54 protein-coding genes (2 of these 54 running past the window's edge) are annotated in these 57,671 nt (G+C 38.3%); 47 read left to right on the top strand and 7 right to left on the bottom strand.

The window, feature by feature from the left end; translation table 11 throughout:
• A protein-coding gene (locus QKW49_RS08725) for a LytTR family DNA-binding domain-containing protein (protein WP_282867165.1) crosses the window boundary here: on the bottom strand, window positions 1-100 show its start. 629 nt of this gene lie to the left of the window's left edge; only the first 100 of its 729 coding nucleotides appear in the window; the start codon lies at window positions 98-100; its stop codon lies off the left edge, out of view.
• Window positions 101-289: 189 nt separating this feature from the next.
• Here QKW49_RS08725 and QKW49_RS08720 point away from each other — a divergent pair, with 189 nt between their 5' ends.
• From QKW49_RS08720 to QKW49_RS08690, 7 genes are all read left to right on the top strand, one after another.
• Window positions 290-637: a hypothetical protein gene (locus QKW49_RS08720; protein ID WP_282867164.1), complete on the top strand. Its 348-nt coding sequence runs from the start codon at window positions 290-292 to the stop codon at window positions 635-637.
• Between the two features lie 69 nt (window positions 638-706).
• On the top strand, window positions 707-955 hold the full coding sequence (locus QKW49_RS08715; RefSeq protein WP_282867163.1) for a GHKL domain-containing protein: 249 nt from the start codon (window positions 707-709) through the stop codon (window positions 953-955).
• Between the two features lie 177 nt (window positions 956-1,132).
• Window positions 1,133-2,218 carry a hypothetical protein gene (locus tag QKW49_RS08710; RefSeq protein ID WP_282867162.1) on the top strand — a complete coding sequence of 362 codons (1,086 nt, stop codon included), beginning with the start codon at window positions 1,133-1,135 and terminating at the stop codon, window positions 2,216-2,218.
• Window positions 2,219-2,246: 28 nt separating this feature from the next.
• Window positions 2,247-3,326 (top strand): SPFH domain-containing protein, encoded by a 1,080-nt coding sequence (locus tag QKW49_RS08705; protein ID WP_282867161.1) that lies wholly within the window; start codon window positions 2,247-2,249, stop codon window positions 3,324-3,326.
• Window positions 3,327-3,404: 78 nt separating this feature from the next.
• Complete coding sequence (locus QKW49_RS08700; protein ID WP_282867160.1) at window positions 3,405-3,545, top strand: hypothetical protein; 141 nt, start codon at window positions 3,405-3,407, stop codon at window positions 3,543-3,545.
• Window positions 3,546-3,551: 6 nt separating this feature from the next.
• Window positions 3,552-3,680: a hypothetical protein gene (locus QKW49_RS08695; protein ID WP_282867159.1), complete on the top strand. Its 129-nt coding sequence runs from the start codon at window positions 3,552-3,554 to the stop codon at window positions 3,678-3,680.
• Window positions 3,681-3,841: 161 nt separating this feature from the next.
• Window positions 3,842-4,351, top strand: coding sequence for a hypothetical protein (locus tag QKW49_RS08690; RefSeq protein ID WP_282867158.1), 510 nt, complete (start codon window positions 3,842-3,844; stop codon window positions 4,349-4,351).
• Between the two features lie 54 nt (window positions 4,352-4,405).
• On the opposite strand, the gene QKW49_RS08685 is transcribed toward QKW49_RS08690, so the two are convergent.
• The gene (locus tag QKW49_RS08685; protein WP_282867157.1) at window positions 4,406-5,674 is read right to left on the bottom strand and encodes a sensor histidine kinase; all 1,269 of its coding nucleotides are present in this window, start codon (window positions 5,672-5,674) and stop codon (window positions 4,406-4,408) included.
• Between the two features lie 293 nt (window positions 5,675-5,967).
• On the opposite strand from QKW49_RS08685, the gene QKW49_RS08680 reads away from it, so the two are divergent.
• Window positions 5,968-7,488 carry a carbohydrate-binding protein gene (locus tag QKW49_RS08680; RefSeq protein ID WP_282867156.1) on the top strand — a complete coding sequence of 507 codons (1,521 nt, stop codon included), beginning with the start codon at window positions 5,968-5,970 and terminating at the stop codon, window positions 7,486-7,488.
• A gap of 536 nt (window positions 7,489-8,024) precedes the next feature.
• Here QKW49_RS08680 and QKW49_RS08675 read toward each other — a convergent pair.
• Both QKW49_RS08675 and QKW49_RS08670 read right to left on the bottom strand, forming a co-directional pair.
• Complete coding sequence (locus QKW49_RS08675) at window positions 8,025-8,681, bottom strand: IS3 family transposase (RefSeq protein WP_282867155.1); 657 nt, start codon at window positions 8,679-8,681, stop codon at window positions 8,025-8,027.
• A gap of 204 nt (window positions 8,682-8,885) precedes the next feature.
• The gene (locus QKW49_RS08670) at window positions 8,886-9,161 is read right to left on the bottom strand and encodes a transposase (protein WP_282867154.1); all 276 of its coding nucleotides are present in this window, start codon (window positions 9,159-9,161) and stop codon (window positions 8,886-8,888) included.
• A gap of 215 nt (window positions 9,162-9,376) precedes the next feature.
• Here QKW49_RS08670 and QKW49_RS08665 point away from each other — a divergent pair, with 215 nt between their 5' ends.
• From QKW49_RS08665 to QKW49_RS08520, 30 genes are all read left to right on the top strand, one after another.
• Window positions 9,377-9,571, top strand: a complete 195-nt coding sequence (locus QKW49_RS08665; protein WP_282867153.1) for a hypothetical protein — start codon at window positions 9,377-9,379, stop codon at window positions 9,569-9,571.
• 235 nt (window positions 9,572-9,806) lie between these two features.
• The gene (locus tag QKW49_RS08660; RefSeq protein ID WP_282867152.1) at window positions 9,807-11,864 is read left to right on the top strand and encodes a thioredoxin domain-containing protein; all 2,058 of its coding nucleotides are present in this window, start codon (window positions 9,807-9,809) and stop codon (window positions 11,862-11,864) included.
• Window positions 11,865-11,991: 127 nt separating this feature from the next.
• Entirely contained in the window at window positions 11,992-12,246 is a 255-nt protein-coding gene (locus QKW49_RS08655; RefSeq protein WP_282867151.1) for an ATP-binding protein, read from the top strand.
• Between the two features lie 999 nt (window positions 12,247-13,245).
• Window positions 13,246-14,133, top strand: coding sequence for an SDR family oxidoreductase (locus QKW49_RS08650; RefSeq protein WP_282867150.1), 888 nt, complete (start codon window positions 13,246-13,248; stop codon window positions 14,131-14,133).
• A 34-nt stretch (window positions 14,134-14,167) separates the two neighbouring features.
• Entirely contained in the window at window positions 14,168-15,199 is a 1,032-nt protein-coding gene (locus QKW49_RS08645; protein ID WP_282867149.1) for a lactonase family protein, read from the top strand.
• A gap of 82 nt (window positions 15,200-15,281) precedes the next feature.
• A complete protein-coding gene (locus QKW49_RS08640; protein ID WP_282867148.1) occupies window positions 15,282-16,256 on the top strand; it encodes an ABC transporter permease in 975 nt (324 codons plus the stop codon).
• A gap of 23 nt (window positions 16,257-16,279) precedes the next feature.
• Entirely contained in the window at window positions 16,280-17,812 is a 1,533-nt protein-coding gene (locus QKW49_RS08635; RefSeq protein ID WP_282867147.1) for a sugar ABC transporter ATP-binding protein, read from the top strand.
• A 147-nt stretch (window positions 17,813-17,959) separates the two neighbouring features.
• Window positions 17,960-19,018, top strand: a complete 1,059-nt coding sequence (locus QKW49_RS08630; RefSeq protein WP_282867146.1) for a substrate-binding domain-containing protein — start codon at window positions 17,960-17,962, stop codon at window positions 19,016-19,018.
• A 224-nt stretch (window positions 19,019-19,242) separates the two neighbouring features.
• On the top strand, window positions 19,243-20,310 hold the full coding sequence (locus QKW49_RS08625; protein WP_282867145.1) for an aldose 1-epimerase: 1,068 nt from the start codon (window positions 19,243-19,245) through the stop codon (window positions 20,308-20,310).
• A gap of 430 nt (window positions 20,311-20,740) precedes the next feature.
• Window positions 20,741-22,369 carry a response regulator gene (locus QKW49_RS08620; RefSeq protein WP_282867144.1) on the top strand — a complete coding sequence of 543 codons (1,629 nt, stop codon included), beginning with the start codon at window positions 20,741-20,743 and terminating at the stop codon, window positions 22,367-22,369.
• Window positions 22,370-22,396: 27 nt separating this feature from the next.
• Entirely contained in the window at window positions 22,397-24,199 is a 1,803-nt protein-coding gene (locus QKW49_RS08615) for a histidine kinase (protein ID WP_282867143.1), read from the top strand.
• A 105-nt stretch (window positions 24,200-24,304) separates the two neighbouring features.
• Complete coding sequence (locus tag QKW49_RS08610) at window positions 24,305-25,345, top strand: substrate-binding domain-containing protein (protein ID WP_282867142.1); 1,041 nt, start codon at window positions 24,305-24,307, stop codon at window positions 25,343-25,345.
• Between the two features lie 24 nt (window positions 25,346-25,369).
• Window positions 25,370-26,848, top strand: coding sequence for a sugar ABC transporter ATP-binding protein (locus QKW49_RS08605; protein ID WP_282867141.1), 1,479 nt, complete (start codon window positions 25,370-25,372; stop codon window positions 26,846-26,848).
• 37 nt (window positions 26,849-26,885) lie between these two features.
• The gene (locus QKW49_RS08600) at window positions 26,886-27,884 is read left to right on the top strand and encodes an ABC transporter permease (protein WP_282867140.1); all 999 of its coding nucleotides are present in this window, start codon (window positions 26,886-26,888) and stop codon (window positions 27,882-27,884) included.
• Window positions 27,885-28,074: 190 nt separating this feature from the next.
• Window positions 28,075-28,848 carry an IclR family transcriptional regulator gene (locus tag QKW49_RS08595; RefSeq protein WP_282867139.1) on the top strand — a complete coding sequence of 258 codons (774 nt, stop codon included), beginning with the start codon at window positions 28,075-28,077 and terminating at the stop codon, window positions 28,846-28,848.
• 47 nt (window positions 28,849-28,895) lie between these two features.
• On the top strand, window positions 28,896-30,389 hold the full coding sequence (locus QKW49_RS08590; protein ID WP_282868097.1) for an altronate dehydratase family protein: 1,494 nt from the start codon (window positions 28,896-28,898) through the stop codon (window positions 30,387-30,389).
• A 24-nt stretch (window positions 30,390-30,413) separates the two neighbouring features.
• Window positions 30,414-31,064 carry a bifunctional 4-hydroxy-2-oxoglutarate aldolase/2-dehydro-3-deoxy-phosphogluconate aldolase gene (locus tag QKW49_RS08585; RefSeq protein WP_282867138.1) on the top strand — a complete coding sequence of 217 codons (651 nt, stop codon included), beginning with the start codon at window positions 30,414-30,416 and terminating at the stop codon, window positions 31,062-31,064.
• A gap of 111 nt (window positions 31,065-31,175) precedes the next feature.
• The gene (locus QKW49_RS08580; protein WP_282867137.1) at window positions 31,176-32,171 is read left to right on the top strand and encodes a 2-dehydro-3-deoxygalactonokinase; all 996 of its coding nucleotides are present in this window, start codon (window positions 31,176-31,178) and stop codon (window positions 32,169-32,171) included.
• A 119-nt stretch (window positions 32,172-32,290) separates the two neighbouring features.
• Window positions 32,291-33,178, top strand: coding sequence for an MBL fold metallo-hydrolase (locus QKW49_RS08575; protein ID WP_282867136.1), 888 nt, complete (start codon window positions 32,291-32,293; stop codon window positions 33,176-33,178).
• Window positions 33,179-33,197: 19 nt separating this feature from the next.
• Window positions 33,198-33,779 carry a class I SAM-dependent methyltransferase gene (locus QKW49_RS08570; RefSeq protein WP_282867135.1) on the top strand — a complete coding sequence of 194 codons (582 nt, stop codon included), beginning with the start codon at window positions 33,198-33,200 and terminating at the stop codon, window positions 33,777-33,779.
• A gap of 190 nt (window positions 33,780-33,969) precedes the next feature.
• Window positions 33,970-35,202 (top strand): D-alanyl-D-alanine carboxypeptidase family protein, encoded by a 1,233-nt coding sequence (locus QKW49_RS08565; RefSeq protein WP_282867134.1) that lies wholly within the window; start codon window positions 33,970-33,972, stop codon window positions 35,200-35,202.
• Window positions 35,203-35,240: 38 nt separating this feature from the next.
• Window positions 35,241-36,533 carry a GTPase HflX gene (gene hflX, locus QKW49_RS08560; RefSeq protein WP_282867133.1) on the top strand — a complete coding sequence of 431 codons (1,293 nt, stop codon included), beginning with the start codon at window positions 35,241-35,243 and terminating at the stop codon, window positions 36,531-36,533.
• Window positions 36,530-37,195 carry a YigZ family protein gene (locus QKW49_RS08555; protein WP_282867132.1) on the top strand — a complete coding sequence of 222 codons (666 nt, stop codon included), beginning with the start codon at window positions 36,530-36,532 and terminating at the stop codon, window positions 37,193-37,195. Before hflX ends, QKW49_RS08555 begins: the two co-directional genes overlap by 4 nt.
• Before the next feature lie 431 nt (window positions 37,196-37,626).
• Window positions 37,627-38,007, top strand: coding sequence for a CoA-binding protein (locus QKW49_RS08550; RefSeq protein ID WP_282867131.1), 381 nt, complete (start codon window positions 37,627-37,629; stop codon window positions 38,005-38,007).
• A gap of 98 nt (window positions 38,008-38,105) precedes the next feature.
• Window positions 38,106-39,029, top strand: coding sequence for a cysteine synthase A (cysK, locus tag QKW49_RS08545; protein ID WP_282867130.1), 924 nt, complete (start codon window positions 38,106-38,108; stop codon window positions 39,027-39,029).
• 129 nt (window positions 39,030-39,158) lie between these two features.
• Window positions 39,159-39,431 carry a metal-sensitive transcriptional regulator gene (locus QKW49_RS08540; protein WP_282867129.1) on the top strand — a complete coding sequence of 91 codons (273 nt, stop codon included), beginning with the start codon at window positions 39,159-39,161 and terminating at the stop codon, window positions 39,429-39,431.
• 58 nt (window positions 39,432-39,489) lie between these two features.
• Window positions 39,490-39,819, top strand: coding sequence for a thioredoxin (gene trxA, locus QKW49_RS08535; RefSeq protein ID WP_282867128.1), 330 nt, complete (start codon window positions 39,490-39,492; stop codon window positions 39,817-39,819).
• Window positions 39,820-40,037: 218 nt separating this feature from the next.
• The gene (locus tag QKW49_RS08530) at window positions 40,038-40,529 is read left to right on the top strand and encodes a DivIVA domain-containing protein (RefSeq protein ID WP_282867127.1); all 492 of its coding nucleotides are present in this window, start codon (window positions 40,038-40,040) and stop codon (window positions 40,527-40,529) included.
• A 232-nt stretch (window positions 40,530-40,761) separates the two neighbouring features.
• Window positions 40,762-41,241 carry an Lrp/AsnC family transcriptional regulator gene (locus QKW49_RS08525; RefSeq protein WP_282867126.1) on the top strand — a complete coding sequence of 160 codons (480 nt, stop codon included), beginning with the start codon at window positions 40,762-40,764 and terminating at the stop codon, window positions 41,239-41,241.
• Window positions 41,238-42,404 (top strand): aminotransferase class I/II-fold pyridoxal phosphate-dependent enzyme, encoded by a 1,167-nt coding sequence (locus QKW49_RS08520; protein WP_282867125.1) that lies wholly within the window; start codon window positions 41,238-41,240, stop codon window positions 42,402-42,404. Before QKW49_RS08525 ends, QKW49_RS08520 begins: the two co-directional genes overlap by 4 nt.
• Before the next feature lie 292 nt (window positions 42,405-42,696).
• Here QKW49_RS08520 and QKW49_RS08515 read toward each other — a convergent pair whose 3' ends face one another.
• The 3 genes from QKW49_RS08515 to adhE form a co-directional block, all read right to left on the bottom strand.
• Window positions 42,697-42,975 (bottom strand): adhesin, encoded by a 279-nt coding sequence (locus tag QKW49_RS08515; RefSeq protein WP_282867124.1) that lies wholly within the window; start codon window positions 42,973-42,975, stop codon window positions 42,697-42,699.
• 94 nt (window positions 42,976-43,069) lie between these two features.
• Complete coding sequence (locus QKW49_RS08510; RefSeq protein WP_282867123.1) at window positions 43,070-45,064, bottom strand: sodium-translocating pyrophosphatase; 1,995 nt, start codon at window positions 45,062-45,064, stop codon at window positions 43,070-43,072.
• A 127-nt stretch (window positions 45,065-45,191) separates the two neighbouring features.
• The gene (gene adhE / locus QKW49_RS08505) at window positions 45,192-47,900 is read right to left on the bottom strand and encodes a bifunctional acetaldehyde-CoA/alcohol dehydrogenase (protein ID WP_282868096.1); all 2,709 of its coding nucleotides are present in this window, start codon (window positions 47,898-47,900) and stop codon (window positions 45,192-45,194) included.
• A gap of 321 nt (window positions 47,901-48,221) precedes the next feature.
• On the opposite strand from adhE, the gene QKW49_RS08500 reads away from it, so the two are divergent.
• The 9 genes from QKW49_RS08500 to gpmI form a co-directional block, all read left to right on the top strand.
• Window positions 48,222-49,007, top strand: coding sequence for a transposase (locus QKW49_RS08500; RefSeq protein ID WP_282867122.1), 786 nt, complete (start codon window positions 48,222-48,224; stop codon window positions 49,005-49,007).
• Window positions 49,008-49,090: 83 nt separating this feature from the next.
• Window positions 49,091-49,912, top strand: a complete 822-nt coding sequence (locus tag QKW49_RS08495; RefSeq protein WP_282867121.1) for a Cof-type HAD-IIB family hydrolase — start codon at window positions 49,091-49,093, stop codon at window positions 49,910-49,912.
• 138 nt (window positions 49,913-50,050) lie between these two features.
• Window positions 50,051-51,223 (top strand): AI-2E family transporter, encoded by a 1,173-nt coding sequence (locus QKW49_RS08490; RefSeq protein WP_282867120.1) that lies wholly within the window; start codon window positions 50,051-50,053, stop codon window positions 51,221-51,223.
• Between the two features lie 126 nt (window positions 51,224-51,349).
• Window positions 51,350-51,814, top strand: a complete 465-nt coding sequence (locus QKW49_RS08485) for a chemotaxis protein CheX (RefSeq protein ID WP_282867119.1) — start codon at window positions 51,350-51,352, stop codon at window positions 51,812-51,814.
• A gap of 117 nt (window positions 51,815-51,931) precedes the next feature.
• A complete protein-coding gene (gene trmL, locus QKW49_RS08480; protein ID WP_282867117.1) occupies window positions 51,932-52,426 on the top strand; it encodes a tRNA (uridine(34)/cytosine(34)/5-carboxymethylaminomethyluridine(34)-2'-O)-methyltransferase TrmL in 495 nt (164 codons plus the stop codon).
• 46 nt (window positions 52,427-52,472) lie between these two features.
• Window positions 52,473-53,318, top strand: a complete 846-nt coding sequence (locus QKW49_RS08475; RefSeq protein WP_282867115.1) for a DegV family protein — start codon at window positions 52,473-52,475, stop codon at window positions 53,316-53,318.
• Between the two features lie 429 nt (window positions 53,319-53,747).
• Window positions 53,748-54,761, top strand: a complete 1,014-nt coding sequence (gene gap, locus QKW49_RS08470; RefSeq protein WP_282867114.1) for a type I glyceraldehyde-3-phosphate dehydrogenase — start codon at window positions 53,748-53,750, stop codon at window positions 54,759-54,761.
• 192 nt (window positions 54,762-54,953) lie between these two features.
• On the top strand, window positions 54,954-56,900 hold the full coding sequence (gene tpiA / locus QKW49_RS08465) for a triose-phosphate isomerase (protein ID WP_282868095.1): 1,947 nt from the start codon (window positions 54,954-54,956) through the stop codon (window positions 56,898-56,900).
• A 237-nt stretch (window positions 56,901-57,137) separates the two neighbouring features.
• Window positions 57,138-57,671, top strand: partial view of a 2,3-bisphosphoglycerate-independent phosphoglycerate mutase gene (gene gpmI / locus QKW49_RS08460; protein ID WP_282867113.1) — the 5' portion only. The gene runs 999 nt beyond the window's last position; 534 of the gene's 1,533 nt are visible here — the first part of the coding sequence; it begins with the start codon at window positions 57,138-57,140; the stop codon falls past the right edge of the window.

Below are 57,671 nucleotides of genomic sequence, written 5' to 3'. Positions count from 1 at the left end.
TCATTTGATCTTCTGAAAGGCTGTTGCTCGAATATTCATCCAATAACCGATTAATATGTAAAAGCTCCTGCTTGTTGTCATCACAAAGGGCGATTTTCATTCTGCACCTCAAATTTAATATTTTATACACAGACTATTATAACACAACAGTCACAAAAATAAGCCACATATTACAGTTCATGTCGAAAAAACGGCATCTCATGCAGATGGTGAAATGCAACAGCGACTTTTAGTTTATAGTTACTTTATCAGTTGCACTAAAAATAAAACCATTGTGGAGGAAAAAGACATGAAAAAAATTATTTCGATTTTACTTATGCTTGTTTTATCAGTTTCTCTGCTCGCCGGATGCGGTGGCAGCGGTCCAGACCTTACAGAGGTTACGAAAAAGTATGATCAGGCTGCGGGTATTTTTAATGAAGCGGCAAAGCTTGTGGAGGCAAATGGTTGGAACGATGATGCAGAATTTCTTGAAATACATAATGGGCTTGCCGACGAAATTGAGAAAATTAAAACCCTCATTGCAGACCCAGAACAGTCGAAAAACATTGATGCCGATGCAATGAGTGCAGGTCTTGATGGATTAATTCAAGAACTGCAGGCATATAAGGAAGCGGTTTCTGTTCCCGTAAAGTAACTAGTACTCTGTAACACTTAAACCTTGCAGTACTCGGCGAGGAAAATTTTCGTATGACAAGGCAGAGGATTGAGTAATACTGGCCGTATTACGAATGATCATGAAATACCAACCTGCAAGTCTAAAAATGATAAGCTGTTTATTCAAGTTACGAACAACTTCAGCCGTGAGGTCAAATTCGCAGAGGATATGCCCATAAGTGCAGAAGAAGACCACGGTTTTGGTATAAAAAGCATAGCGGCTACCGTGCAAAAATATAGAGGACTTTATTCCTTTACCGCAGATACCGGGGTTTTTAGGGCGAGAATTATTTTGTGATGGTACATTTCATTACGTAAAAGCAACATTTCATGCTGATAATATATTTTGCATCGGCTTAACATGATATACTTCCTGATAGATTAATGGAACAAGTTTCTTTCTAATTTAAATTTTAGCGCAGGGGTTTATATGCAAATTTCCAAGAGATAAGCAACAAGAAATGGAGGGTACTATATGGAAGAGCAAGCGGTAGCTAAGGAGGCTCAGGTAAAGGTCACGGTGGACTCTCAAACCTTTGTCTGTGCAAATTGCGGTGGTGTTATCATGTATGACATAGGGAGCGAAAAGTTTAGGTGTGCCTCGTGTAAAGTGGAAAGCAACATAGAGACTCTGTCTGAAGCGATTTTGGAATATGACTTTAGTCAGTACGCCGAGCGCGAGAAAAAATCTATTGCCTTTGAAGGCCTGGCAGTGGTGCATTGTCAAAACTGCGGGTGTGAGGTTACCTTTGAGGAGTCCCAGATAGCAACCACCTGCCCGATGTGTTCTTCAACGCAGGTGGCCACAGTAAAACAAGCGGGAGGAATACCACCGGAGGGGATTGTGCCCTTTAAGATTGATAAAATTTCAGCCGGGCAGAAATTTAAGGAGTGGGTAAAGTCAAGATGGTTTGCACCGAATGACTTCAAGAAGAAGTGCGGCGAGGGTTCGCTAAAGGGAATGTATCTGCCATTTTGGACTTATGATGCTACGGCGATAGCTGCTTATACGGGGAAAGGTGGCAATCACCGAACCGAAAAAGACCGTGAAGGCAAAACGAGAACGGTAACCGACTGGACATTTACTTCGGGGGTAGTGAGCACAAGCTTTGATGATGTACAAATCTGCGCTACGGAAAAGGAAAAAGATATACGAGGGATTATGCCTTTTAATACAGTGGGGAGCACAAAGCCCTTTGCCACCTCCTACCTCTCAGGGTTTCATGCGGAGCTTTATACAATAAAGGCGGACAAGGCCTTTGAAGCTGCAAAAAAAATCATGGAGAAGGAGCTTCGCTCTCTTGCGGAGAAGGATATACGGCATAGGTACGATACAGCTCAGGTGAGTACCCTTAACACAAAGCATACCAACGTTACATATAAGCACCTTCTGTTGCCAATATGGGCTTCAGCCTTTGGCTATAAAGGTAAAACCTACAATTACTTTGTCAACGGCGAAACAGGAGTGGTTGATGGGAGCCGTCCCTACAGCGTTCCGAAAATTGTGACAGCCATTATTGGGACGATTATAGCTGTAGCTATACTGGTATTAATTATTTAATAGATAAAGAGATAGGAGGGGAAGTTCTATGGCTTGGTTTGGACAAGGCAAGGATACGATAGAATGGGAAGAATTTAGAGCTGATATGTTATTTTTTAAGTGGCCTGCCAAAGAAATTAAAAAAGGTGCGAAGCTGGTTATTCGCGCGGGACAAAAGGCAATATTCTATGCAAACGGTGTAATCGAGGGTGTGTTTGAAAAAGCTGGCAGTTATGATATTGCAAGCGAGATTGTTCCCTTTCTCTCAACACTCAAAGGTGTCTTTGAGCTGAGAGGCGATACAGGTATGCGGGCGGAGGTCTATTTTGTCAATAGCAAGGAGCTTCTGTTGCCCTGGGGCACCCGTCAGCGTATTATGATTCCAACACCGGAGGTTCCTTCGGGAATACCCGTTGGCTGTAACGGAAATCTGATCTTGGAATTTCGTGATTACCAAAAATTCATAGAGAAGGTGGTAGGCGTAAAGGATTCCTATTCACTAGAGGACATTTCCGAGCGTATTATGGGCGAGCTGAACCCTGTGATTGCCGAAGCTATTTTAGGAGGACAGCAGAGCATTGGTGTAAATGCACTCATTGGCCTTCAGCAGAATAGCCGTAAGCTAGGACAAGCAATCAATGTCGAATTAGACAAGGAACTATTAGATTTTGGCTTTGGTGCCGTTGATGTCAACATCCTTAGCATCAACTACCCGGCGGAAGTTCAGCAAATGGCCGAAAGAGTTGCCGGACAGTCCTTTGTAGGCAATGTTGGCAAATATGCTGCCGTACAAATGGCAGACAGCTTTGACTCCCCCGGCGGCGGCAATAATATTGCATCGATGGGAGCGCAGATGGCGATGGGTGCACAGATGGCACAGCAGATGGCTGGTGCTATGAGCGGAGGAGCATCAAAATCGGCACAGCAACCAGTGCCACAAGTCGCTAATTTTATCTGCACAGGTTGCGGAATTTCCATTACCGCTTCTGCGAAGTTCTGTCCGGAGTGTGGTAAGCCTATGAAGGCTGCTGTAGCGGAATCGACCCCAGGCTCTGATCAATTCTGCCCCGCCTGTCGCAAAATGGTAGCGGGTAAATTTTGTCCGGACTGTGGCACGCAGACAGTGTAACGGTTTCAACTGCTAAAATTTATGTCCGGTGTTGACAGTTTCACAGGTCAGCTCATTAAAAAATAAAGGAGCTTTTAAATGAGAAAGAAGTTAGTAGCTTTAACATGTCTTATCTTAACAATGGTGCTTATTTTAACGGTGACGCCTATGTATCTTTTGAGGGAAGAGTTACCGTGCCGGACAACGGTACCCTTTATGTGCCAACTGGAATTACCCTAGTAACCAATGTTGGTAAGAAAAAATGTAGATTTAATGCCAGAACTTGCAAATATTGTGGGTAAAAATATTGGCAAAAGCGAATATCAACAGGCAGCTGCCAAACGGGCAGAGCCGTGTACTCCCCATGACATTTAATTCAGGCACACTATGGGATATAAAGGGCACTTGTTCCACTCTGCTCTCGACAAAGGAGTTAAGGAACAGCTAAATATAAGTTGAGTAAATGATTTCTCAAAATCTATCTTGCCTTAGTACAGACCTATTATTTTAAAATTTAATTTATGGAGGGATTTTCTATGAAAAAGCTACTACTACTTATTCTCGCGTTGGTTATGATACTTATCCTTGCCGCCTGTGGTGGAGAAACCAGTGAATCAGTGACTTTGGTTGATGTTACCACGGAAATAGGCATTAGCCTTAAACTTCCAAACGATATGGCAAAGCAAGATAGCGGTGCTTATGCTAACATGGAAACAGGTGATTCTGCAGGATTTGGCGTTACAGAAATTGCTGGAGACCCACTTTCGGGCGCGACAGAGGAAGATGTTTTAGCACTATATCAAAGTAAATATGATGATGTTGTCGTAACAAGCTTTGAAAATGGCAAACAAATCAATGGTAAAGAAGCGCTTGTATCACAAGTGAATTTAAAAACTCCCAAAGGCAATGAGGTTACAATTATACTTGTTATGGTAACTGATGACAGGAACAATTATATTGTTACTTTTACTCATGGAAAAGATAAGACAGAGGGCGCACTTTTTCAAAATCTACAAGCTTGTATCGACAGCATAACGATTCAATAAGGAACATTTCAAGTTGATAGAATTTGTATCAAAGGCTGAGTTATTCTGTACTCACTACAAAATAATATTTACCTTAAAGACTCTGTCTACGGTTGAGAAGGAATACAATCCGCCGTATTTTTGTACCACGGCTGCAATGCTTTTCGTGCCTAAACCATGATTTTCCTCTGTGCTTACAGGCATGTCGTCAACAAACAGGACTGTGCTATCATAGCTGTTACTGATTTGTATAAAGAGCTTATTATTGTTGAGTTTGGAGACGATATTTAAGGTTCTCTCATTTTCGCTATTCATTCCCTTGCAGGCATTAATAGCATTCTCAATGGCATTGGCAAAAATAACGCAAAGGTCCATATCGGATACAGCGTTTTTCTCAGGGAGATTGATCTGAGTTTTAACAGTAATCTGTTCATTCTTAGCCTTTGCAATATAGGAAGATAAAATTAAATTAACCGTGTAATTGCTGCAATATTTTTCAACCGCGGCTTCCCCAATGGTTTTTTCAACCTCTGTGATATATTTTTGCGCAGCTTCCTTGTTGTTGTCTTCGAGATAGGAATTAATCAGATTCAAATGGTGTCGCATGTCGTGGCGGTAGAGCATTGTTTTTTCTTGTGATTCTTCCAATTCTTCAAAATGAGCCTGTGCTGCAGCCACTTGCGTTTGGAGTAGATTCTGTTCGTTCTGCAGGGTGAGCTGTTCTCTGGTTTGTTTAAAAAACCGCATAATCAGAAAATAAGCAGAAAAAACCAAAATAAATAGCAACACACCATACTTAACATTGATACTCTCGATCACTGCGTCAATATTATACATTCCGATAGAATAAATAAGTACAGAATATGAAATCGGGATTATAGAAAATCCTAACCAGCCTTTATCCGTGTTGCGCAGCATATAAAGAAATGTCGGACGGATATGCTTGTAAATCATAAAATATACAGGCAGATACATGACATAGCAAATAATGTTCGCGACTTCCTTGCCGAAGCCAAAAGAATATGAAATAACTAGTCCTACCATAGAGAATGACGTGCTTATTACGATGAGTGTCAAAAGAACAAAAAATACCTTAATTGGTTTGAACTTGGATACATACATAAATGCAAAAAATACCGGAACGTGGACAGTAAAAGGATAAAACCTCATAAAAGCTGCATACCCAAAATGATGTAAGAGAAACCCATCACAAATTACCACGACAGTTACATAAAGCCCAAAAAAATAGCGATTTTTCTTGCATTTAATTTCACAATCCAATAGCATATGCATCACACTGATTGCAAAAATAAATGATAAAACAGATCTTACATAATCCATCATATAATATAACTCCTCCCACCTTCCGCTTTTAAATCTGTCACCTAAGTTTCTTCATATATAGTCAACAGTACCTATTATACCAAAATAATTACATAAATACAGTTAAAATTACATTTCATGACGCAAAAACGACATCTCATGCAGCTGGTGAATATATAAATAGACTTTTGGCTTATAATGATACCTAGCATGAAGTAGAGGCTGGTATACCTATGTAGCATCGCACTCATTATTTGGCACCATAAATAAAGGGAGGATTTCAAATGAAAAAGAAGTTAGTTGTTTTAATTATTATGATTTTTGTTATGTCTGTGCCTATGACAAGTACTTGCTTTGCCGCTGTCAAAGACTACGCAACACTACAGTGGGATGTTAATCTAACTAATATTAACTTAGAGGGCAATATACAAATAACACTTACTGGAGTGGTGGGCGAACAAATTGCCGATGATCATGTAAATTTTGCAACGTTACCAGACGCATATGGTTACGAGTTGCCATTTATTGGACATCCTGACTATTCCCCTAATGAACCGGATACCGACCTTCCTATAACAGGATACAAGGTCCACGAACATAAGGGAGCGGAAGGGGAAATGGTCATTGTACCGAGAGAAAAAATTGCTGAAACTATAATTGAATTTGGAGAAAGATTGGGTTCTAGTAAATCTCAAATTAAGCTGATCCCTGTTGTTGAGGGTTCTAAAATGACTATAGAGTTAGGGGCTACTGGATACTTTCAATACCAACAGGATTGGACTCATGCATTCCCTGGAACGACTCCGCTGCTGACAACAAGAGGAGGAAAATTGTATTTTTGCCAAATGTGGGGCGGCGATAAGGCACATTCGCATACTTTTAAAAAGACGATAAATGATCATGGAACATTCCAAATATACCCATTCCCTGACGAGTTTCATGATCTAGGCAGCAATATTGCTTTTTATGTCGTAACGGAAGCAGAAGCGAAAGCCTTGATGGCAGACTCTGGATTAAGTAAAGGTGTGCCATTCGCCCAAGCGCTTACAGCCACTCCCACCGCGTCCACGGTGCTGGTGAATGGCAAAAAGGTCTCTTTTGAAGCTTATAATATCGCCGATAACAATTACTTTAAACTCCGGGACCTTGCGAAAGTGGTATCGGGTACGAGCAAGCAGTTTGCAGTAGGATATGACAATGCGACAAACGCCATCACCCTTACCAGCCAAAAAGCATACAATGCTGTGGGCGGCGAGCTTTCAAAAGGTGACGGCAAGGCAAAAGCCGCTACGGCTACCAAATCGAAAATCTATGTAAACGGCAAGGAAACGTCATTTGCAGCTTACAATATCGGCGGCAACAACTATTTCAAGTTGCGTGATGTTGCAGAGGTGTTCGGTATCGGAGTTGGTTGGGATGGCGTAACAAATACAATTACGGTTGATACAACAATTTCCTCTGTTGCACCTCCTAAATACGTTAGGGTTGAAGCTGAAGATGGAGATATATATTTCGCTCGTACAGTTCCTATTGAACGTCTTAGCGGCGGAAATGCTGTAGGATTCGAATACGCTGACGGTTCGGTTACTTTTAAAAATAGTCCTTCTGCTACTTCTTTAACTTTTAGTTATGCAAATATTAGAGATACAAGAAAGGTAAGTTTACATGTTGATGGGGAAAGAATAGATACGTTTATTTTACCGAACACGCATGGATATAATGAATATAAAGAAATCACACTCAATGCTGAAATTCCAAAAGGCGCAGAGGTTATGGTTTTACTTGGTTCTGATAGCCGAGTTAACATAGACTATATTGATTTTATAACTGAATAGAAAAATATTATGGGTGATAAACAGTAAGAGATAGCTGTTTTTTTATACTACGTCCAACACGCCTAACGATGGGTCATTAAAATGAAGACAAGCAACAAGCTCTATGTTTTTTTTTGGAAAAAGAAGTAAACTGTTGAATAAGTTAAGCTGATGTTGAACTAGAGTTGTTTTGCTGAAATAGTGAATAAATATAGGCAGTACCTGAACGGTAAGTGTAAAAATACGCGCATCGTGACGTAGATTAAGAAATATATAATACAACTCAAGGCCCCGTAGGTAGATTCGAAACAAGGCTCACCTGCGGGGCTTTGATTTTGCTCATAAGTGCAGAAGAAAACCATGGTTTTTGGCACAAAATGAAAATTACGCTCATTACAGTATAATGCTGGTCTGAAATAACCCATCATGGGCAGTGAAGGAATACACTCCGTCGTATTTTTGTGCGACCGCGGCAATGCTTTTTATAGTGTCCCCTTTGTCAAGACACGAAGCTGCTATTTCTAAATGAACCAGATATTACTATTTATGGATTGTTATTAGGCCGCCCGCTTACTTGTATAAACGGTCATGGGTGTTAGATACTTAAAGGTTTGATGAGGCCTTATAGTGTTGTAGTCTGAAATATAGCCGGAAATGCCTGCTCGTAGTTCTTTTGGATTCTCGTATTCATTGATGTAGATGTGGTCACATTTCAGAGAGCGAAACCAGCGTTCGATGATTACATTATCAACCCAACGGGCCTTACCATCCATGCTCTGCCGAATTTCTTCTTTTTTAATAAATTCTGTATACTCTGAACTGGTGGATTGGCTGCCTTGGTCTGAATTTATGATGTCTGGCTTGCCATATTTAGCGATTGCATTACTGACGGCTTCTAAAACAGGGGCTGTATCAAGTGTATCGGATAAGGCCCAACCCACAATATATCGGCTATACCAGTCGATGATAGCAGTGAGGTACATATGGCTTCTGCCCATCTTGATGTAGGATATATCCACTGCCCATACTTGATTTGGCAGGGTGATACTGATATTCCGAAGTAAGTATGGATGTATTTTGTGGGCCATGTTGCGCTTGGATAGATTAGGCTTAGGATAGATGCAATAAATCCCCATTTCCTCCATTTGTCGCTTGATCAACTTGCGTCCCACATGGATGCCATCCCCTGCCAGCTTTGCTTTAAGTCGCCTCACTCCCAGGTAACATATTCTTGTGTGTCAGTAGTCAAGCCTGCTTTTGATTAGCTCGTCACGCTCCATATCAGCGATAGCAGGTGTATAATAAACGCTACTGCGGTTAATCTCCATAGGTCGCATTGCTGCTTTATGGAAAGTTTAGAATTTGGGCTTATTAAATTTTTTCTCGTAGTCAGGTCCAAACACTTGAGCGGATTTTTTTTAAAGCCAGTCATTCTCTATGGTGAGCTGACCAACTTTCGCCATCAAGGCATTATGTTCATCTTCTATTTCATTCTCTCGGGCCTTCAAACTCTTTTCCCTGCGATTCTCATCAAATACCCTATGTGCATTTTCCAGAAACTCCTTCTTCCAATTACGAAGCTGGTTCGGTGATATGTCGTGCTCTGATGCCAGTTCTCCAAGCTGCTTTTCTTCTCTAAGGAGTTCAAGTACCGTCTTCGTTTTGAATTCTGCTGTAAACTGTCGTTTTTTCATATCTATTTGAACCTTCTTTCTTCGGGTAATTTCTTACCCGTATTCTATCAAGTTCATTTAGATTCTGCAATTTCCTGTCCAGTTCTATGGGGTCATTATACCTGCTTCTGCTCCCGACTTTACCATGGGTGATAAAGAATTGCTTTACGAGGGCGATAAAAAGGGCGATGTGGTCCAGGGTAAAGGTACGTTGTATTTAGGAAAGGAAAAAGTTTATGAACGACCAGGAGGAGCCGGTCTACCAGGGAGAGATTACGGTGAAAGGCAGTAAGGTAGCATTGGCTGGCAGAGGAAAGATTCTGTATCCTACCGGTGAAGTATTCTATGATGGTGAACTGAAAGATGGTATGCCGGAGGGAAAAGGTACTTATTTTGATCCGGCAGGAAATATATTGCAGGAGAATAAGTGAATTTACTGGGAGGTGATATGAGCCTAAAAAAGGAGGTTTTAATTAGGCAAGAAGTTACGTAGTAATGATAAAGAATTACCCGATGGTTTGGTTGCAGATGGGAGAAAATCCAGGCTATGTTGTGTAGGCTATTTTAGTCAGTAACTATGCTGTCCCCTCACTATTAGGGGGCATTTTTTCTTTTATATTGGCTAAAATATTCCTATATATCTTTTTTCTAAGGAAGTGCTGCTCTATGACAACCAAAATCGCAAATAGATTAGCCAATGAAAAGTCCCCTTACCTTCTTCAACACGCAAATAACCCCGTAGACTGGTACCCCTGGGGACATGAGGCTTTTCATAAAGCAGAAACCGAGATGAAGCCCATCTTCGTAAGTATCGGCTATTCGACTTGCCATTGGTGTCACGTGATGGAAAGAGAATCATTTGAGGACGAAGAGGTCGCTGATATACTTAATAAAAATTTTATTTCTATCAAGGTAGACAGAGAAGAAAGGCCGGATATTGATCATATATATATGACCTTTTGCCAGGCATTGACCGGGCATGGTGGCTGGCCGCTAACCATTATCATGACTCCTGAACAAAAACCTTTTTTTGCCGGCACATATTTTCCAAAACACAACCGCATGGGAATGTCAGGTTTGATGGAAATATTGAACCGAGTAAGTGAGACGTGGAAAAAGGACAGAGATACCCTTATGAATTCGGGAGAGCAAATTGCAGAAAATATCTCTCGACATTTTCTGGAGGATGAACAAAGCGATACAATCTCTAATGATATACTGCATAAAGCTTTTGAGTGGTTAAGCGATTCATTTGAACCTGCATACGGAGGATTCAGCCAAGCGCCTAAGTTTCCTACCCCTCATAATCTGTCTTTTCTGCTACGTTATTGGAAGATAACAGGCGAACAGAAGGCTTTAGATATGGTAGAAAAGACGCTGGATGGGATGTATAGGGGAGGTGTGTTTGACCATATTGCCGGGGGATTTTCACGATATTCAACGGACAAGAAGTGGATGGTACCACACTTTGAAAAAATGTTATATGACAATGCGTTATTAGCAATAGCCTATCTGGAAACATACCAGGTAACACGGAACGAAACATATGCGGAAGTTGCAAAAAAGATATTTACTTATGTCCTAAGAGATATGGTGTCTCCTGAAGGTGGTTTTTATTCTGCTGAAGATGCTGATTCAGAAGGAGAAGAAGGGAAGTTCTATGTTTGGACGCCTAAAGAAATTATAGAAATTCTAGGAGAAGAAGATGGAAAGCTCTTCTGCGATTATTATAATATTACTAAAACAGGAAATTTTGAGGGGAGAAATGTCCCTAATCGTATACATGTAAAAGGAAATGTTAATGAACAGGAAGATAATATTTTAGCTTTGAGGCAAAGAGTATTTACGCATCGTGAAAAAAGGATACACCCTTACAAAGATGATAAGATCCTGACTTCATGGAACGGTTTAATGATTGCAGCTATGGCGATAGGCGGACGTGTACTTGGTAATGATTCATACACTGAGGCGGCTGAAAAAGCAGTACAGTTTATTTTCAAAAATCTGATTAGAGAAGATGGTAGGCTGCTTGCACGTTATAGAGACGGAGAATCTGCTTACCCTGCCTATGTGGATGATTATGCTTTCATGGTAGGGGGACTTATTGAGTTATACCAGACTACATATAAGCCGTTTTACCTCCAAAAGGCTATCAGTGTAAATAATGAGATGCTGAAATATTTTTGGGATGAAGAGAAGGGCGGCCTGTTCATGTATGGGAAAGATGGTGAGCAGCTGATTGTGCGACCTAAAGAAGTATATGATGGGGCGATCCCATCGGGAAACTCGGTTGCGGCGCTCAATTTTTTGCGTTTAGCACGTTTGACAGGAGATCAAGAGCTGGAGCAGCTGGCGGATAAGCAATTAGGTGCTTTTGGCAGGCTTATTAGTCAGACGCCAATTGGATATACCTATTTCCTAATGGCAGTCATGTTCGCTCTTTATACTACAAAAGAAGTTGTCATTGCTGGAGGAAAAGGAAGAAGTGATACACAAGAAATGATTAAAGTGATTCACAATTCTTTCTTACCAAATGTGGTGACCATACTAAATGCTGATGGAGAGGAACGACAAGCGCTTTTGGAAATGGTACCTTTTATCAGAGAACAAAAAGAGGTGGATAATAAGGCAACAGCTTATGTATGCCAGAATTTTTCGTGTCAAGCACCTGTAACCGATAAGAATGAATTTGCGAAACTTATGACTGAAACCAATCACCACTGAAGGATATTAAGGATAATTATTAACGGGACTAACGAGCAAATGCGTAGTCCCTGTTTGCTTTTTTATAGAAGAAATTCTGTTCATGCTATAATTTAAGAGTGAATCCCAGGGAAAGGATAACACTTGCATGTGTGTTGATGTCAAAAAGATTAGGAGAGTATTTACAAATTTAATCAGCAATGCACTTAAATATATACAACCTCCGGTCGTTATTAAAGCGACATGCACAATAAGAGCAGATGAGGTTGTTTTTACCATTGAGGATAATGGAAAAGGAGTTCTGGAAGCAGATCTTTCAAGTATTTTCAATAAATTCTTTAGGATAGACAAATCAAGATCTGCGGAAAAAGGTGGAACCGGATTGGGGCTTGCCAGATGCTAAAGTATTATAGAAAGCTATGAAGGAAAAATGCATGAGTCAAATTGTAATTATAAAAAATCTACTTATTCAAGAAAAAATTCTTTAAATTAAGCCAACAATATTAATTTTACTACCTATCATTTATTCTCAACCCAATACTTCTTTTATGATTGAGATAAATTCCCTAGCTGCATTTGAAAGATACCTTCCTTTTTTGTAAACTACTGCTAATTTTCTAATAGCTTCCACTCCCTCAATTGAAAAATAATTTAGGAACTGTGATATCTGGCCTCCTCATCGTTTAGCCTCCTTTAATTATTCTGATTAAAGAATACCAGGTGTTTTATTAACTCGGCAAGGTGTCCGGGTAAGACTATTTATCATAAAGAAGAATAGTTGATATACGATTGCCCTCTTTTTTCGTCAAAAGAAGAAGATGAAATATCAAGTAGATTGACTCCATTTTCTGAAAATGTGTGTGTTAATCTTCCGATAATTGAAAAAGGTGCATGGGATCCCAATATTATAGAAGATCAAATTTTATTTATTACAGATTATAAAACTGCCAAAAAATTGACAGTAAATACAAATTCCTTCCGATTGATTCAGATAATATAGTGAAGTATAGTATTATTAATGATTCATTAATGAACTTTAACTTATAGCATCTTTCGTATTAGTAAGAAACAAATCAAACCATTCCTGTAAGTTGGTATATTAACAGCTTCATTATTACTGTATATGCTAACTTTAATCAAAAGGCGCTCTATAATAATCTACCTGAAAGGATGAATTGAAATTTGAATACTAAAATCGTTACAAAACCAGGTTTAATTGAAAAAATTTTTTTCGCTCCTTCTTGGATTAGTTTGTCTGGGAAACTTAATTATACAGGAAGAGAAGGGGGGCATTGTTTTTAAATTGAAAAAAAATTTGAGACCCTTGATATAAAAGAAATTCAACACAAAAAGGTGTAATTTACTTCACACTAACTTATTTATAGAATGGAGGATTAATCATATGAATAAAAAAGCTTTAGTTACAGGTGGAAGCCGTGGCATAGGGAAAGGCGTTGCTTTGGCATTGGCAGCAGAGGGATATGATGTAGCGATTTCTTATTTTAGTAAAGAAGAAGAAGCAAAAGAAGTTTCTAAATATATTTCTGAAAAGTTCGGTAGAGAATGTTACTATTTTCAGGCATCTTTAGATAAGCCGGGTGCTGGCCACGAACTATTTGATAAGGCAGTTGAAGCCCTTGGAGGACTAGATTTACTGGTGAATAATGCTGGGCAGACCATATGTGAGCCAATTTACAGCATCACGGAAGAAAATCTGGATCATCTTATAAATCTGGACTTTAAAAGCTTTATTATGTTGATGCGGGATGCTAGTAAGTATATGATTGACCACAATATTAGAGGTAGTATTATTAATATTACGTCGTCAAGGGGAGAACGTGCTTATCCTGAATGTGGAATATACTGCGGTCTGAAAGCTGCATTGAATCATGCAGTACAAGCGTTTGCACTGGATGTATCCAGCTATGGTATACGTATTAATAATGTTGCGCCTGGAGCAACACGTGTTCGTACCAAGGAAGAGCTTTTTGCAATGGAAAAGGGCGAAAGTTCTGATTATTTCTGGAAAGACGAATTTGCCGACAAATCTAAACCAATTGGGTCCGATTTCTGGGATGAACTAGGGGAAGCCATCCCGCTCGGGCGTTCCGGACTTCCAGAGGATATTGCCAATGCAGTTGTTTTTCTTTCTTCAGATAAAGCATCTTACATTACAGGCATTACACTACGTGTTGATGGCGGCTTAATTATTCCGGGAATGCCGGAAGGATTTGCAGGTCAAGGCGGACTTGCTGCAGGTGGTTGGGGGCGTCCACAACTAATCAAATAAGAAATATGACATTAATGAAAGGAGATCACCTGTCATGAAAGAGCATATGTTTTATGTTGGTACATATTCTGAGCCGGATGAAGAGAATATTATTCTATATAAAGCGGATTTTGATAATCTAAAATTCTCTAAAATCTCCTCTCACATGGGAACACCTAATCCGTCTTATCTATTAGAGAATAGCAATGGCATTTTGTATGCAGTTGAAGAATTGGTATCCGACGGCAAAGTTTCAGCATATTATGTGGACCATGATGGTTTTCATAAGGAGTGTACTGTATCCTCCTATGGTGCTGACCCATGTCATTTGTCTATGGATGATAAGGAGCACTTTTTGTTTGCTGCAAACTATACAAGTGGCAGTCTGGCAATGTTTGAACTTGATACTAACGGAATGATGTTAGACTTGTGCTGCCTTAAGGAACATCGTGGGAAAGGTGTTAATCCGGATCGTCAGGAAGGACCTCATGTCCATTTTACAAAATATATGAAGGGGGATCTGTATGTATGTGATTTGGGATTGGATACCATTTTTTGCTATCAGCTCAACCAAGAACAAAAAAAATTGGAGGAGACAACCCGTAATCTTCATGTCCCGGATGGTAATGGACCACGGCATTTGTGCTTTCACCCTATAAAAAGTGATTGGCTATATGTTGTGGCAGAGCTAAGTGCACAAGTGTTTGTTTTTCACTTGGAAGATGATACATATGTTCTTAAACAGGAAATAAATTCACTTCCTGACGGTGTTCCACTGGAAAACCGGGTAGGAGCTATAAAATTCTCAGATGATGGAAGATACTTGTTTGTATCCAACAGAGGCCACGACAGTTTGACATCGTTTGCTGTTTCAGATAGTGGTTTCCTTCAAGTTCTTGACGTATGCAAAACAGGAGGAAAAACACCTAGAGATTTCACGCCATTTGGGGACTATTTTATAGTTGCTAATCAGGATTCATCATTACTGACAGTGCTGCATTTTGATCGCATTAATAAACGATTTAAAAAACTGTCGATGGAAGAAAAGGTTGGACATCCGGTGTGTATAATTGAAAAAAATACCTAAGTTTTTCAATATAGAAAGTATATATGCCAACTTTAATCAAAAGGCGCTCTATAATAATCTACCTGAAAGGATGAATTGAAAATTGAATACTAAAATCGTTACAAAACCAGGTTTAATTAAGAACTTTTTTTCGCTTAAAGAAAGTGCAATCATTATTCTAATATTGCTTCTTACTTTAATTACTCAAATCAGTAACCCTGTTTTTCTTTCCGGAGATAATATCGTTAATATATTACGGTCATGTAGTTTCGTTTTAATAACTGCCCTGGGTATGACTTTTGTCATGATTGCCGGAGGGATAGATTTGTCCGTAGGTTCCGTAGTCGGCCTTGGCGGTGTCGTGACCGGATTTGCATTGCAGGCTGGACTGGGATCTTTTGTGTCTGTCGCTTTGGGCCTAATAGCAGGCATGATTATAGGTTTTGTTAATGGATATTTTATTGTTAAATTTAATATTGCACCTATGATTATGACGTTAGGAACGTTATATATCGCAAGAGGAATTATATATGTTTTGACAGAAGGCGTACCTGTATATCCATTACCTTCTGAATTCCAAGCGATCGAACAAGGAACGTTTTTGTATTTACCAAATATTTGCTGGATTGCTTTTGTACTTGCCGGTATTGCATATTTTATGCTGACCAAAACGACTACCGGCAGGGCTATTTATGCCGTCGGGGGAAATGTGGAGGCGGCTAGGCTTTCCGGTATAAAAGTTGAAAAAATAAAGTATTTAATTTATACAATATCAGCTTTGTTTTCAGCTCTTACGGGTATTTTTATGGCGTCACGCTTGGCATCTGCCCAAGCAGGAGCGGGAACCGGCTTTGAAATGACGGTCATTGCTGCTGTAGTTATCGGTGGCACGAGCACATTTGGGGGCATAGGTACAATTTTTGGCACCGTTATCGGTGTGTTGTTTACGAATATGCTTTCCAATGCAATGACTATTTTAAAAATATCACTATATTGGCAAACGCTTGTGATCGGTTTAATACTTGTTTTTGCAGTAGCAGTAGACGGTTATAAAAGATCAAAGTCCAAAGCTAGTTAAAAAATTAAGGAGGCTTGGGATAAATGTACTTATTGGAAATGCAAGGAATATCCAAACGGTTTGCCGGAGTAACAGCACTTGACAACGTGAATCTTTATTTAAAAGAAAACGAGATTTTATCAGTTCTTGGCGGCAATGGTGCAGGTAAATCAACATTAATGAAAATCTTAACCGGCAATTACCCCTTTGATGATACGTGCTCGGGAAAAATCATTTTAAGTGGAAAGGAACAGAGATTTTCCCAGTCCCGTGACGCAGAAAATACCGGTATTGTAATGATATACCAGGAGATCAATCTCCAACCCGATTTAAATGCAGCTGAGAATATATTTATGGGTATTTTCCCAAAAACACGACTGGGGACCATCAATTATGAAAAAATCATCAAGGATTCAAAAGCAATGCTTGAAAGCCTGAGTATTCATATAGATGTAACATGCCCGGTAAGAAACTACGGTGCGAGTATCCAGCAATTGATATGTATAGCAAGGGCATTGGTAAGGAAACCAAAAGTGCTGGTCTTGGATGAGCCCACATCCTGCCTCACTGAATCCGAGGCCGTACATTTGTTGAATACAATCAGGAACTTAAAATCACAGGGAATTTCTAGTATCTATATTTCGCATAAACTTGATGAAGTGACGGAGATAGCAGACCGTATCATGATTCTAAGAGATGCTCAAAATGTATCTTCATATTCTAAAGAAGAATTTAATTCAAATAGAATTGTAGAAGATATGATCGGCCGCAAAATAGATGTCTTGTTCCCCAAAATAGAAAAATCATTGCATGAAGAGATTTTAAGCGTCAAAGATTTTACAGTGGAGCATCCGTATGCGGTAAATAAAAATATTGTAGAAGGCGCAAGTTTTAATGTAAGAAGGGGAGAAGTGCTTGGATTGGCGGGCCTGGTTGGTTCCGGAAGAACGGAGCTGCTAAAAGCCATATTCGGGGCTATACCCAAAAAAACGGGAAAAGTCTATATTGATGGCAAGGAATGTGTAATTAAAGAGCCCTCAGATGCATTGAAAAACGGTATCGGTCTTTTACCCGAAGACAGAAAAAAAGACGGTGCGATACTGACTATGTCCATAAAACATAATATGACCATCTCGATTTTAAAAAAGATCTCAAAATTTACGATTATAAAACAGAAATCGGAAACAGAGATTTCAGATGAATATCAAGATGCATTAAGTATTAAAACAAATAATTTAAATAATCTTATATCATCGTTAAGCGGCGGGAATCAGCAAAAAACAATTTTATCGAAACTATTGATGGCAAAGCTAAAAATATTATTTCTAGATGAACCCACAAGAGGTATTGATATCGGGGCAAAAAATGAAATTTATAAAATAATTGGCGACCTTGCGGCACAAGGAATGGCGATTGTTGTAATTTCCTCAGAATTGCCTGAACTTTTGGAAATGTGTGATAGATTTATAGTTCTATCTAAAGGGCAGGTCAAAATGGAGTTGAATAAGGACGAAGCAACGGAACATAGAGTGATGCTTGCATGCTCGGGATTTGACGATAGCCCTGATGGTTCATAAAAAAATAAAAAACTCTTATAGAGTATTTTATTAAGTGTTACCTGAATGATGACTTCAAATAAGAGTTGGAAAGGGGATGGTAGATGAAAGAATATAGAAAATGCAATAAGAACCCGAGATTATTCTAATTTTGAAAGGAGAAAGAAAATGAAAAAGACAAAAAAAATGGTTTTACTTGTTGTAATGGCAGTGATAACTAGTATGATGCTAATGGCCTGTGGGTCTACGGGAGCTCCGTCTTCTAAAGAGTCACCCGCACCTTCGTCCCAGGAAGCGCCCTCTTCAAGTGCTGCTGAATCATCGAAGCCGGCTGCAGAAAAGGAACTCAATATTGTTTATGTACCGCCGCTGATTGCCCATCCTGTATGGCTTGTAGCAAAACAGGGTTTCGAAGATGCCCAGAAAGATTTAGGCTTTAAAGGTCAGTGGGTAGGACCAAGCACAAATGATGTTAATGAAGTGGTCAAGCAGATAGAAATCGCTATTGCTTCAAAAGCTGACGGTATTATAACCTACGGTGCAGCTCCTGATGCAATGGTTCCGGTTTTGAAGCAAGCTGATGAGGCAGGTATTCCTGTCGTATGCGTTATAGGTGATGTGCCCGATGCACCGAAGCTTGGATTCATGGGAACCGATCCTCAGAACTTCGGCGAAACAGGCGCTAAAGTATTGAGCGAAAAACTTGGTTCTGTTAAACCGATGGTTATCGGACAGATGTTTGCAATGGATGCTGCACAGAACATTGCAAATTTTAAAGGCTATAAGGACGGCCTTGCAAAGAATCCCGCAGGTTTTGAATGGCTTGATACAAATGCATCAAATAGTGATCAGGCAACCGGAATGCAGGCATGGGAAAACTCGTTGATAGCACATCCCGAATGCAACGCGATGGTATGTTCTAGCGGAGAGTCCGCTGTTTCCGCAGCGAAGGTGCTCAAAGAAAAGAATCTTGTAGGTAAGATAACGATTATCGGGATTGACGATATGGAAGAAACACTTGATTATATTCGTTCCGGTGAAGTGTATGCGACACTTTCTCAAAACTTCTACCGATGCGGTTATCAGGCCGCGCAATGGATTGTAGATTATAACAAGACAGGAAAGAAGCCTTCTCCGGATTCAATTGATACCGGTACGATCGTTATTACAAAAGAGAATGTAGATACATACATTAACGAGTTGAAGGATAGAAGCCAGTGGAAATAAGGTTTATTGCTTTAGCTGTATAACAATAAAAAAGAAATGGGCAGATAGTGCTTCACATATCTGCCCAAAACAATTTTACCATATAAATAGCACTAAATACATTACAGGCAGGCTTAGAAGAAAAAATGTGACATGGGGACGGTTTTCATGGCACAACGGTTTTGGGTGACAGGAGAACCGTCCCCGTGTTACACGTGTTAGAAAGGGATTTGGAGGTAAATAATATGGATTATTCATCAAATAGAAATTATGGATGCCGTATCCTTGAATTCACCCATAAGAATAACCGGGTACTTTCGATGGAAAATGAAATAATAAAAATCAATATGCTTCCGGACAAAGGATCAGATATTTATGAAATGTATTATAAGCCAATGGATATTGACTTTATGTGGAAAGCTCCAGGCGGAATACGAGATGTATCTAAGTTTATACCAACAAGTTCACAGTTTTTAGGGTCTCACCCTGATTATTATGAAGGCGGATGGCATGAGTGCTTTCCAGGAGGCGGACCATATAATTATAAGGGAGCTGAAATCGGACTTCATGGGGAAATTGCACTGATGCCCTGGCAGTATTCAATTGAGGAAGATAATGAAAATAAAATAACTGTATCATTATCTTGTGAAACATATAGATTTCCTTTTAAAGTAAATAAAAAAATAACAATGCACAGCAAATCTCCTGTTATTGAATTTGAAGAGACAATAATAAATGATTCTGACGAAGAAATTCAATATATGTGGGGGCATCATCCTGTGTTCGGAAAACCTTTTTTGGATGGCAATTGCAGGATTGATATACCTGCAAAGGAATTCAGCGTGTGTAAAGACTTTAATGTTGAAACAAGTTTATTTGAGTCAGGGTATTCGGGAAGATGGCCAAAGGCCAAAGGCAAAGACAACGAAACGATTGATCTGAGTTTGGTACCTTCCGGTGAAAAACCCACAGCAGATTTATTTTTTCTGAAAGGGTTGGAAGAAGGTTGGTTTGCAGTTACAAATACAAAACTAAAATTAGGGATTGGATTTGTCTGGGATGCTTCACTCTTCCCATATGTATGGTACTGGCAGGTTGCGAATGGCTTAAGTGGTTTTCCGTGGTATGGCAGAACTTATAACATTGGACTGGAGTTCTGGACCAGTATTCCAAACTCTTTTGATAAGGCTGTAGAAAATGGAACAATCGATACTTTTAAAGGTAAAGAGAGTAAAAATACAAAGTACAGTGTAATTATTTATAATGGATTGGAAAAAGTAAATCATCTTGGGATAGAGGGAACTGTAAAATAAAAAGCGGGATTTAAATGCCATGCAAATGTTTAGTGGAGGAGAAAAAGTGAATTCCGGGGATGGAAATGTAATTGATGTTATCAATCCTGCAAAATTAGAGATATCCGACTTTTAATAGAACGGATATCTCAATTTTGATTTATATGCGCAAAAAGGGTATGTGCAAGAATAAAACACACAAACATATATTTCAATGTAAGCAAAGTTTGCTGAATGAGGATGCTGAGTTGAATTCACCTAAATATATGATATGAACAAAAAAATTAAAAATTAGAAGGATTTTTGTTGCTTTAATAGAATAATTATCTACAAGAAAGCTTTGGAATAATCATAACAGGTTCTTGGAGGGACTCTTAATCATGATGTATAAGTGTTGGTATAAAAAACTAGCATAACTAGTTAAATATAATGCAATAAGAGGGGTAGTTGTATGCTGAATTTAGTGTTTGTTGATGATGAAAAGTGGGTCTGTGAACTTCTGAAGGGGATAACGGATTGGAAAGGACTCGGATACAACTTGATAGCAGAAGCTCGAGATGGCAGGGAAGCATTAGATTTAATTAAATTACACAAACCGGACTTAGTGATTACAGATATACGAATACCAGGAATAGATGGAATTTCTTTGATAGAAAGTACCCGAGCACTAGGACTTGACACAGAATTTGTTATAATAAGCGGGTATAATGATTTCGAATACGCAAGGAAAGCAATCAGGTTTGGTGCACTAGACTATATTTTGAAACCTATTGAAAAAAACTATATTGATGAATTAATGACAAAAATATACAAAAATATACTGAAACGCAGAGAAAAGTTAAATGAGGAGAAAGAATTAAAGGATAAGTTATTATTGAGTGTTAGCAAGTTAAAAGAGATGTTTCTTTTAGATATCTTGAAGAATGCTAAGTTTCAATCCGAAGAATTAAAATTGGATAATATTAATCAGAAATTTGAAACAAATTTCCACCAGGGTGTTTTTCAGGTAATAATGTTTAAGTTTGATAACTTGTACGAGCAATCCCTGAACATTCAGTATTTGGAGAAACGTATATTCGAAATTATTTTAAAAAATGTGTTGATCAGATTGGAAGAAATTTGTTTTGATTTAAGTATTATTCCGATAAATAATTTTAAGATAGTGTGTATTATTAATTATGAGCTAGATAAAAAAATGCTTATTTACAGCAGAATATCATATATTTTTGATGAAGCCAGGACAAGCGTCATTAACTGTTATGGTCTTGAAATGACGGTTGGTATAGGAAATCCCCAGACGGATATCGATAAATTAAATCTATCTTTTAATGAGTCGATAAATGCAGTAAAATCCAGGATAATTTCAGGTGCCGGTAAAATTATCGAATTTATTGAGCAGAATTCTAATAATAAGGAAATGAAAGAATTGCTGCCCGTAAATAAGGAAATTAAACTGGTTAATTTGATTGAATCATTTGATCTGGAAGGTGTAAAATGCTTCATTGAAGAGCTATTTAGCGGCTTGAAGAGTGATAGAACAGTAAGCTTTTTATATGTTATACGGTTGGCACATAACATAGCTGATATGGTCTTCAGAATACTCATTCAAAAGTATAGTGAAATTGAAGATGAAATGGTAACAAAAAATAAGGCTTTTGAAGATATTGAGGAATGCATGTCTATCAATCATATAGTATCATATCTTAGCGACTTGTTCGAAAAATCATTGGAAGCATACGATGTGATAAGACAGAATCAAAATAGTAAAGTGATCGAGGCTGTTAAAGCATATATAAGTGAAAACTACCGGAATAATATTACACTGAATGAAGTCGCTGATATTGTATTTCTTAATTCAAGTTACTTAAGTAATCTGTTTAAAAAGGAAACAGGCATAAACTTTATAAATTATTTAACTAATTTCAGAATGGAAATTGCAAAGGAATTGTTAAAGGATGTCAGATACAGGGTAAACGAGGTCGCTGAGCTTTCCGGGTATATGGATGCTGATTATTTTTGTAAACTATTCAAAAGAGTTGTTGGTATAAGCCCGACAAGGTACAGAAAGATGTATTTATAATCTCAAAAAGCGGATGGAGTTGGTTAATTGAAAGATAATTCAAATAATCTTTTCTATACAAAAAAAAAGATTATAAGTGAGTTGAGGAGATCTAAAATAAATACAAATATTGCTTTGGTTGCTGCTCAATTTTTAATTATTGGAGTTCTGATCTTATTTATACATTGTTTTTTTACATTTCGCAATACAAGAGAATTTAGAAAAGATGTAGAAATAAAGTCTATTAAGAGTCAACTGAGACTTGTATCTTTAAAAATAAGGGATGAGTTAAATAATATAGATGAATTTATTTCAGCTGCTTATCCTGAGCTTCAATATCAATGGGAGCTTCAAAAGGCTGGCCGGGATAATCATTTGCCAACAGAAAGCAGAAATAACATCGTTGACACACTTTTTCGAATAAATAAAGAAATATCGGGAGCTACGTTGTTTACTAAGAAAGGAGAGATTTTTCCGTACTCTAATTTTTACAGCCCGTATTACTTTGGGGCAGGTTCATCTCAGAATTATCAGGATATAGATACTAATAGCAATAGCCCGGATTATATACTTAAAAGAAAGGAATATGACAATAAGGGAGAATATATTCAGTTCATAAGAGTGTTTGACAATAAAGAACTGTTTATAAAATATGGAATATTAGTTGAAAAAAACCTAGGGCTTATTAAAAACTATATTGAAGATCTAAATTTGCCTGCAGAAGGAAATCTTATTCTAGTAAATAATGCGGGCGACGTGCTTTTCTCTACAAATGGGAACGATGCGCCGTTTACGCAAAAAGAAATCCTCAAAAGTTTTGATCAATCTTCAGGAACGGTAAGTGAATTGGAAATAAACGGATTAAAGAAATGTGTTTTTTATGACAGATCAGTTCTTTATGGGTGTAATGTATTATTTCTAGTTTCTGCACGATATATGAATAGATTTGATTTCTCAGCTATGTATTTGATAGCACTAACAGTTTTTTTATGTCTGTTAATGATAGTAATAAATACTATAGTTTTTGTAAAAAAGGTATATGGCCCGGTTTTTTTGATTGAACGCTTTCTGCATAATATGACTTTAGGTAATGCAGACTTTGAGGTTGATGGTGTGGAAAATGGAAAGATCCTTCATTCAGTTATTTTAGATTTAAAATCTGTAGCTGAAAGGATGGACAAAATGATGAAGAGTGAATATTCTACGAAAATGTTACTAAAACAAGCAGAACTTAATGCTCTCCAAAATCAGATTAATCCACATTTTTTATACAACACACTGGAAACTATCAGGGGACAGGCTTTATCGAAAGGTGCAGAAGACATTGAACAAATGACTAAGGCTTTGGCGGAACTTTTTAGATACAGTATAAGAGATAAAAACAGTATGGTACGGTTGGAAGAGGAGTTGAGGAATATTAGTAATTACATGACAATACAACAATACCGTTTTAGTAATAAGTTTTCTGTAATATACAAAATTGATGAGGACACTTTAAATCATAGAGTTCCTAAGCTGCTGATCCAACCGCTTATAGAAAATGCGTTCCAACATGGATTGGAGACCAAGGAAGGTGAAGGGACAATCATTCTGTGTTCGTATAGAACTCAAAACAGGCTGGTGATTCTGATACAGGATGATGGGATTGGAATTGAGAAGGAAAAGCTTGATGATATTAATCAATATATTGAGTGTACATATGAAAAGTCAGTGATAAGTAAAAATTACAGTATTGGATTGCTAAATGTAAATGAAAGAATAAGGCTTAATTTTGGAAATGAATATGGAATTAAGGTATTCAGTTCTGAAGGTATGGGAACTATTGTTGAAGTGAATCTCCCGCTGGTTTAACGGATGTTGGAGGATTTTGAATTGGTATTGCAAATTGCTTAAAACAGCTTAATTTATAGGGCGGTAATAATATAAGCTAGATAAATGATATACGTGGAGGGGAAAATGAAACGTTATTTAAGATTGATTTTAGTTTGCGTTATAGTAGTGTTTTTATCCGGTTGCGGGGGAGGTATAAAGGAATACAGAAATGAAGTCAGCGAGTTTGATTCCAATACAGAAAATAATAAATCAGCAACTGCTGAAGATAAAGAAAATCAATTAAACAATGAAGAAGTTTATTATGCTGTAGGAATGCATATAAATGTCCCATACTGGCAGGAACATAAAAGAGGACTTGAAGTAGCTGCAAAAGAACTTGGAATAAATGTAGTATTTACTGGAGAGAGAGGAAATGATGCGGCAAACCAGATTAATATATTCGAACGTGTGATTGAAAAGAAGCCTTCGGGCATATTGGTATCACCGATTGATCCGGAAGGAATGGCTATAAGTATAAATAAAGCAATAGATGCGGGCATTCCGGTTGTATGCATTGATACTGATGCACCGAAAAGCAAAAGGCTTTGTTATTTTGGAACGGATAACTACAAGGCAGGTTGGACAGCAGCAGAAATACTGTCAAAAGCTATTGGGGAAGAAGGTGAAGTAGGAATATTGAGTATCCCAGGAGTCTACAGCATAGATGAAAGAGTAAAAGGATTTAAAGATTACATTACGCAAAATTGCCGGGATATAAAGATTGTGGCTTTGAAAAGCGATGAGGGTGATATTTCCAAGGCGGCTTCTGTAACATTACAAATGATTCAAGCAAGTCCTTCTTTAAAGGGGATCTTCGGAGGAAATTCCATAAGCGGAGTTGGAGCAGCATCGGCTTTAAGAGAAGCAGGAAAAACCGGAAACGTAAAAATAGTATCTATGGATAGGGATGCAGTTACATTAAAATTAGTAGAGAGTGGCATTATTGAAGCTACAATGGTACAAAAGACTTTTACAATGTCGTATTATGCGACCAAGTTCCTTTATGATTATAATCATAATAGAGTTAAGATAGCAAAGGATATGACAGATATCAATCCTCTTCCTCAGCGTGTTGATACGGGTGTTATAGTGGTAGATAAGAATAATGTTGAAAAATTCAAATAGATATCATTGCAGGTGGAGATTGAGATGAAATACGAGATATTAAGGATAGAGAATATTTGTAAGAGGTTCAATGATCTGCAAGTTCTCAATAATGTGAGCATTGACGTGTATAAGGGTGAATTTCATGTAATATTAGGGGAATCAGGAGCAGGTAAATCGGTGCTGGCAAAGATATTGTCCGGTGTTTGTCAAAAAGATTCCGGCAGAATATATTTTGAGGGTAAAGATATCTGCATTGAATCATATAAGGAAACGAAAAAATTGGGTGTTGGCTTCATATACCAGGAAATCAATTTAGTTCCCAACTTAAATGTATTTGAAAACATATTTATTGGGAGAGAGATAAAAAAGTATTTTTTATTTATTGATAAGAAACAATCTTATAATTATGCCTGTGAGTTTATTAAAAAAATAGGATTTTATATCGATCCCAGAACTCCGGTAATGGAGCTGACAATATCGCAAAAGCGCATTGTAGAAATAATAAAAGCAGCATGCGGCAACAGTAAGCTTATTGTTATGGATGAACCGATATCATCAGCGCCGGAAAAGGATGTGAGAATATTCAAAAATATTTTACGGGAATTAACTGCTAAAGGGACCTCAATATTATATCTAACACGCAGAATTGATCAAATCTCAGAGTTTGTAGACAAGATAACCATATTAGATGGTGGGCGTATTACATTTAAGTATTGGATTGGGAAGCTCTTAAAGGAACCGATTCCGGAAGATTTATTCAAAAAAACAAGTAAGGAATTTACTGAAGTTAAAAAAAACAGTTGTAACGAATTTTTAAAAGTTGAGGGATTATCGACTTTAAAGTCACTGAAAAATATATCTTTTTGTGCAGAAAGAGGAGAGATTGTAGGAATTACAGGACTTTGGGGATCTGGATATGCTGAGCTTGCAATGGCCATTTTTGGACTTGAAAAGAAGACGCGCGGAATGATTTTCATTGATAATATTATAAAAAATATACGAACCCCAAGGGATGCAATTAAAAGTGGGATATGTTTAATTACGGGGGAGGACATCATGAATGGATTGATTAAGCAGATGAACATCAAAGATAATATTACGTTACCCGTACTTAAAAAGGTGAGTAAAGGACTATTTTTAGATAAAAAAGCTCAAGGTATAATTACTGAAGATTATATGAAGCAGCTGCTTATAAAGGCAAGCAGTACGGAAGAAAATGTATCGGAACTTAGCACCGTTGACAAACTGAAAGTCATAATTTCAAAGTATTTGATAACAAAACCCAAAATATTAATTTTTTATGAAATAACGAAAGGAATGAAATCCGAAACAAAGTATGAAATATATCATTTAATAAAGGAATTTGCCAAAAAAGGAATTGTTGTGTTATTTTCTTCTCATGACTTTTATGAAGTGTCATATTTGTGCAACAGAATCATCGTTATGAATGATGGGGTTATAGGCAGTGAAATAAGCGGTAGAAATGCTGAAAATATAAACTTAATAGCGGAAAACATTTGATTATTTGAAAAAATAAGATGATGGAGGTATAATGTGTGTGATTACAATAAAAAGAATACAATCTCTTAAATATATCGTATTAAATTTATGGAAGAGTTTATTAAAATACCCTATTATTATAGCTTTTATTATTATGACTGCGGTCATAATTTCTTTATCTACTCTAATTGATGGTTTTTTATCAGATAACAACTTATTATCACTTCTGAATTTGATCTCTTTTCTGGGAATAGCAGCTCTTGGCCAAAGTATAGTACTTGTTTCGGGAGGAATTGACCTATCCGTAAATTCCATTTACACTTTTGCTGGCGTAGTTTGTGCTGTTGCTATCCAATTATTGGGATTACCCGTGCCGATTGCAGTTGCGTTAGGACTCATTGCATCTGTATTTTTTGGCTTGATAAATGGTATTATTATATCTCGGCTGAAGCTCTCTCCGTTTATTACAACGATAGGTATGTTAGGTATCATCAGGGGCTGTACAAACGCAATTACTATGAATTTTCCAATTTTATACCTTCCTATAGAATTCAGGTCTTTGAGTCAAGGATATATAGGTATTTTCCCCTTTTCATTAGCAGTACTTTTATTTTTTATAATAATTATTTCAGTATTAATGCATTCAACGATAATAGGAAAATGGATATTTGCCATAGGAGGCAATGAATGGACTGTAAAAATATCAGGCATTAATACAGATAATGTTAAAATGCTGGTTTATGTACTGTCGGGAAGCATTGCTGGAATAGCAGGTATGCTGGATGCTTCAAGAATAGGTTTTGCCTCTCCGGCGGCAGAATCAGGGTTTGAACTTGGAACTGTCGCAGCTGCAGCTGTCGGCAGCATCGGTATTTCTAGCGGACTGGTATCTGTTATGGGTACAATGATCGGTACAACATTTATTGGTGCTTTAAGAAACAGTCTTTCGCTTCTGAACATTGCCAGCTGCTGGCAGCAAATAATAATTGGAATTGTAACAATTTATACTATAGCTTTGGCAAATAAGAGAAAAGCAGATAATAATCTTTTCCAATGACAAAAGGAAAGAATTCTATGACATATGTAATAAATATAGAAACGATGTTGACAATTTTATTCAAATTCTATATAATTAGCACAGAAATTATCGAACGTTGTTTGTATATGCGAACAGTTGCGAATTGAATCCACAAGTGATGTTTGGATATAGATGTAAATATGTTAATAGGGAGATCGAAAAAGAAATTATGAAAATAAATAAATCGGCATCCAGAACGGTAGATATACTGGATTTGGTTTCCAGGGCAGAACAACCATTAACGATATCTGAGATTAGTAAAATGTTAAATATTCCCAAAACCAGCACCTTTGAGATTTTATATACCTTGGTCGAAAAAGGGTACCTTGAAATTGCAGATGAGCGGTTAAAGACTTTTAGATTGGGCATAAGGATTTTCCAAACAGGGATACGCTATTTAACAAAAACAGACCTTCACCGGGAAGCACGTCCTTTGTTGGAAAAATTGATGAATGAGACCGGTGATACGGTTTTCTTGGTTGTAGAAGATAAAGGACAACTGATTTATCTAGACAAAGCAGAAGGAACGAGTGCAGTTAGAACCACCGCTAATCTGGGAACCAGAAGTCCTATGCATTGCAGTGGAGTAGGTAAAGCACTATTGGCAGCCTATCCGGAGGAAAAAGTCAAAGAAATCTTTCGAAAGAGTGACATGACTAAAAGGACACCCTATACGATTACAAATTATGAGGATCTAGCTTTGGACTTGGAACGTACTAGACAACGAGGGTATGCTATCGACAATAGGGAAGGAGAAATTGAAGTGTTTTGCGTAGCGGCGCCCATATATAATCAGTTTTCCCAACCGATTGCCGCTATTAGTATTGCTAGTCTGTATTCAAAAATCAACGATGAAAGACTGCATAAATTCGAAAGACTGATTACTGAAACTGCACTAAGTATTTCAAAAAGGCTTGGTTTTACCGGTGAAAGATTGTTTTAATAGTTTGTGGTATTAAAACTTTTGTATAAGGGGGATAAATAGTGATTATAAGTGAAGATATAGTAAAGATTGATGAGAAAGATAATGTCGCGGTAGCGGTTAAAGATTTAAAAAAGGATCAACTTATAACTTTAGAAGATGTTCAAATAAAGCTTAAAGAAGATATCGGCATGGGGCATAAAGTTGCTCTACAAAACATCCATGAAGGAAGTCTCATCATAAAGTACGGTTTTACAATCGGTCATGCTTCCGCAGAAATAAGTATTGGGGAGAAAGTACATACGCATAATCTGAAAACCAATCTTAAAGGGTTTCTGGACTACGCGTATAACGCTAAATTAAACGCTGTATGCGACAACAACGCTGTTCAGTATAAATTTAATGGCTATGTCAGAGAAAATGGAGATGTCGGAATAAGAAATGAGATATGGATTATCAATACAACCGGCTGTGTAAATAAAACATCCGAGCGTTTGGAACGGATGGCCGCGCAGAAATATGAGGGGCTTACCGATGGTGTTTTTGCTTTTACACATCCATATGGATGTTCGCAGCTCGGTGATGACCATCTTACTACCCAAAGGATTTTAGCGGATTTGGTGAACCATCCGAATGCTGCCGGAGTATTGGTGTTAAGTCTTGGGTGCGAGAATAATAATGTCAAAGAATTTAAAAAAGTACTTGGAGACTATAATGAGGATAGGGTAAAGTTCTTAATTACACAGGATGTAGAAGATGAATATGAAACCGGCTTAGAACTGATAGGGAAATTGGTTGAATATGCGGGAACTTTTAAGAGAATGAGTTTGCCAATTTCTAAGTTGAAGATCGGATTAAAATGCGGAGCTTCCGACGGTTTTTCCGGCATCACTGCAAATCCTCTTGCGGGTTTTGTAAGCGATAAGTTGACTGCATGCGGATGCAGCGCGATCTTATCGGAAGTACCGGAAATGTTTGGTGCGGAAACCATCTTGATGAATCGTTGTGTAGATAAGCAAATATTTGATAAAAGTGTAAAGCTGATCAATGATTTTAAGGAGTATTTTATAAGGCATGGTCAGGAAATATATGAGAATCCTTCGCCGGGGAATAAGGAAGGCGGAATATCAACCCTTGAAGAAAAATCTTTGGGATGTGTACAAAAAGGCGGAGCCGGTAATGTTGTAGATGTTTTAGATTATGGAGATAAAGTGGTCAAAGGAGGGTTGAACCTGCTGAATGCTCCCGGAAATGATCTGGTTGTGCAGACCGCTTTAACGGCTGCCGGGGCCCATATCATTCTCTTTACTACCGGAAGAGGGAATCCTCTTGGCGCACCCGTTCCAACTGTCAAAATATCGAGTAACACTGAATTGTATAAAAGAAAAAATGATTGGATCGATTTTAATGCCGGTCAGCTGCTGGAAGGAAGAAATATGAATGAACTGTCGCAGGAACTTTTTGATTTTGTTCTCAAAGTAGCATCAGGAGAGATTTATACGAAAAATGAATTGAATGGCAATAGAGATATCTCTATCTTTAAAGATGGAGTAATACTATAAATGATAGAAAAGGAGTATTTTATAATGGATTTTATAAAAAAAGGAATTTACGACAACAAGATTGTAGCGATTATCAGAGGAATTGGTGCGGATAGAATCTTGGATACGGTAGCTGCGCTACGGGAAGGCGGAATAAAGCTGCTTGAGGTAACATTCAATCAGGAAGATGAAAGCAAAGCATTGGAAACGTTAAAATGCTTGGAACTCATCAAAGGTAAATACGGTGATGAAGTATACTTGGGAGCCGGCACAGTAATGACAGAGGAGCAGGTTGTAAAAGCAGTAGAGGCAGGAGCGGAATATATCATATCTCCTAATGTAGATATAAAAGTTATTCAAAAGACCAAGGAATTAGGCAAGCTCTCTTTGCCAGGTGCTTTTACTCCTTCTGAGATGGCAAGGGCATACAATGCCGGGGCGGATATTGTAAAGCTGTTTCCGGCCGGCATCTTAGGAACCGAATACATAAAGGCACTTCTTGCTCCGCTTAGCCACATTCCGGTAGTAGCTGTGGGCGGCGTAAACGTGGACAACGTCGATCAGTTTATAAAGGCAGGGGCTATAGGTGTTGGTGTTGGCGGCAGCCTGGTAGACAAGAAAGCGATTTATGCCGGTGAATATGATAAAATCAAGCAGGTAGCGCAGGCGTATGTAGAAAAATTACAAATGGATTGAGCGACTAAGATAAACGAATATCAAGAGGCTTATGAAAGAGTTTTGAATTTGTAAATCAAGCCCTATGGTACAATGCTGATTTTCAGTGATTAAAGTATAAGGAGAATAGTCATGTATGTTATTACAATAGATACTGGGACAACCAATACAAGAGTAAAGGTATGGAAGCAGGATAAAGTGGTTGCAACGTCTTTTGAGGAAGTTGGTGTAAGGGATACCGCAATCACCGGCAGCAAGGAAAAACTGCAGACCGGTGTAAAGACGGCGATCCAAAAGGCGCTGGATATGGCCGAAATTAATAAGGATGATGTTAGTCTCTTTCTTGCATCCGGGATGATCACTTCCAATGTAGGGCTATACGAAGTGCCTCATGCGCCGGCCCCGGCAGGTATAAAAGAGTTGGCGCTGGGTATGGTAAAGGCGGTAATACCCGAGGTGATTGAGAAACCCATCTGGTTTGTGCCCGGAATAAAAAATAATGTGCAAGATGTGAACATGGAAAACTTCGAGTCTATGGATATTATGAGGGGTGAAGAAACAGAAGCATTTGGCATTATACAGTGTTTGAATGTAAAAGGTCCTGCACTCATTGTTTTACCGGGTTCTCACTCTAAATTTATTATGCTGAATGAAGAAAACCAAATTACTGCATGTATTACTTCATTAGCAGGAGAATTACTATCGGTAATCACAAAAAGTACTATTCTTTCCAGTGCGGTAGGAAGTTCATTTTCTAAAAGTCTCAATGAACAAATGCTGTTAAAAGGTGCTCAATGTGCTCAGAAGGTGGGGTTGAACAGAGCTTGTTTTTCTGTGAGAATATTGGATCAATTTACACAATGTTCAACAAATGATAAAGCAAACTTTTTGGAGGGAATCATATTTGGCACCGATTTACTCGCATTGAAAAACAGCGGCGCATTTAAAGTAATCCCTGAGATTCCGGTCATTATAGGCGGTAGTGAAGCGTTGAAAAGGAGTTTTGAAATTTTAATTAGAAATGACAGCTATTTTAAAGGCGAAATAAAGGTAGTAGACGCTGAATATATGAAAGATATGGCAGGATTCGGTGCCATTTTGGCAGCTAAAGAAAGAAACCTGATATAGCTTAATGTTGCATAAAAGAGCTGAAGTAAATGAAATGTTTTTTACTTCAAGCTCTTTTTTATGTTGTGAAAGTTATGATATACTGTTTTGTGTCTATTTATATCTGGATGGTGAATAAAATGATAAATGTGAAAGGAAATACATATTATATACCTGGACATGTATGTATAGGTGTATATGTGCAAGGCAGCCAATGCGTTCTCATTGACACAGGATTGGATGAGAATGCTGCAAGGAAAGTTTTGAAAGAATTGAAGCAAATGGATATAACACCTGCGGTGATTATCAATACACATGCGCATGCGGATCATTTTGGAGGCAATGCCTTTATTCAGAAGCGGCAGAATGTAATAGTATGTACATCCGAAAAAGAAAGTGTTACAGCGCAATATCCTATTTACGAGCCTTTTTACCTATTTTCTGCTGCGCCGCTAAATGAAATGAAGAACAAGTTTTTCATGGCTTCTCCCAGCAAGGTGGATGAGGTGATCAAAACTGGGAAAATACAAGTGGGAGGGTTTGATCTTGAGGTGATTTCTTTACCCGGACACAGTATTGATCAGATTGGCATCGTAACTCCCGATAATATTCTGTTTTGCGGGGATACGTTGATTGGCAAGCATATCATTGATAAATACAGTCTGCCATATATTTATGATGTAGAACAGCAGTATAATACACTAAACTATCTTAAGGGCACCAGCTATGATGGATATGTGTTGGCACATGGCGGATTAGCCGAGGATATTTCTTCTGAAGTGGAAATGAACTTTCAGGTGATGCAAGAGATAGAAAAATACCTCTTAGGCTGCTTGCAACAGCCGGCAACAAGAGAAGAATTACTGGCAATGTTTGTGAGAGACAAGGGGATCCATTTAACAATGATACAATATCCTCTGCTTTCTGCTTCGTTGTCGGCATATTTGTCCTACCTTGCAAATCATAATTATATTAAGTATTATTTTGAACAAGGGAAGCTTTACTGGCAGGCATGTCAATCTATTTGACACATATTTTAATTGTAGAATGGAGTTGGGTAGAACGATGAAAGTTCTTAAGAATTCCCTGAGGATTTCTCATGATATTGTAGAAAAAGTAGTTTGTGAAGGGGATGTTGTAGTTGATGCCACAGCAGGAAACGGTAATGATACGCTTTTTCTTGCAAAACTTGTAGGTGAATCCGGTCATATATACAGTTTTGATATTCAAGATATTGCTATTGAAAAAACAAAAGAAAAGTTGGAGGCAGGAAAGGTTGCTGAACGAGTGACGCTCATCAAGGACGGTCATCAAAATATAGACAAGTATCTGCAAAAAGATATTAAGGCTGCGATGTTTAATTTGGGCTACCTTCCGGGAGGTAATCATTCGGTTCATACAACGTCGCATACCACAATATTAGCAATTCAAAAATGCTTGGATTTATTAGTGCCTCATGGGATCGTAATGCTGGTGATATACTATGGCGGAGACAGCGGATTTGACGAAAAGGGTGCCGTGATGAATTTCCTTAGCACGTTAGACTGCAAAAAGTATTCTGTTTTAATGCATGACTTTATCAATCAAATAAATTGTCCGCCTATCGCAGTTTGCATTGAGAAACTATAATAATATACGCAAGAATCAAAAAAAAGCACATCAGCTGCTTTTTTTGTTATATTATCATAAAAAAAGTAATAATCTAATATATAGGTAAAAAACTCTAAATTTGTATTTATCAAGGTATATATCATGTTATCCATTAAGTTTTCGTAGGTGCGGACGACAAAATGATCCGAATGTTTATATGGAGGTGCGAATGAATTTGACTATAAAGCGGGTTCTTCAATTGTTAATGATACTAATATTTTTTATATTTTGTCAAGGTGCTATTACTGCCCAAGAAAATGAAGAATTGGGATTTGATTTTCAAGATATACAAACCGCCGTAAGCAGCGAAAAAGCACCACCCAAAATATCATCTCCTGCGGCAGTTGCCATTGACACAGTCAATGGAAGAGTTTTATACAATAAGAATGCCTTTAACAAAAGGCAAATGGCCAGTACAACCAAGATGATGACAGCAATACTGGCAATTGAAAAAGGAAATCTAAATGATATTGTTACTGTAAGTAAAAGAGCAGCTTATGTAGGCGGGTCACAAGCCAATTTGAAAGTAGGAGAAAAGATTAAGCTGGGAAACCTACTATATGCACTCATGCTTCCATCGGGAAATGATGCGGCGATTGCAATTGCCGAACATATTGCGGGGAGTGTTGAAGATTTTGTAAAAGTGATGGATGAGAAAGCTTATGCTATTGGTGCGAAGAATACAAAATATGGTTCACCACACGGTTTAGATAGAAACAATTATTCTACGGCCTATGATTTGGCAGTGATCGCCCGGTACTGCTTGAGTAATCCTGTTTTCGCCGAGATTGTCAGTACGGAGTCCAAGGTGATTCCCCGGGAAGGGACGGAGAATGGGAAACAGTACTATAACACCAATGAGATGCTCGGATCATACGAAGGTGCGGATGGCGTGAAAACAGGATATACCGGACCGGCGGGAAGATGCCTGGTAACTTCAGCCACCAGAGAGGGATGGCAGGTTGTAAGTGTAGTTCTAGGTGCCAATTCAAGGAGCAGCCGGTCAAGTGACAGCCGCAAAGTTTTGGACTATGTTTTCGCAAATTATCCTTTGGTTACCGTCTTATCTGACGGACAAAGAATGGAAAGCGTTACATTAGTAAAAGGCAAGAAACAGCAGGTTTCTGCAGTCAATAAAGGTGACATCACACTGCATATATCTGACGATGAGTTGATCGGTATACAAAGAGAATTTATATTGCCTGAAAAAATCATTGCTCCGGTACGCAAGGGGCAAACTATAGGCAAGGTTATTTTTAAGCTCGAAGAAAATCCTATCGGTTCATGTGAACTTTATGCAGGAGAAGACATAGGATTTTGGACGGTAGATATGAATATAGGGAAAATCTTTAAACAGTGGATAGAATTGAAAAAACTATTGCAACAAAACAGTATAATATAATAATATGTAGGTACAAACAATCAAAAAATGGAGGTACTATGGAATATACGGAAACTCAAGAAATAAAAGAACGTGTTGTGCTGGTAGGTGTCCACACAGGAAAAAAGAATACATTGGAAGACACAACCGAAGAATCATTAGCTGAGTTAGGCAGATTGGCGGATACGGCAGGTGCGGAAGTCTTGGCAACGCTGCTCCAAAATAGGCATAATATAGAGACATCAACCTATATTGGTGAAGGAAAGGTAGAAGAGCTAAAGGCAGCGTGTGAGACCCTTGAAGCAAACGTCATCATTGTTGATGATGAATTGACCGGTTCACAGGTGCGAAACCTCGAGCGTATTACGGGAATAAAGGTCATAGACCGGAGTATGCTGATATTGGATATCTTTGCTTCCAGAGCAATGACAAAGGAAGGGAAGATACAGGTTGAACTCGCACAACTGAAATATTTACTGCCGCGGTTAACCGGCATGGGCGCAGCCCTTTCAAGATTGGGAGGCGGAATTGGCACCCGTGGTCCGGGAGAAACAAAATTAGAAACCGATAGACGGCATATACGAAGGCGTATCGGATATTTGGAAGAAGAGTTAAAAGAAGTAGAAAAGCACAGGGCACTCTTGAGAAGCCGGCGTAAGAAGGAAGGAATTCCGGTGGTAGCATTGGTTGGTTATACCAATGCGGGAAAATCTTCTTTATTAAATACGCTCACCCATTCGGATGTTTTGGCAGAGGACAAGCTGTTTGCTACGCTTGACCCTACCACAAGAAGCATAGAGCTTTCTGATGGGAGAAAAGTACTATTGGTGGATACGGTAGGTTTTATAAGAAAGCTTCCTCATCATTTGATTAAAGCTTTTAAATCAACTTTGGAAGAGGCTGTACTGGCCGATATACTACTGCATGTTGTTGATTCAAGCAGTGAGGAAATTGAGGAGCATATGGCGGTGGTGAACAATCTGTTAGAAGAGCTGGGAGCGATCAATAAACCCATCATTACCGTGTTTAACAAGATAGACCTAAAGCAAGATGACGTACGATTGCCTGAAAGTACAGGCATGGCTCATGCAAGTGTAGAAATATCTGCGCTTACGGGGAAAGGAATTGCAGTGTTGCTGGAGATATTGGATGAGGTAGTGCCCGGCAAGAAAACTGAGATAAAAATATGTATTCCGTATTCAGAAGGAAATTTGGTGTCACAAATCTTTAAGGAATGCGAAGTACTGCATCAAGAACATAATGAACAAGGTACTGTAATGGATATTCTTGCCGATTTGGTTATGATAGGAAAAATAAGAAAGTATATTGTGGGGAGTGAAAATGAAGAGTGAGGGGGAATCAACAGACAGAATATAAAACTGTCAATCAATTCGGTACGGCAGAAATTGTTGAAAAGAAATCGCGTTTTATCGCGAGTGTCAAACCCGTTGCCACAGAAGAAGAAGCATTGGAATTTATCGCTGAATTAAAGTCAAAATATTGGGATGCGCGCCACAATGTTTATGCCTATATTATAGGGGACAATCATATTCAAAGATACAGTGATGATGGTGAACCGTCAGGAACAGCGGGCATTCCCGTTTTAGAGATAATCAAAAAGGAGCAGCTGCAGGATGTGGCAGTGGTGGTGACACGTTACTTCGGGGGAACGCTTTTGGGAGCGGGAGGCCTGGTGAGAGCGTATGGGAAAAGTGCAAAAGAAGGATTAGTTGCTGCCGATATTGTTACCATGAAGTTATGTGATAGTTTAAAGATCAATGCTGATTATACCTTATTAGGGAAAATACAGAATGAAATCGGCAATGCTGGACATATTATTGAAGAGATTGTATACCGGGACGATATCACTATATTTGTACTTGTACATACCGGTGAAACACAGCGGTTTGTCGAAACAATGATTGATATTACCAATGATAGGGTAAATATTGAGAAAGCGGCAACGAAATATATTGCTGTGAATGAACAAGGGAAACTGTGTAGTAGTGAATAATGAATAGTGAATAGTTAATAATGTACAATGGACAATGTAATTCAATGAAAAAAAGTCCGATTTAGCACGCAGAAGGAGTGAAGCATGGGGACGGACCTACTGCTGCGCTTGCTTTTTAGGGAAGCTGTAGGTCCGTCCCCATGCTTTGCGACTGATCAATCAAGCACTTTATCACATCTTCTTATAATAGTATGCAAGACTTGGGGACTGGTCTGCTGTCAGGCCTGGTTTTTGGCCGGACTGCGGCCCTGGGCCCCGCCCATGTCAGATTCCCGAACGATGAAGCACTTTTTAGCATTCTTCAAATTGGATGTAAAAAGTCACATGCTGTGAAATCTATTGCTGTAGATAAACAGTGGGAATTATCATCAAAAGCAATGTAACTGCTGTGAACCGTGAACTATGAACTAAATAAATTACGAGGTGATATTATGAGAGAAGAAGAATTGTTAAAACTAAAAAAATGGGCTGTAGTGGGTGCTACAGAAAATCATGAAAAGTACGGATATAAAATTTATCAAAAGCTTAAAAGCAAGGGATACACCGTATATCCCATCAATCCTAATTACACTGAGATTGAAGGAGATAAATGTTATGTCAATCTGAGCGAGCTTCCCGAACTTCCCGATGTTGTCGATATGGTTGTTGCGCCACGGCATGGAATACACACTGTAGAGGAGGCGGCCAATCTGGGCATAAAACATATATGGCTTCAGCCGGGAACCGTAAGTGACGAGCTGCTCAAACTGGCAGAAGAAAGAGGAGTCGATACGGTGCAGGCTTGCGTTCTGGTAGCTCTGAATTATGTATAAGATAAAAAATATAATTATTGACATTTGCATATAATTTGTCATATAATAAATACATAAATTCCGATAAGAATAATATGAAATAAAAAGGAGGTTCTTAAATGCGTGTTGCAAACTATATTTATGAGTTAATCGGGCAAACCCCTATGGTAAGATTGAATCGGCTGGTAGACGAGGACAGTGCGGAAGTGCTGGTGAAGTTGGAAGCATTTAATCCGGGAAGCAGTGTGAAAGACCGGATTGCACTTAATATGATTACGGATGCCGAAGAAAAAGGTCTTTTGAAACCCGGGTCCGTGATCGTGGAGCCTACCAGTGGAAATACCGGTATTGGGCTTGCGATGGTAGGTGCTGCAAAGGGATATAAGGTCATTCTGGTGATGCCGGATACCATGAGTATGGAGAGAAGATTGCTGTTGAAAGCTTACGGTGCGGAGCTTGTGTTGACCCCGGGAGCCGAAGGGATGAAAGGGGCCATTAAGAAAGCAGAAGAGTTGGTAAAAGAAAATGCTAACTACTTTATACCGCAGCAATTTCAGAATGCTGCCAATCCCGCAGTGCATAAAAAAACAACAGCGGTGGAAATACTTAATCAAACGGATGAAAAGATAGACGCGTTTGTTGCCGGTGTAGGAACAGGAGGTACTTTAACAGGGGTAGGGGAAGTACTTAAAGAAAAGATACCCTCAATCAAAGTGGTTGCTGTAGAGCCGGAAAATTCACCGGTTTTATCAGGAGGGAATCCCGGTCCTCATAAAATTCAAGGTATTGGTGCGGGATTTGTTCCGGAAGTGCTTAATACAAGCGTTATAGATGAAATTATAAAGGTAGCGGATGAAGATGCATTTGCCACTGCAAGAAAGCTTGCTTCTGAAGAGGGGATGTTAGTAGGAATTTCTTGCGGAGCAGCGGTTAACGCAGCACTGCAAATAGCTAAAAAATTGGGTAAGGGAAAAAGAGTGGTAGTTATTGCGCCTGATACAGGTGAAAGATATCTGAGTACGGCTTTATTTAAAGATGAATAGAAAATAAGGGAATTGGAGAACAATTCCCTTATTTTTTTTGGGAAATATGGAATAATATTATTGACAACTAAAGGAAAAAGCATTATAATGTAATTAAAAATACCCCTTAAGGGTATGAGAGGGATGGACATGGAACGCTGTGACAACTGTAAAGAAGATATACTTAGGAGACTTAAAAGAATTGAAGGTCAGGTAAAAGGAATCCATAGAATGGTGGATGAAGATAAGTATTGTGCCGATATACTTATTCAGGTTGCAGCGGTAAGGGCTGCTGTCAATAAGGTAGGAGGACTGATTCTTGAAAACCATTCGAGAAGCTGTATCAAGAAAGCTCTTCATACAGATGGCCGGGAAGAGGTACTTGATGAATTGATTGATGTAGTACTAAAATTCATGAAGTAGTTTAAAATTTATATAAGTTGGTATAAATAATACCAGAATAAAGAAGGAGTGATTCATAATGGCAAGTGAAAAAGTTTTAACCATTACAAATGATAATTTTCAGCAGGAAGTAAAGGATTCTTCTGCTCCTGTGTTGGTAGATTTTTGGGCCAGTTGGTGTGGGCCTTGCCGTATGGTGGCGCCGGTGATTGATGAATTGGCGAATGATTTTGAAGGTAAGGCAAAAATTGGAAAAGTAAATGTTGATGAACAAAGAGACATCGCATCTCAGTACAGAGTGATGAGTATCCCTACTATCATGTTGTTCAAAAACGGGGAAGTTGTTGATAAAGTTGTTGGTGTAAGGTCAAAAGAAGATTTTGCAGCAATGATTGAAAGAAATCTCTAATAACAACAAAAACGAATAGGACATTACGGTCGTAATGTCCTATTCGTTTTTTTATTGTTAAGGACTTAATGCCTATATCATTGAGGATCCTAAAAATAATACAATATTAATAAGATACTGTTTGTAAAAATTTAAAAATAAATAACGTTTAAAGAAGGATTTTACTATATGCATATTGAATACATATAGTAATTAATTAAAAATTTGGGGGAATATAGATGGCGGGAGAAAAAAGATTTAGAAGCAGTTTGTTCGGCTATAAAAAACAAGATGTTTACGAGTTTATAGAAAAACTAGCCAAGGACTTGGAAGAACAAATAAAATCAAAAGATGATGAACTTGCCAATCTGAGAACTCAGAATCAGGAATTCAAAAAGCAGGTAGAAGAACTATCCGGAAAGTTAAATACCATTGAAAGTGGACGCACATATATTGCCGATGCTATTATTAAAGCAGAAGAGCAAGCGAAGAGTATTATCGACCATGCGGTAAAGGAAGCAGAGAATAGAAAAGCAGAACTTCAGATGGAAATTGACGAATACCGCCATGCATTGGAAAATGTAAAACAAGAGATAAGAGGTCTGAGATTGGAAGCAATCAATAGAATAAAGAAATATGAAAACGACTTATTAGATATTGCGGGCATTGAGGAAGAATATCTGGACGAAGCCGCACCTTCTCAAGCGGAAAGCATATCGTCAGAAGAGTGATTCGAATATCCTAATTTGCTAATTAAGATGTATTTGGGAAGTTTTAAGCAAATAATTACTATCAATAAGATTAAGATTAAGAAAATGCCTATTGTAAAGATAGCTTTTTCCTTAATTTTAATCTTTTTTATTACTGCATCACCGGTTATTAAAATAATATATAGCATTTTTTTGAATATAATTATATAATATACACTAAATATGTTTTTAAGGGTGGAAGGAGGATTTGACAATGGAGCAAATTCTAGAAATATTGGAGAAAGACAACAGGGTGACACCGGAACAGATCGCGGTAATGCTTAATAGAGATATTGAGGACGTTAAAGCGGCGATAAAGAAATTGGAAGATGACCAGGTTATTTTACGATATAAGACACTGATCAATTGGGAAAAAACCGAAAAAGAGTTTGTGACTGCGCTTATTGAGTTAAAAGTAACGCCTCAAAGGGGAGAAGGTTTTGATAAGGTTGCGGAAAGGATATATAAGTATCCGCAAGTGAAATCCGTATACCTGATGTCAGGAGGATTTGATCTTACTGTCATTATTGAAGGCCGTACGATGAAAGAGGTTGCTCTCTTCGTTGCCGAAAAACTGGCACCCATGGAGTCGGTATTAAGTACCGCTACACATTTTGTATTGAAGAAATATAAAGATGAAGGCGTGATTTTTGAAGAGAAAGAAAAGGATGATAGGCAGGTGATCACTTTATGAAGTTGGAACAACTTCTTTCACCGGCCGTTAAGAGCATTCCGCCGTCAGGAATAAGAAAATTCTTTGATATCGTAACAGAGATGGAAGATGCGATATCTCTAGGCGTGGGTGAGCCGGATTTTGTAACACCTTGGCGTGTCAGAGAAGCGGGGATATATTCACTAGAAAAAGGACATACATATTATACCTCGAATTGGGGGCTGATAGAGCTTAGAAAGGAAATATCGGCATACCTGTCAAGAAGGTTTAATATAACATATAATCCTAAAGATGAGGTGATTGTTACGATAGGTGGTAGTGAAGCCATAGACCTGGCCGTAAGGGCATTGGTTTCACCGGGAGATGAAGTGCTTATCCCTGAACCGAGTTTTGTCTGCTATAAGCCTTGTACGGTATTAGCGGGAGGTGTTCCTGTACCTATTGTAACAAAAGCAGAGAACCAATTTAAGTTAACAGCGGAGGAATTAAAAGAAAAAATAACACCCAAAACGAAACTGCTGGTGATTCCTTATCCTAATAATCCTACCGGTGGTATCATGACCAAGGCAGACCTTGAAGCAATTGCGGATGTTATCCGGGATACGGAAATTTTAGTGATTTCCGATGAAATATATGCGGAGTTGACTTATGAAGGTACACATGTTTCGTTTGCAAGCTTGCCTGGTATGCAGGAAAGAACCATCCTGATAAACGGGTTTTCCAAATCCTATGCGATGACAGGATGGCGGTTGGGTTATGCAGCAGGACATCCAACCATTATTGGTGCAATGACTAAAATACATCAATATGCCATCATGAGCGCTCCTACTACCAGCCAATATGCGGCAATTGAGGCGCTGAAATACGGTGATGAAGATATAAAGAATATGACAAAAGAATATAATTATAGGCGTAGGATCATTGTTGACGGTTTTAGAAAAATGGGATTGGATTGTTTTGAACCGCTTGGCGCATTCTATGTATTTCCTTCTATTCAGAAAACAGGCTTAACTTCCGGAGAATTCTGTGAAAAACTTCTGTATGAAGAAAAAGTGGCAGTAGTGCCGGGAACTGCTTTTGGTGAAAGCGGAGAAGGATTTGTACGATGTTCATATGCATATTCCATAGAGAATATTAATGAAGCGTTAAAAAGGATTGAAAGATTCTTGAAGAAATATATTTAATAGTGGGGAGTGGGGCGTGAATAGTGAATAGTATAGTTCGCAATTTGCACTCCGCTCTTTTTTGATTATAGAAAAATTATCTGCCATACTATAGTTAGCTGTCTAGCATTTAAGATTGAATGTTCGGAAAATGAGCAGTGTTCCGATTTTGAACAATGACTAGAAAGGAATAGTGCTCAAATATATAACATATGATTCTGGTCGCGAGGGGAGCGCTGCACAATTATATGGATCGCTTCTGTAAAATTATACAAAATGAAAGCCCAGGCATATAAACCTGGGTCTTCATTTCCTATTCTTTTGTTGCAATTTTTAATCTGGAGCCCAATATGCCCTCCTTATGTGTAATCAATGCGCTAGTAAAAAAGGCAGAAAAACTCTTATCGGCCACAATCTTAATGCCCTTATCTATTACTACATCATCATCAGGTTTTTGTTCATCAGGAATAACATCAAGTTGAAGGCCTCCACAGCCAAATCCGCAATTAGCTATTCTAATAGCTTCTTTATTCTGTTCTTTCAGTATCTCCTTTATTAAAGAGACAGATTTTTCGTCAATAGATACCACCATAAATAAGCACCTTCTTTTCATATAATTTAAGGATGAACCTTTATATATTTGCATTAAAGAAACGAATTGTACTAGCCCTCTCGAAAAATCAGCGCTAAAACAATCCCCCGAACTTCAGGATCAACGGCCCGAAAACAAGGGACACAATGGTCATAAGCTTAATCAATATGTTGATGGACGGGCCTGCCGTATCTTTAAAAGGATCTCCTACCGTATCGCCTACTACAGCCGCTTTATGGGCGTCACTGCCTTTATGGCTGTGTTTCCCTTCTTCAATATATTTTTTAGCATTATCCCAGGCACCCCCTGCGTTTGCCATCATAATGGCCAGCAGTACCCCGGTCACAAGGGCTCCGGCCAACAGTCCGCCTAATGCTTCCGCTCCCAGTATGAAGCCTGCGGCTAACGGTGCCGCTACGGCTAACAGTCCCGGCAGCAGCATTTCTTTTAATGCAGCTTTGGTACTGATGTCTACGCATTTGGTGTACTCGGGTTTTGCTTTTCCTTCCAATATTCCGTCAATCTCTCTAAACTGCCTTCTTACTTCTTCACACATCTGAAATGCCGCTTTTCCGACAGACTCCATGGTCATTGCGGAAAATAGAAACGGCAGCATTCCGCCCAACAGCAATCCGATGACTACCAGCGGATTCATGATGTCAATTTTCTGTAAACCCACAGCTTGGGAATAAGAAGCAAATAAAGCCAATGCCGTTAATGCCGCAGAACCGATGGCAAATCCTTTTCCTATGGCGGCTGTGGTATTCCCTACCGAATCCAGTTTGTCGGTAATCTTACGTACCTCTTTTGGCAGCTCCGACATTTCGGCTATACCGCCGGCATTATCGGCAATAGGTCCGTATGCGTCCACCGCCACCGTAATCCCTGCCGTGGAAAGCATGCCTACCGCTGCCAGGGCGATGCCGTATAACCCCATAAATTTAAATGCGACCAGAATCCCTGCCGAGATTAATAATAACGGCCACATTGTCGAATACATACCTACTGCCAGTCCGCTGATAATGGTGGTAGCGGCTCCGGTATCCGATTGTTTTGCGATCTTTATGACATGCTTGTAGTCTCCCGAGGTATATATCTCAGTAACCTTTCCGATCCCTATTCCTGTCACCAATCCCGAGGCGATTGCCCAAAACGCATTTAAGTCACCAAATATATGCCTGCTTAATAAAAAAGCAATCACAATCAATACAGCCCCGCTTATATATGTCCCTCTTTCTAACGCTTTTGCCGGATTAGCACTTTTGCTTCCCTGAACCAACAATATTCCGATGATGGAAGCTGCAACTCCTCCCGAAGCCATGAGAAGGGGAAATATCACCCCATTTACAGGATCGATTTGGGGAATGGCTACGGCCAGCGTCATGGCGGATATAATGGAACCTACATAAGATTCGAATAAATCCGCTCCCATCCCTGCTACATCCCCTACGTTATCCCCTACATTATCGGCGATGACAGCCGGGTTTCTCGGATCATCTTCAGGAATATTAGCTTCTATTTTCCCTACCAGATCGGCGCCTACATCCGCCGCTTTGGTATAAATACCGCCGCCGACACGCCCGAAAAGCGCAATGGACGATGCACCCAATCCAAATCCCGTAATCATCTGAATCTGTTCTTGCCCAAGAAAGATATAAAGAATGCCTATGCCTAATACGCCTAATCCCGCTACCGACATTCCCATGACCGCTCCGCCTTTAAAAGCAACTCCGAGGGCCTTATTCATCCCTCCCTGCCGGGCCGCGTTTGCTGTTCTGACATTGGCTTTGGTGGCTACTTTCATACCAAAGAAACCTGCCAGCGCAGAGAAAAAAGCTCCCAATAAGAAACAGTGCGCAGTAATCCAGCCTATTCCCAAGCCTAAGATAACATACAAAATACCGGTAAAAATGATCAGCGTTTTATATTGCCTTGATAAAAACGCCATGGCCCCTTGTTGAATATATGCTGATATTTCTTTCATTCTTTCTGTACCGATATCCAGCTTATTAATGGTTATCGAAAGGAAATAAGCAAACAACAATGCTATCAGCCCCAGCACCGGAGCAGTGATATAATAATAATTCATCAATAATCCCTCCTATATAATTGATATATTGTAATCTTTAAACGATAATTTAACCTTCAAGACTGAGTAATTTCTCAGTTTTGAAGGTTAAATTCTTATCTTTTTTAGCTGCTCCTATTGAAAGGTTTTACTTCTTACCTGCTTCTTTAGTTGCAGCCACTTCTTTAGCTGCTTCTTCTATCGCTTCTTTAGCTGCTTCTTTTATCGCTTTCTGCTTATCAAAAACTTTTATATATATTTCTTTAAGCTCACTTATTAACGGATATCTTGGGTTTCCTCCCGTACATTGATCATCATAAGCTTTTTCTGACATATCATCAAGAGTTGCATAGAACTTTTCTTCTGTAACGCCGGCTTCTTTAATCGTCATTGGCATGTTAACTTTTACTTTCAATTCGTCTACAGCTTTGATCAATGCTTCAACTTTTTCATCTAAAGTTTTTCCACCTAAGCCCAAGAAATCAGCGATTTTCGCATATCTTTCCTTAGCATTCGGATATTTGTATTGAGGGAAAGCCGTTTGCTTTGTTGGTGCATCTACAGCATTGAATCTAATCACTTCATTTATTAGCAGTCCGTTAGCAACACCGTGTGGTATATGGTGCTGAGCTCCCAGCTTGTGTGCCAGTGAGTGACAGATTCCCAGGAATGCATTAGCGAAAGCCATTCCTGCGATACATGAAGCGTGTGCCATTTTCTCTCTTGCTTCTTTATTTGTGGTACCTTCGCTATAGGATAGAGGCAAGTATTTGAATATTAATTCCATAGCCTGTAACGCTAAGCCATCAGTGAATTCGGAAGCCAGTACTGATACATAAGCTTCAATAGCATGAGTCAAAGCGTCTATACCTGATGCAGCGGTTAATCCTTTTGGCATGCCCATCATGAATTCAGCGTCAACGATAGCCATATTTGGAGTCAGTTCATAGTCGGCTAACGGATACTTAGATCCTGTTTGCTCATCGGTAATTACGGCGAAAGGAGTAACTTCCGAACCGGTACCGGCGGATGTTGCTATGGATATCATCATAGCCTTTTGGCCCATTTTAGGGAATGGATATACTCTCTTTCTTATATCCATAAATCTCAAGGCCAGGTCTTCGAATGCTACTTCCGGATGTTCGTACATTACCCACATAATTTTAGCAGCGTCCATAGCCGATCCACCGCCAAGACCTATAATTGTATCAGGCGCAAAGCTTAACATTTCTGCAGCACCTTTTTTAGCAGTTGCTAAAGTTGGATCAGGTTCTACATCCGAGTAAATCTTATAAATGATGCCCATTTCATCAAGGATTTTTGTAACCTTATCTACATATCCCAATTGATAAAGTACCTTATCGGTTACGATGAATGCTTTCTTCTTATTTAAGTCCTTGAGATCTTTTAATCCAACGCCAAGGCATCCATATTTAAAGTAGATTTTTTCAGGGACTCTAAACCAAAGCATATTTTCTCTCCTCTCAGCCACACTCTTGATGTTTAACAAGTGTTTTGGTCCAACATTTTCAGATACGGCATTTCCGCCCCATGAACCGCAACCTAGTGTTAAAGAGGGAGCCAGCTTAAAGTTATATAAATCTCCAATACCTCCATGGGATGAAGGAGAATTTATTAATGTTCTGCCCGTCTTCATAGTAGTAGAGAATTTTTCTACTTTATCTTTTTCCTTCAAAGGATCTGTATATAATACGGACGTATGCCCGAATCCGCCATGCTCAACAAGTGTTACAGCTTTTGCAAGTGCATCATCAAAGTTCTTAGCTTTATATAGGGCAAGAACAGGGGATAATTTTTCATGTGCAAAAGGTTCTTCCACTGCAACTGATTCTACTTCCCCAATGAGAACTTTAGCTGTTTTGGGGACTGTTAAACCTGCAATTTCAGCTATTTTCCAGGCCGGTTGCCCAACGATTTTAGCGTTTATCGTACCATTTACTAGTATTATGTTTCTGACTTTGTCTATTTCATCCTTCTTAAGAATGTAGGCTCCTCTATCTTGGAACTCTTTTCTAACTTGGTTATATAAAGACTCAACTACTATTACTGATTGCTCTGAAGCACAGATAACACCGTTATCAAAAGTCTTTGAAAGAAGTATTGAACTTACAGCCATCTTTATATCAGCTGAATCGTCAATTATAGCCGGTGTATTCCCCGGGCCAACTCCTATAGCCGGTTTACCGGATGAATAAGCAGCTTTAACCATTCCGGGACCACCTGTGGCCAGGATCAGATCTACCTCTTTCATTAAAATTTGTGAAAGTTCAACTGTTGGTTCGTCTATCCATCCGATGATTCCTTCCGGAGCGCCGGCTTTAACTGCTGCATCAAGCACTATTTTAGCTGCAGCTATCGTAGATTTTTTTGCTCTTGGGTGAGGAGAAAAGATCATACCGTTTCTGGTTTTTAAGCATATTAAAGCTTTAAAAATTGCAGTTGATGTTGGATTGGTTGTAGGAATAACAGCTCCTATGACTCCTATAGGTTCTGCGATTCTAGCAATACCAAATCCTTCATCTTTTTCGATAACACCACAAGTCTTTTCATTTTTGAATTTGTTATAAATATATTCTGCAGCATAGTGGTTTTTAATAACCTTGTCCTCTACTATACCCATTCCTGTTTCTTCCACAGTCATTTTTGAAAGTGGTATTCTAGCAGCGTTTGCGGCTAGAGCAGCTTGTCTGAAAATCTCATCGACCTGCTCCTGAGTGTACGTAGCAAACTTCTTTTGAGCAGCTCTTACCTCTTCTAACTTTTTCATAAATTCATTAACAGTTGTCACTATCATTGATCTGCACCTCTTTCTATCTTTGTAATTGGTAGTTGGAATTCTAATAACCTTGTTCGGATTGATTCCTAAAGCATGTCCATTAAATCATTCATATTGAACCTCCTTTTTTATAATAATTAGGGTGTGCACATATAAATAATTGCAATTTTCATGCCAAAGAGAAAAAGCTTAATTAAGCGGAGCTTGCATAAAACAAAAGTTTTATATGCTCAATAATCGAACGTTTGCGTGAAAATTCATTGTTCAGTTATATAACAAGGTGTTCTAAAATGTAACACTAAGACAAGTAAGACAAGGGGACGGTTCTTTTGTCTTGACTTCTGCTAGATAATCCCATACAATATACTGTAGGTGATAAAAATGCCAAGACAAGAGAGAATAAAAAGCAAAAGCGGATATTACCATATTATGATTCGTGGAAATGAAAAAAAGAATATATTTCTCAATGAGCAAGATAAGTTAAAATTTGTTGAAATACTTTTTGATAAAAAGGCGGAACGTAGATTTTTCCTGCATGCATTCTGTCTTATGGATAATCATGTTCACTTATTACTATGTGAAGGGGAAGAGGATGTATCTAAGGTAATGAAGCGGATTACCGTAAGCTATGTCTATTATTTTAACAAGAAGTATAGAAGGGTGGGGCATCTGTTTCAGGATCGATACAAAAGTGAGGCAGTAGAGGAAGATAGCTATGTATTAGCTTTGTCAAGGTATATTCATCAAAACCCTGTTAAGGCAGGAATTGTTAAAGCAACAGGGGAATATAAATGGAGCAGCTATAATGCTTATTTAGATGGCAAAAGTCCTTTTTCTAAAGCAGTTGATACCAATATGATATTGAGTCTATTTTCAAAGGATATTGCACTGGCTAGAAAAGAATTTGTTAAATTTATGAATCAAAATACAGAAGAAATTTTTTTGGATATAATGGAGAAAGAAGAACCAATGGATGAACATGAGGCAAAAAAGCTATACCAAGAGATGCTAAAGAGTAGGGGAGTCACTAATATTGCTGATGATCATCGTAAAAGCATAGATGAATTAATCAAAGATTTCAAACAAACAACTAACTTATCAATAAGAAAAATTGCAGCGATCACAGGTTTAAATAAGGATAAGATAAACAAGATTCTTAAAAATTAGACACGAGAACCGTCCCGGTGTCTGCGCGGTGTCTGCGGTGTCTGCCGGTGTCTGCAGTGTCTGCAACAATTAAGGAGGCTTTTATGGACATAAAACTGGTTGCTATTGACTTGGATGGCACATTATTGAATACAGAAAAAGAAATCAGTCAAAAAAATATTGATATTATTGCCCGGGTAATGAAAAAAGGGATTAAGGTGGTCATCTGTTCAGGGAGAATATTTATGGGCGCCCGTATATACAGCAAGATCATTGGGACACAAGAACCCATTATCGCATGTAATGGAGCGACCATAAGAAGTGTAAAAACCGGTGAAAACATTCATGAGGAACTGATGGATGTACAGGACTGTAAAGAGGTAGTAAGGATATTACGTGAAAACAATATCTATTTCCACGCGTACATAGGGGACAGTATGGTAGCTGAAAGACTGGAATTTTCTACTCTGAGATACTCAAAGATTAATGAAAGGTTTGATGAGGAAGACCGGGTAGATATAAAGATTGTAGATGATGTTTGGGAAAGCATTCAGAAGATCGGTGAGCCGGTGACCAAGTTTGTCATCATGTGTGATGATGTAGAATATCTTGAAAGTGTAAGAACCCTTTTTGGAGATATGAAAACGATAGAAATCGCCAGTTCCGATAAAAATAATTTTGAAATTATGAAGAATGGTGTTAGTAAAGGAAAAGCATTAAAAATCCTTGCGGAGCATTTTGGCTATGCCATGGATCAGGTAATGGCAATAGGGGATAATGAAAATGACATTTCTATGATGAAGGCTGCCGGTTTTGCTGTAGCGATGGAAAATGGATGGGATGAAGTCAAAAGCCTTGCGGATTTTGTTACCTTAAATCATGATCAGGACGGAGTCGCGTATGCATTGGAAAAATTCCTTTTATAGGACTAACGGAGCTGTGAAGGATTGGGATTTATAAAGAAAATACAAGTGGAATTCCCGGCCTGTATAGAGTATAATAATACTTATCTTATTAAGAATTTTACATAAGAAAATTAATGTATGAAGTGGTGATAAAGCCGTATGAGGGCAAAGTATGAAAGAAGATATATACGATATAGTTTTTACATTTTTCTATTAGTTACAGCAGTGCTCATCGTTTATAAAACAGTAGATAATATTATTGGTATTATTGATAGTATTAAGAGTCTTATAGACTACACATGGAGATTACTGCTTCCTTTTGTGATCGGTTTTGCAGCTGCGTATTTATTTAATCCATATGTCATGTGGTTGGAGAGGAATTTGTTTAAAGGCCATATATCAAATAGAATAAAAAGGATGAAAACTCGCAGATTGATCAGTATTCTTCTAGTTTATGTCATTGTGCTGGGGCTTATTACATTATGTGTTATTTATATCGCGCCCAAAGTAGTTAAAAGCGTAAGTGATGTTGTTAATAATATTCCCGAATATTATAAGCGTATGGATACATTTATTTCCGATATTTCTGAAAAATATGATTTGCTGACGGTATATGATGTGTCACAATATGCTGAACGGTACATGACTGTATTCATTGAAAAGTATAACCTGCAAAATATCGATATTGCTCTAAGCAGCGTGATGAAAGGGATCGTCAATATTACAACGGTTTTCCTTCGTTATATTCTCGGGCTAATTATCAGTTTTTACATATTGATGGAGAAAGAAGAGTTTAAGGTTCAGTTTAGAAAGTTTTTTTGCGCGATATTAAAAGTGGAGACGGTTGAATCGTTAGAAGGATTCATTATAAAGGTAAATCAAATTTTTTCAAAATTCATAATAGGCAAAGCGATTGACTCTGCTATCATAGGTGTTTTGTGTTTTATAGGTTTAATGATCTTAGATATAAAATACGCGCTTCTGATCAGCGTAATTATTGGGATTACAAATATGATACCTTATTTCGGACCTATTATAGGAGGGATTCCGGCGGTACTTATTACGCTGTTTGACAGTCCTGTAAAAGCATTATGGGTGGCTGTTTTTATCCTAATTCTACAGCAATTTGACGGAATGGTATTGGGACCTAAGATTTTGGGGGACTCAATAGGATTAAGTCCGTTTTGGATTATTTTTGCCATTATCATTGGAGGAGGTTTCTTTGGTGTTGCAGGTATGTTTTTAGGGGTGCCTGTCGTTGCAGTAATTAAATTACTATTGGTAAATTTTATTGAAAAACGTATCCGAATAAAAGAGAATGAAGGAATCTAAGGGCCCATATAAATGAAAAAATAAATATTATTGTGATTTGGAAGGATTTTTTATGGTATATATAGAATATACTAAGATAATAAGTAAGCATTGATTGAAAACAATGGGAAAGGTGGTGCTTATAAGTTGAATGTAGAGTACATTAATCCGTTTATTGAAGCAAGTCAATCCGTTTTGAAATCAGTTGCAAATATGGATATCACTTTAGGTAAATTGCACATTAAGACTTCTCCGTATGCAAGTGATACATTAGCCATTATCATAGGACTAACAGGAAAGTTAAGGGGGCAGGTTATCTTTTCTATGAGCAAAGAAATTGCCTGTCAAATCGCGTCAGCTATGATGATGGGAATGCCGGTGAATGAACTGGACGAAATTTCTAAAAGTGCTGTTACCGAGGCTACAAATATGATTTTAGGAAATACGGCGACAATATTATACAATCGAGGGATCCCTATTGATATTACTCCACCTTCTCTTTTGATAGGAGATAACATGCAGATATCTACTAATAAAATGAAAACAGTTTGTGTACCTTTGAAGCTTTCTTCAGGTGGAACAATAGACTTGGATATTGCTGTGATGGAATAGTTAACAAACAGTAAAGTATACAAATATAAAAACACCCAAGGGTGTTTTTATATTTGTATACTTTACTGAATTTGAGATATATTATACTATTAATAGTTTATAAAGGATGATTATACAATGAATTTGAATATCGTTCTTGTTGAGCCTGAAATTCCCCAAAATACAGGGAATATTGCGAGAACATGCGCTGCTATCGGTGCTAACCTTCATCTTGTTAGGCCTCTAGGATTTTCAGTAGATGACAGATACTTAAAAAGGGCAGGTCTTGATTACTGGCATCTGCTTAATGTGCAGTATTATGACAATATAGAGCAGATGCTTGATACGCATAAAGATGGAAATTTCTTTTATGCGACAACCAAAGCAATTAATATCTATAGTGATGTCCAGTATCCTGATAATAGCTTTTTAGTATTTGGAAAAGAAACTGCGGGTCTCTCCGAAGACCTGTTAAAACATAATAAGGAAAAGTGTATTCGGATTCCAATGATTGATGAAGCAAGGTCATTAAATTTGTCAAATTCAGTAGCGATTATCGCTTATGAAGCAGTAAGGCAAAGCGGGTTTGAGATGCTCAAAACCAAAGGAAGCTTAACGAAGTTTGAATGGTAGAATGGATTTTTAATAATTCTCAATTCGAACATTGGGAGGGAAAACAATGGAAAGAATAAAGGTTGTTACCGATAGTACTTCTGATATTCCTAAGGGCTTGGCGGAAGAGCTGGATATAAAGGTTGTCCCTTTAACAGTTCACTTTGGGGATAAATCGTATAAGGATTGGTATGATATTACTTCTGCGGAGTTTTTTTATAAATTAGAAAATTCCGATATTATGCCTACTACTTCTCAGGTCACTCCTATTGCTTTTGAAGAAGCATTTAATGAAGCGCTGCAAGACTATGACAGCATTATATGCATTACGCTTTCTTCTAAGGCAAGTGGAACATATCAATCTGCGGTGATAGCCCAAAACAGTTTGGAGGATGCGGATATAGAAGTCATTGATTCTATGGCATTTTCTTTTGGCTATGGCATGATTGTGATTGAAGCTGCAAAGATGGCCAAAGCGGATAGGGATAAGCAAGAAATAGTTGATTATATTCATAATAGTCTAAAAAGGTTGGAGACATATTTTATTGTGGATACGTTAGAATACCTCAAAAAAGGCGGTAGAATCAACCTAGCAACAGCGGTCATCGGAAATATTTTAAGCATTAAACCTGTATTGGGAGTCAGAGATGGGTTGGTAGTGCCTATAGATAAAGTACGTGGCAGCAAAAAAGTAATACCTAAAATGATAGAACTAATTAGAGCTAACGGTTACGATGCTTCAGATAAGATGATATGTCTTGCGCACGGCGCAATACCTGAAAAGATAGAAGAAGTAAAAGAAGCAATAGCGCGGGAGATTCATCCTAAAGGATTTATGATTACTGAGGTAGGGAGCGTAATTGGTGCACATGCCGGTCCCGGAATTGTAGGAATATTTACTATTAAAGACTAGGTGATTATGGAAAAGCAAGTGGACAAGGTTGTTGCTTGAATTGAAGACACAACTCTATCTGCTTGTTTGTTTATTGGCAGAATACTATGACTAAAATCTCTCTATATAGTATAAAATTGTAGGGGCGACCTGTGGTCGTCCTGATTTGCCGCTTACGATGTTTATATACGCATTTATTGATTTAGACATAGTGTATAAAAAAAATGAATAAAAAAACAATAATTTGGAGATGTTTAAGAAGGGCTGTTGATCAATATAAAAAAATTGTTAAAAATTTAATTATTTTCATTCAATCTCTTGAAAACTCATTTAAAATAATGTAAAATGTAGTCGGCGAGATAGCAACACTTGGTAAATAGCCAATAAGCCGCTTCAATGGCTTAACATAAATATATAAATAATTATTACATGCTGGGAGGATGATTTATTATGGCAGTAAAAGTAGGTATTAACGGTTTTGGGAGAATTGGAAGAAATGCTTTTAAAGTAATTATGGAAAAATTCTCAAATGAGATTGAAGTAGTTGCTATTAATGATTTAACGGACTCGAAAACTCTTGCACATTTGTTAAAATATGATTCATGTTTCGGAAGATTTAACGGTACCGTAGAAGTTAAAGAAGGTGCTATCGTTGTTAACGGAAAAGAAGTAAAAATTGTAGCTGAAAGAGATCCGGCTAACCTTCCTTGGGCAGAGCTTGGCGCTCAAATCGTAATCGAATCTACCGGTTTATTTACAAAGAAAGAAGCTGCTGAAAAGCATATAAAAGCCGGTGCTAAAAAAGTCGTTATTTCTGCTCCTGCTAAAGATGAAGATATTACAATTGTTATGGGTGTTAATGAAGAACAGTATGATCCTGCAAAGCATAATGTTATCTCTAATGCTTCTTGTACTACTAACTGTCTTGCACCTTTTGCAAAGGTAATTGACGCAGAATTCGGTATTGTAAAAGGCTTGATGACAACCATCCATTCTTATACAAATGACCAGAGAATTTTGGATCTTCCTCATGAAGATTTGAGAAGAGCTAGAGCTGCTGCACTTTCTATGATTCCAACAACTACCGGTGCTGCAAAGGCTGTTGCTTTAGTATTACCTCAGCTTAAAGGAAAATTCAACGGTTATGCGTTGAGAGTTCCAACTCCTACTGTTTCTATCGTTGACATGGTTATTGAAACTGAAAAGCCTGTAACAATGGAAGCTGTAAATGCAGCATTAAAATCTGCTGCTGAAGGCCCGCTGAACGGAGTACTCGGATATTCGGAAGAACCATTGGTATCCATGGATTATAAAGGTGATTCAAGATCATCTATTATTGACGGATTATCTACTATGGTAATGGGCGATAATATGGTTAAGGTTGTTTCATGGTATGACAATGAATGGGGTTATTCCAACAGAATTGTTGACCTTGTAAACTATATCGCAAGCAAAGGTATCTAAGTTGACATTGAACAATTAGTTGTTTGGAGTGTAGTATTAAGATTGGGTAAAGTTATATCATTTACATAAGGGATAGCTTTAAACTCTGATTTCGCAAATAAAAAAACAGGTCCGGTTTTGTAATGTGTTCTATTATGCATTATAGGGCCGGACTTTTTTGAAATTCCTGAACAAAAACTTAATAAGAGGTGAATCATTGTGATGAACAAAAAAACTATTGAAGATGTTGATGTGGCCGGTAAACGAGTATTAGTGAGATGTGACTTTAATGTGCCGTTGGATGAAAATAAGAATATTACTGATGAAAATCGGATTGTGGGTGCTCTGCCTACTATTAAATATCTGATTGATCAAGGTGCTAAGGTAATACTTTGTTCACATCTTGGAAGACCTAAAGGCGAATTCAATCAGAAATACAGCCTTAAACCTGTTGCAGATAGACTAGCCAAGCTATTGGATAAAAAAGTGGTAATGGCAGAGGATGTGATAGGAGATAGTGCAAAGGCTGCGGCTGCGAATATGAAAGCCGGCGATGTTGTGCTTTTGGAAAACGTTAGATTTCATAAAGAAGAAGAGAAGAATGATCCGGAATTTTCTAAAGCTCTTGCCAGTCTGGCGGATATTTTTGTAAATGATGCTTTTGGAACAGCGCATAGAGCCCATGCATCTACTGCAGGTGTTGCTGATTATCTTCCAGCAGTAGCTGGATATCTTATTCAAAAAGAAATTGAAGTCATGGGCAAAGCTTTAGCGAATCCTGCAAGACCTTTTGTTGCTATCCTTGGCGGTGCAAAGGTATCGGATAAAATAGGTGTTATAGAAAATCTTTTAGATAAGGTGGACGCATTAATTATCGGCGGAGGTATGGCTTATACCTTCTTAAAAGCAAAAGGTTATAAGATCGGTAATTCCATTTGTGAAGATGACAAGCTTGAGCTTGCCGGCAAACTTATGCAGAAGGCAGAAGAAAAAGGCGTAGATATGCTGTTGCCGGTAGGTAGTATCATTGCGGACGCATTCAAACCGGATGCCAATTCCATGTATGTACCATCCGACGCGATGCCTGACGGATGGATGGGCGTAGATATCGGTCATATCACAGTAGATAAATTTGCGAAAGTGATTAAGAAAGCAAAAACCATTATTTGGAATGGGCCGATGGGCGTATTTGAATTTCCACGTTTTGCTGAGGGAACAAAGGAAATTGCGGAGGAAGTTGCAAAAGCAGATGCAATTACTATTATTGGAGGGGGAGACTCTGCAGCGGCAGTTGAGCAATTAGGATATGCCGATAAGATGACGCATATTTCAACTGGTGGCGGGGCATCACTCGAATTTTTGGAGGGGAAAACATTGCCGGGTATAGATGTATTGAACGATAAGAATCCAAGAACAAAGATCATAGCAGGAAACTGGAAGATGAATAAAACGCCGTCTCAATCAGCAGCTTTGATTGAAGAATTAAAGCCTCTTGTAGCGAATGCTGATGCTGAAGTGGTTGTCTGCCCGCCATTTGTATGTATCCCAGCCGTAAAAGCTGCAATACAAGGGTCAAATATCGCAGTAGGTGCACAAAATATGTATTTTGAAGAAAAAGGTGCTTTTACAGGAGAAATTGCTCCCGATATGTTGGTTGATTTAGGGGTTAAATATGTTATAATCGGACATTCCGAAAGAAGGCAGTATTTTTCTGAAACCGATGAAACAGTGAATAAGAAAGTGATTACTGCTTTCAAATATGCTCTTACTCCTATCATTTGTGTAGGCGAATCCTTAGATCAAAGAGAGCAGGGTATTACCAATGATTTGGTGAGAATGCAGACTAAGATTGCTATGAAAGGCTTGACTGCTGAGCAAGCAAAGCAAGTAGTTATAGCGTACGAGCCTATCTGGGCGATTGGCACGGGTAAAACCGCTACTTCTGAGCAGGCAAATGAAGTGTGCGCTGTAATAAGGGAAACAGTAAAAGCAATATTTGGAGAAGAAGTATCCGTACATACCAGAATTCAATACGGCGGAAGTGTAAATGCCGCAAATGCGAATGAGTTGATGAACATGCCTGATATAGACGGCGGTTTGGTAGGCGGTGCAAGCTTAAAGGCTGATGACTTTAGCAAGATAGTAAAATATAACGATTAATGATGGTTCACGGTTCACAGTTAACAGTTCACGGCGTTTGATCTAAGGGATAACAGTACTATTTCTGTCTGTATAGATATAGGCAGGATGCCAGTTCTGTAAAGTTATGGTATAACAGCTTCTAAAATTTGTACGAAGTAGGTGTTTTGCCTGAACATAGGAATATCGTTAAACTAAAGGTTTAAATCTGTGAACTGTGAACCGTGAACTGTGAACTAATACAACAAGGAGATTTATATGAAAGATAAATTGCTTATGTTAGTTGTCCTTGACGGATATGGATTAAACGAGATGGAAAAGGGAAATGCTATAAAAGCAGCTAATACGCCAAATATGGATAGGTTCATGAAGGAATATCCCAATACCATTATTCACTGCAGCGGTTTGGATGTAGGGCTGCCGGAAGGCCAAATGGGAAATTCCGAAGTTGGACATACCAATATTGGTGCAGGCAGAGTTGTATATCAAGAATTAACCCGTATTACCAAGTCCATTAAGGATGAAGATTTTTATAATAATGAAGTGTTGTTAAAAGCTATTGACAATTGTAAAAAACATGGTTCGAAGCTTCACTTATTCGGATTGCTTTCTGATGGTGGCGTACATAGCCACAATACGCATTTATATGCACTGTTGGAACTTGCCAAAAGAGAGGGTTTGGAAGAGGTGTACGTACATTGTTTTCTTGACGGAAGAGATGTACCGCCAAATTCAGGGAGAGGTTTTGTGCAGCAGCTTGTTGAAAAATTGAGAGGTATCGGCGTAGGTCAA

This window comes from Petroclostridium sp. X23 (genome assembly GCF_030013905.1).
In the GTDB taxonomy this organism is placed as follows: Bacteria; Bacillota; Clostridia; order SK-Y3; family SK-Y3; genus X23.
Note: the sequence above shows the minus strand (reverse complement) of the source record. Positions and strands in the feature narration are given on the sequence as shown.

Coding starts and splice junctions, on each gene's coding strand:
- QKW49_RS08475 (WP_282867115.1), top strand. CDS start 52,473: ATGGAAAGAATAAAGGTTGTTACCGATAGTACTTCTGATATTCCTAAG.
- QKW49_RS08580 (WP_282867137.1), top strand. CDS start 31,176: ATGTATGTTATTACAATAGATACTGGGACAACCAATACAAGAGTAAAG.
- QKW49_RS08695 (WP_282867159.1), top strand. CDS start 3,552: ATGTTGGTAAGAAAAAATGTAGATTTAATGCCAGAACTTGCAAATATT.
- QKW49_RS08520 (WP_282867125.1), top strand. CDS start 41,238: ATGAAGTTGGAACAACTTCTTTCACCGGCCGTTAAGAGCATTCCGCCG.
- QKW49_RS08625 (WP_282867145.1), top strand. CDS start 19,243: ATGGATTATTCATCAAATAGAAATTATGGATGCCGTATCCTTGAATTC.
- QKW49_RS08605 (WP_282867141.1), top strand. CDS start 25,370: ATGAAATACGAGATATTAAGGATAGAGAATATTTGTAAGAGGTTCAAT.
- QKW49_RS08575 (WP_282867136.1), top strand. CDS start 32,291: ATGATAAATGTGAAAGGAAATACATATTATATACCTGGACATGTATGT.
- QKW49_RS08565 (WP_282867134.1), top strand. CDS start 33,970: ATGAATTTGACTATAAAGCGGGTTCTTCAATTGTTAATGATACTAATA.
- QKW49_RS08585 (WP_282867138.1), top strand. CDS start 30,414: ATGGATTTTATAAAAAAAGGAATTTACGACAACAAGATTGTAGCGATT.
- trmL (WP_282867117.1), top strand. CDS start 51,932: ATGAATTTGAATATCGTTCTTGTTGAGCCTGAAATTCCCCAAAATACA.
- trxA (WP_282867128.1), top strand. CDS start 39,490: ATGGCAAGTGAAAAAGTTTTAACCATTACAAATGATAATTTTCAGCAG.
- QKW49_RS08705 (WP_282867161.1), top strand. CDS start 2,247: ATGGCTTGGTTTGGACAAGGCAAGGATACGATAGAATGGGAAGAATTT.
- QKW49_RS08500 (WP_282867122.1), top strand. CDS start 48,222: ATGCCAAGACAAGAGAGAATAAAAAGCAAAAGCGGATATTACCATATT.
- QKW49_RS08620 (WP_282867144.1), top strand. CDS start 20,741: ATGCTGAATTTAGTGTTTGTTGATGATGAAAAGTGGGTCTGTGAACTT.
- gap (WP_282867114.1), top strand. CDS start 53,748: ATGGCAGTAAAAGTAGGTATTAACGGTTTTGGGAGAATTGGAAGAAAT.
- cysK (WP_282867130.1), top strand. CDS start 38,106: ATGCGTGTTGCAAACTATATTTATGAGTTAATCGGGCAAACCCCTATG.
- QKW49_RS08570 (WP_282867135.1), top strand. CDS start 33,198: ATGGAGTTGGGTAGAACGATGAAAGTTCTTAAGAATTCCCTGAGGATT.
- QKW49_RS08515 (WP_282867124.1), bottom strand. CDS start 42,975: ATGGTGGTATCTATTGACGAAAAATCTGTCTCTTTAATAAAGGAGATA.
- QKW49_RS08690 (WP_282867158.1), top strand. CDS start 3,842: ATGAAAAAGCTACTACTACTTATTCTCGCGTTGGTTATGATACTTATC.
- QKW49_RS08495 (WP_282867121.1), top strand. CDS start 49,091: ATGGACATAAAACTGGTTGCTATTGACTTGGATGGCACATTATTGAAT.
- QKW49_RS08510 (WP_282867123.1), bottom strand. CDS start 45,064: ATGAATTATTATTATATCACTGCTCCGGTGCTGGGGCTGATAGCATTG.
- QKW49_RS08680 (WP_282867156.1), top strand. CDS start 5,968: ATGATTTTTGTTATGTCTGTGCCTATGACAAGTACTTGCTTTGCCGCT.
- QKW49_RS08525 (WP_282867126.1), top strand. CDS start 40,762: ATGGAGCAAATTCTAGAAATATTGGAGAAAGACAACAGGGTGACACCG.
- QKW49_RS08645 (WP_282867149.1), top strand. CDS start 14,168: ATGAAAGAGCATATGTTTTATGTTGGTACATATTCTGAGCCGGATGAA.
- QKW49_RS08630 (WP_282867146.1), top strand. CDS start 17,960: ATGAAAAAGACAAAAAAAATGGTTTTACTTGTTGTAATGGCAGTGATA.
- QKW49_RS08720 (WP_282867164.1), top strand. CDS start 290: ATGAAAAAAATTATTTCGATTTTACTTATGCTTGTTTTATCAGTTTCT.
- QKW49_RS08550 (WP_282867131.1), top strand. CDS start 37,627: ATGAGAGAAGAAGAATTGTTAAAACTAAAAAAATGGGCTGTAGTGGGT.
- QKW49_RS08700 (WP_282867160.1), top strand. CDS start 3,405: ATGAGAAAGAAGTTAGTAGCTTTAACATGTCTTATCTTAACAATGGTG.
- QKW49_RS08650 (WP_282867150.1), top strand. CDS start 13,246: ATGAATAAAAAAGCTTTAGTTACAGGTGGAAGCCGTGGCATAGGGAAA.
- QKW49_RS08655 (WP_282867151.1), top strand. CDS start 11,992: ATGTGTGTTGATGTCAAAAAGATTAGGAGAGTATTTACAAATTTAATC.
- hflX (WP_282867133.1), top strand. CDS start 35,241: ATGGAATATACGGAAACTCAAGAAATAAAAGAACGTGTTGTGCTGGTA.
- QKW49_RS08685 (WP_282867157.1), bottom strand. CDS start 5,674: ATGATGGATTATGTAAGATCTGTTTTATCATTTATTTTTGCAATCAGT.
- QKW49_RS08540 (WP_282867129.1), top strand. CDS start 39,159: ATGGAACGCTGTGACAACTGTAAAGAAGATATACTTAGGAGACTTAAA.
- QKW49_RS08490 (WP_282867120.1), top strand. CDS start 50,051: ATGAGGGCAAAGTATGAAAGAAGATATATACGATATAGTTTTTACATT.
- QKW49_RS08635 (WP_282867147.1), top strand. CDS start 16,280: ATGTACTTATTGGAAATGCAAGGAATATCCAAACGGTTTGCCGGAGTA.
- QKW49_RS08710 (WP_282867162.1), top strand. CDS start 1,133: ATGGAAGAGCAAGCGGTAGCTAAGGAGGCTCAGGTAAAGGTCACGGTG.
- QKW49_RS08530 (WP_282867127.1), top strand. CDS start 40,038: ATGGCGGGAGAAAAAAGATTTAGAAGCAGTTTGTTCGGCTATAAAAAA.
- QKW49_RS08665 (WP_282867153.1), top strand. CDS start 9,377: ATGAACGACCAGGAGGAGCCGGTCTACCAGGGAGAGATTACGGTGAAA.
- QKW49_RS08660 (WP_282867152.1), top strand. CDS start 9,807: ATGACAACCAAAATCGCAAATAGATTAGCCAATGAAAAGTCCCCTTAC.
- QKW49_RS08670 (WP_282867154.1), bottom strand. CDS start 9,161: ATGAAAAAACGACAGTTTACAGCAGAATTCAAAACGAAGACGGTACTT.
- QKW49_RS08610 (WP_282867142.1), top strand. CDS start 24,305: ATGAAACGTTATTTAAGATTGATTTTAGTTTGCGTTATAGTAGTGTTT.
- QKW49_RS08595 (WP_282867139.1), top strand. CDS start 28,075: ATGAAAATAAATAAATCGGCATCCAGAACGGTAGATATACTGGATTTG.